Origin of the sequence: Ramlibacter sp. (genome assembly GCF_029866045.1) — a bacterium.
Classification (GTDB): Bacteria; Pseudomonadota; Gammaproteobacteria; order Burkholderiales; family Burkholderiaceae_C; genus Ramlibacter.
On record NZ_JARXAB010000013.1, the window covers coordinates 1 to 40,760 of the forward strand.

33 protein-coding genes and 1 pseudogene are annotated in these 40,760 nt (G+C 66.3%); 21 read left to right on the plus strand and 13 right to left on the minus strand.

Features of this window, described 5'->3' with window-relative positions; all coding sequences use genetic code 11:
- The 3 genes and pseudogenes from QE494_RS00730 to glmM form a co-directional block, all read left to right on the plus strand.
- Nucleotides 1-442, plus strand: a pseudogene (locus QE494_RS00730) (cell division protein FtsH); the annotation flags it as partial.
- A gap of 483 nt (nucleotides 443-925) precedes the next feature.
- Nucleotides 926-1,777 carry a dihydropteroate synthase gene (folP, locus tag QE494_RS00735; protein ID WP_300040482.1) on the plus strand — a complete coding sequence of 284 codons (852 nt, stop codon included), beginning with the start codon at nucleotides 926-928 and terminating at the stop codon, nucleotides 1,775-1,777.
- A gap of 4 nt (nucleotides 1,778-1,781) precedes the next feature.
- Complete coding sequence (glmM, locus tag QE494_RS00740) at nucleotides 1,782-3,116, plus strand: phosphoglucosamine mutase (RefSeq protein ID WP_300040484.1); 1,335 nt, start codon at nucleotides 1,782-1,784, stop codon at nucleotides 3,114-3,116.
- A 56-nt stretch (nucleotides 3,117-3,172) separates the two neighbouring features.
- On the opposite strand, the gene ppk2 is transcribed toward glmM, so the two are convergent.
- A complete protein-coding gene (gene ppk2, locus QE494_RS00745; protein WP_300040485.1) occupies nucleotides 3,173-4,078 on the minus strand; it encodes a polyphosphate kinase 2 in 906 nt (301 codons plus the stop codon).
- Nucleotides 4,079-4,301: 223 nt separating this feature from the next.
- On the opposite strand from ppk2, the gene QE494_RS00750 reads away from it, so the two are divergent.
- The 3 genes from QE494_RS00750 to QE494_RS00760 all read left to right on the plus strand — a co-directional run bounded on the left by QE494_RS00750 (nucleotide 4,302) and on the right by QE494_RS00760 (nucleotide 7,822).
- A complete protein-coding gene (locus tag QE494_RS00750; protein ID WP_300040488.1) occupies nucleotides 4,302-5,126 on the plus strand; it encodes a GNAT family N-acetyltransferase in 825 nt (274 codons plus the stop codon).
- Between the two features lie 114 nt (nucleotides 5,127-5,240).
- A complete protein-coding gene (gene ppk1 / locus QE494_RS00755) occupies nucleotides 5,241-7,358 on the plus strand; it encodes a polyphosphate kinase 1 (protein WP_300040489.1) in 2,118 nt (705 codons plus the stop codon).
- Nucleotides 7,355-7,822 carry a histidine phosphatase family protein gene (locus QE494_RS00760; protein WP_300040491.1) on the plus strand — a complete coding sequence of 156 codons (468 nt, stop codon included), beginning with the start codon at nucleotides 7,355-7,357 and terminating at the stop codon, nucleotides 7,820-7,822. The genes ppk1 and QE494_RS00760 overlap by 4 nt, the downstream gene beginning before the upstream one ends.
- Before the next feature lie 61 nt (nucleotides 7,823-7,883).
- On the opposite strand, the gene asd is transcribed toward QE494_RS00760, so the two are convergent.
- Nucleotides 7,884-8,753, minus strand: a complete 870-nt coding sequence (gene asd / locus QE494_RS00765; RefSeq protein WP_300040493.1) for an archaetidylserine decarboxylase — start codon at nucleotides 8,751-8,753, stop codon at nucleotides 7,884-7,886.
- A gap of 64 nt (nucleotides 8,754-8,817) precedes the next feature.
- Between asd and QE494_RS00770 the strand changes: the two genes are divergently transcribed.
- The gene (locus tag QE494_RS00770) at nucleotides 8,818-10,470 is read left to right on the plus strand and encodes an aminotransferase class III-fold pyridoxal phosphate-dependent enzyme (protein WP_300040495.1); all 1,653 of its coding nucleotides are present in this window, start codon (nucleotides 8,818-8,820) and stop codon (nucleotides 10,468-10,470) included.
- A 127-nt stretch (nucleotides 10,471-10,597) separates the two neighbouring features.
- Here QE494_RS00770 and QE494_RS00775 read toward each other — a convergent pair whose 3' ends face one another.
- Entirely contained in the window at nucleotides 10,598-11,206 is a 609-nt protein-coding gene (locus QE494_RS00775) for an Mpo1-like protein (protein ID WP_300040497.1), read from the minus strand.
- Between the two features lie 170 nt (nucleotides 11,207-11,376).
- Between QE494_RS00775 and QE494_RS00780 the strand changes: the two genes are divergently transcribed.
- Nucleotides 11,377-12,654, plus strand: coding sequence for a glycosyltransferase family 1 protein (locus tag QE494_RS00780; RefSeq protein WP_300040499.1), 1,278 nt, complete (start codon nucleotides 11,377-11,379; stop codon nucleotides 12,652-12,654).
- A gap of 46 nt (nucleotides 12,655-12,700) precedes the next feature.
- Here the strand turns inward: QE494_RS00780 and lplT are convergent, their stop codons facing one another.
- Both lplT and QE494_RS00790 read right to left on the minus strand, forming a co-directional pair.
- Complete coding sequence (lplT, locus tag QE494_RS00785; protein WP_300040501.1) at nucleotides 12,701-13,996, minus strand: lysophospholipid transporter LplT; 1,296 nt, start codon at nucleotides 13,994-13,996, stop codon at nucleotides 12,701-12,703.
- A gap of 74 nt (nucleotides 13,997-14,070) precedes the next feature.
- The gene (locus tag QE494_RS00790; protein ID WP_300040503.1) at nucleotides 14,071-15,429 is read right to left on the minus strand and encodes an esterase-like activity of phytase family protein; all 1,359 of its coding nucleotides are present in this window, start codon (nucleotides 15,427-15,429) and stop codon (nucleotides 14,071-14,073) included.
- A gap of 152 nt (nucleotides 15,430-15,581) precedes the next feature.
- On the opposite strand from QE494_RS00790, the gene QE494_RS00795 reads away from it, so the two are divergent.
- On the plus strand, nucleotides 15,582-16,466 hold the full coding sequence (locus tag QE494_RS00795) for a UDP-2,3-diacylglucosamine diphosphatase (protein WP_300040505.1): 885 nt from the start codon (nucleotides 15,582-15,584) through the stop codon (nucleotides 16,464-16,466).
- A 67-nt stretch (nucleotides 16,467-16,533) separates the two neighbouring features.
- Here QE494_RS00795 and QE494_RS00800 read toward each other — a convergent pair whose 3' ends face one another.
- Complete coding sequence (locus tag QE494_RS00800; protein ID WP_300040507.1) at nucleotides 16,534-16,758, minus strand: hypothetical protein; 225 nt, start codon at nucleotides 16,756-16,758, stop codon at nucleotides 16,534-16,536.
- Between QE494_RS00800 and QE494_RS00805 the strand changes: the two genes are divergently transcribed.
- A complete protein-coding gene (locus tag QE494_RS00805; protein ID WP_300040509.1) occupies nucleotides 16,751-17,128 on the plus strand; it encodes a hypothetical protein in 378 nt (125 codons plus the stop codon). The two genes, QE494_RS00800 and QE494_RS00805, sit on opposite strands and share 8 nt — an antisense overlap.
- 117 nt (nucleotides 17,129-17,245) lie before the next feature.
- Here the strand turns inward: QE494_RS00805 and ppx are convergent, their stop codons facing one another.
- Together ppx and QE494_RS00815 are read right to left on the minus strand one after the other, a co-directional pair.
- Entirely contained in the window at nucleotides 17,246-18,727 is a 1,482-nt protein-coding gene (gene ppx, locus QE494_RS00810) for an exopolyphosphatase (RefSeq protein ID WP_300040511.1), read from the minus strand.
- Between the two features lie 195 nt (nucleotides 18,728-18,922).
- Nucleotides 18,923-19,408, minus strand: a complete 486-nt coding sequence (locus QE494_RS00815; protein WP_300040513.1) for a fasciclin domain-containing protein — start codon at nucleotides 19,406-19,408, stop codon at nucleotides 18,923-18,925.
- Nucleotides 19,409-19,596: 188 nt separating this feature from the next.
- On the opposite strand from QE494_RS00815, the gene pstS reads away from it, so the two are divergent.
- From pstS to phoR, 7 genes are all read left to right on the plus strand, one after another.
- Nucleotides 19,597-20,634 (plus strand): phosphate ABC transporter substrate-binding protein PstS, encoded by a 1,038-nt coding sequence (pstS, locus tag QE494_RS00820; protein WP_300040515.1) that lies wholly within the window; start codon nucleotides 19,597-19,599, stop codon nucleotides 20,632-20,634.
- 74 nt (nucleotides 20,635-20,708) lie between these two features.
- A complete protein-coding gene (gene pstC, locus QE494_RS00825) occupies nucleotides 20,709-21,746 on the plus strand; it encodes a phosphate ABC transporter permease subunit PstC (protein WP_300040517.1) in 1,038 nt (345 codons plus the stop codon).
- A complete protein-coding gene (gene pstA, locus QE494_RS00830) occupies nucleotides 21,743-22,597 on the plus strand; it encodes a phosphate ABC transporter permease PstA (RefSeq protein ID WP_300040519.1) in 855 nt (284 codons plus the stop codon). Before pstC ends, pstA begins: the two co-directional genes overlap by 4 nt.
- 72 nt (nucleotides 22,598-22,669) lie before the next feature.
- Entirely contained in the window at nucleotides 22,670-23,434 is a 765-nt protein-coding gene (pstB, locus tag QE494_RS00835; RefSeq protein ID WP_300040521.1) for a phosphate ABC transporter ATP-binding protein PstB, read from the plus strand.
- Nucleotides 23,435-23,457: 23 nt separating this feature from the next.
- Nucleotides 23,458-24,159 (plus strand): phosphate signaling complex protein PhoU, encoded by a 702-nt coding sequence (gene phoU / locus QE494_RS00840; protein ID WP_300040523.1) that lies wholly within the window; start codon nucleotides 23,458-23,460, stop codon nucleotides 24,157-24,159.
- Between the two features lie 10 nt (nucleotides 24,160-24,169).
- Nucleotides 24,170-24,886 carry a phosphate regulon transcriptional regulator PhoB gene (gene phoB, locus QE494_RS00845; RefSeq protein WP_300040526.1) on the plus strand — a complete coding sequence of 239 codons (717 nt, stop codon included), beginning with the start codon at nucleotides 24,170-24,172 and terminating at the stop codon, nucleotides 24,884-24,886.
- A gap of 19 nt (nucleotides 24,887-24,905) precedes the next feature.
- Nucleotides 24,906-26,270, plus strand: a complete 1,365-nt coding sequence (gene phoR / locus QE494_RS00850) for a phosphate regulon sensor histidine kinase PhoR (RefSeq protein ID WP_300040528.1) — start codon at nucleotides 24,906-24,908, stop codon at nucleotides 26,268-26,270.
- Here phoR and QE494_RS00855 read toward each other — a convergent pair.
- From QE494_RS00855 to trxA, 5 genes are all read right to left on the minus strand, one after another.
- Nucleotides 26,203-27,579, minus strand: coding sequence for an MATE family efflux transporter (locus QE494_RS00855; protein ID WP_300040530.1), 1,377 nt, complete (start codon nucleotides 27,577-27,579; stop codon nucleotides 26,203-26,205). The two genes, phoR and QE494_RS00855, sit on opposite strands and share 68 nt — an antisense overlap.
- Nucleotides 27,576-29,417, minus strand: a complete 1,842-nt coding sequence (locus tag QE494_RS00860) for a hypothetical protein (RefSeq protein WP_300040532.1) — start codon at nucleotides 29,415-29,417, stop codon at nucleotides 27,576-27,578. Before QE494_RS00860 ends, QE494_RS00855 begins: the two co-directional genes overlap by 4 nt.
- A gap of 173 nt (nucleotides 29,418-29,590) precedes the next feature.
- Nucleotides 29,591-29,848 carry a type B 50S ribosomal protein L31 gene (locus QE494_RS00865; protein WP_300040534.1) on the minus strand — a complete coding sequence of 86 codons (258 nt, stop codon included), beginning with the start codon at nucleotides 29,846-29,848 and terminating at the stop codon, nucleotides 29,591-29,593.
- Nucleotides 29,849-29,966: 118 nt separating this feature from the next.
- Complete coding sequence (gene rho, locus QE494_RS00870; RefSeq protein ID WP_300040536.1) at nucleotides 29,967-31,232, minus strand: transcription termination factor Rho; 1,266 nt, start codon at nucleotides 31,230-31,232, stop codon at nucleotides 29,967-29,969.
- Between the two features lie 202 nt (nucleotides 31,233-31,434).
- The gene (gene trxA, locus QE494_RS00875; protein WP_300040538.1) at nucleotides 31,435-31,767 is read right to left on the minus strand and encodes a thioredoxin TrxA; all 333 of its coding nucleotides are present in this window, start codon (nucleotides 31,765-31,767) and stop codon (nucleotides 31,435-31,437) included.
- A 103-nt stretch (nucleotides 31,768-31,870) separates the two neighbouring features.
- Between trxA and QE494_RS00880 the strand changes: the two genes are divergently transcribed.
- The 4 genes from QE494_RS00880 to QE494_RS00895 all read left to right on the plus strand — a co-directional run.
- On the plus strand, nucleotides 31,871-34,501 hold the full coding sequence (locus QE494_RS00880) for a PD-(D/E)XK nuclease family protein (RefSeq protein WP_300040540.1): 2,631 nt from the start codon (nucleotides 31,871-31,873) through the stop codon (nucleotides 34,499-34,501).
- A 38-nt stretch (nucleotides 34,502-34,539) separates the two neighbouring features.
- Complete coding sequence (locus QE494_RS00885) at nucleotides 34,540-38,223, plus strand: exodeoxyribonuclease V subunit beta (protein ID WP_300040542.1); 3,684 nt, start codon at nucleotides 34,540-34,542, stop codon at nucleotides 38,221-38,223.
- 295 nt (nucleotides 38,224-38,518) lie between these two features.
- Nucleotides 38,519-40,405 carry a ShlB/FhaC/HecB family hemolysin secretion/activation protein gene (locus QE494_RS00890; protein WP_300040544.1) on the plus strand — a complete coding sequence of 629 codons (1,887 nt, stop codon included), beginning with the start codon at nucleotides 38,519-38,521 and terminating at the stop codon, nucleotides 40,403-40,405.
- 158 nt (nucleotides 40,406-40,563) lie between these two features.
- Nucleotides 40,564-40,760, plus strand: a 197-nt coding sequence (locus QE494_RS00895) for a hypothetical protein (RefSeq protein ID WP_300040546.1), incomplete at its 3' end; no start/stop codon positions are given.

Below are 40,760 nucleotides of genomic sequence, written 5' to 3' on the forward strand. Positions count from 1 at the left end.
CCAGATGACCACCGGCGCCAGCAACGACTTCGAGCGGGCCACGAACCTGGCGCGCGACATGGTCATGAAGTACGGCATGTCCGAGGCGCTGGGCCCGATGGTTTACGCCGAGAACGAGGGCGAGGTGTTCCTCGGTCGTTCAGTGACCAAGACGACCAATATGAGCGAACAGACCATGCAAAAGGTCGACGCCGAGGTTCGCCGCATCATCGACCAGCAGTACCGCGAGGCCCGCCAGCTGATCGAGGCCAATCAGGACAAGATGCACGCGATGGCCAATGCCCTGCTGGAGTGGGAGACCATCGACGCCGAGCAGCTGGACGACATCATGGCCGGCAAGCCGCCGCGCCCGCCGAAGGATTTTGTCCCCCGTACGCCGCCCTCCGGCGGTGGTTCCGGCGGCAGCGCCCCGGTGGTGGACCCGACGCCTACCGCTGCCTGAGTGGGGTTTCCTGGGGGTATTCCCCAGGGGTATTGGCTCAGAGGCATTGCCTGAGTGCTCACCGCATTTGTGGCGCTGCACTAGACGCATTGCATTAGACACCTTGCTGTAGACGCGTTTCCTCTTCCTGGTTGGAGCGCGTCGGGGGCGCGGGGCAGCCCCGGCGGCTTCGATGCAAGGGCCCTTCGGGCTACCCTCCGGTGCTCGGCCGCCAGAGGCACGCGCGGCAAACTCGCCCCTGCGGGGCTCAAACATGCCGCGCTCTTCGGCCCCTGCCGACCTGCGCGCGTCGGCCCCGCATAGGCGCCACCGGAGCCACCCCGCACCCCCACCGCTTGCCGCGCGCGGGAGGTTTGACTTCTTCTCTTTGTTCCTCTTTCTTCCTCTCTCGTCCTCGTTGCGCTACCCCTGCTGGTCATCGTGGCTGTTCATCGTGACTGTCTGCGTCCGCCTGGCAGGGGTTGGCTGTCGCACAATGCGCGCATGTTTTGGCAGACCACCCGGTTTCGTATTGACCTGACCCGACCGCGGGTGATGGGCATCGTCAACCTCACACCCGACTCCTTTGCCGATGGCGGCCGTCATGGCTCGGTGAGCGCCGCCATGCGCCATTGCGAGCGGCTCGCGCATGAGGGCGCTGATATTTTGGACCTGGGGGCCGAGTCCACTCGGCCCGGGAGCCAGCCGGTGCCCTTGGCGGACGAGCGGGCCCGGCTGATGCCGGTGCTGCGCGAGGCACTGTCGCTGGGGCTGCCGGTGTCGGTGGACACGTACAAGGCCGAGGTGATGCGTGAGGCGCTGGACCTGGGGGCCGACATCGTGAACGACGTATGGGCGCTGCGCCAAAGCGGCGCGCAGGATGTGGTGGCGGCCCATCCCGGTTGTGGTGTGTGCCTGATGCACATGCATGGCGAGCCAACCAGCATGCAGGCGGCGCCGATGGGGGGCGAGGCGGTGCCCCAGGTGCTGGCGTTTTTGCGGGAGGCCAGCGAGGCGCTGGTGGCCCGTGGCGTGGCGCGCGAGCGCATTGCCTGGGACCCGGGGGTGGGCTTTGGCAAGACGCCGCAGCAAAACTTTTCGCTGCTGGCCCGCCAGGGCGAGCTGCTGGCGGCGGGCTATCCCCTGCTCGTGGGCTGGTCGCGCAAGAGTTCGCTGGGCCAGGTGACCGGACTGCCGGTGGAACAGCGCCAGCTGCCCAGCGTGGTGGCCGCTGTTTTGGCGGCCGAGCGCGGCGCTCGCCTGCTGCGGGTGCACGACGTGGCTGAGACGGTGGCGGGGCTGCGCGTCTGGGCGGCGGCGACGAACCCGGCCGAGGCGGCGCAGGCCCGACAATAGGGCCATGACGAGAAAATATTTCGGCACCGACGGTATTCGCGGCACCGTGGGGCAATCGCCCATCACGCCCGACTTCGTGCTGCGCCTGGCCCATGCAGTGGGCCGCGTTCTCAAGCGCAGCCAGGACCGTCCCCGCGTCTTGATTGGCAAGGACACCCGCATCTCTGGCTACATGCTCGAGAGCGCGCTCGAGTCGGGCTTAAACTCCGCCGGGGTCGACGTGGTGTTGCTGGGGCCCCTGCCCACGCCCGGCGTGGCCTACCTCACCCGCGCGCAGCGGGCCAGCCTGGGGGTGGTGATCTCTGCCTCGCACAACCCGTTTGCCGACAACGGCATCAAGTTCTTCAGCGCACAGGGAAGCAAGCTCGATGACGCCTGGGAGCGCGAGGTCGAGGCGGCGCTGGACGAGGCCCCGGTCTGGGCCGACTCAGCCCACCTGGGTAAGGCCCGGCGCCTCGATGACGCCGCGGGCCGCTACATCGAGTTTTGCAAGAGCACCTTCGATACCCAGTTGTCGCTCGCCGGCATGAAGGTGGTGGTCGACGCGGCGCATGGCGCGGCTTATCACATCGCGCCCAAGGTGTTCCACGAGCTGGGCGCGCAGGTGCATGCCATTGGCTGCGCGCCCGACGGGCTCAACATCAACGAGGGCGTGGGCGCGACCCATCCCGAGGCGCTGGTGCAGGCGGTGCAGGCGCAGGGTGCCGACCTGGGCATTGCGCTCGACGGCGACGCCGACCGGCTGCAGATGGTCGACGCCAGCGGGCGGCTGTTCAACGGCGACGAGTTGCTTTACCTGATCACTCTGGACCGGCTGGCCCGCGGTGAGCCGGTGCCCGGCGTGGTGGGCACGCTCATGACCAATATGGCCATTGAGCTGGCCCTGCGTGAGCGCGGTGTCGAGTTCGTGCGCGCCAGGGTCGGTGATCGCTATGTGCTCGAAGAGCTAGAAAAACGCGGCTGGCTCCTGGGGGGCGAGGGCTCGGGCCACCTGCTGGCCCTGGACAAGCACACCACCGGCGACGGCCTGGTGAGCGCGCTGCAGGTGCTCAGGGCCTGCGCGCGCAGCGGCCAGACCATGGGCCAGATGCTGGCCGGCGTGACCCTGTTCCCGCAGGTTCTGATCAATGTGCGCCTGGCCCCCGGCCAGACCTGGGCCGAGGACCCGCGCCTTGCGGATGTGCGTGCCGAGGTGGAGGCCGAGCTCGCCGGCAAGGGCCGCGTGCTCATTCGCGCCAGCGGTACCGAGCCCCTGGTGCGGGTGATGGTGGAGGCGCAGGAGGCGAGCCAAGCCCAGGCTTGCGCAGAGCGGCTGGCCGGGGCGATCAAGCCGCAATAGCGCGCGGTTGAAGGCCGGTCAGCCCTGGCTGCGCACCACGGCTGGCCACAGCCTGCCTAGTACCGCTGGGGCACCAGCATCGTGCTTGGCACCGGGTGGCGTTCGTAGTCCTCATTGCGGACCCGAGCTGGCAAGGCCACCTCGTCGTGCGGCACTTCTCCGTAGGGCACCTGGTTCAACAGGTGATCAATGCAGTTGAGACGCGCCTTCTTCTTGTCGTCGGCTGGCACCACCCACCAAGGCGCCTCGGGGATGTGGGTGCGATCGAGCATGACCTCTTTGGCCCGGGTGTAGTCCTCCCAGCGGCGGCGCGACTCCAGGTCCATGGGGCTGAGCTTCCATTGCTTGAGGGGGTCGTGGATCCGGCTCAAAAAGCGCGAGTGCTGCTCCTCGTCGGAGATCGAGAACCAGTATTTGAGCAGCTGGATGCCTGAGCGTTTGAGCATGCGCTCGAACTCCGGCACTGAGCGAAAGAACTCTTCGTACTGGTCGTCGCTGCAAAAGCCCATCACCCGCTCGACGCCGGCGCGGTTGTACCAGCTGCGGTCAAACAGGACCATCTCGCCCGCTGCGGGCAAGTGGGTGGCATAGCGCTGGAAGTACCACTGGGTCCGCTCGCGGTCGTTGGGCGCAGGCAGGGCGACAACCCGGCAGACGCGCGGGTTGAGCCGTTGGGTGATGCGCTTGATCACGCCGCCCTTGCCGGCAGCGTCCCGACCTTCAAACAAAACCACCATCTTGTGGCCGTTGGCCACCACCCAGTCCTGGAGTTTTACCAACTCGCCCTGCATGCGCAGCAATTCGCGGAAGTAGGTCCGGCGGCCCTGGCGCTCCTCTTCGGTGAGGGCGATCTCGTGACCGTGGAGGTCAAAGGGGCGGTCTTCCAACTCCAGCTCGAGTTCTTCGTCGTAGCTGTCAACAATGTCCCGCCTGAAGCGGAAATCGGAATCAAGTGGGTTCATGGCAGTCAGGCCCCTGTTGCAGGTGCGGCCAGATTAGCGGAAGGACGTTGAGTTTCGCCGGGCCCTGTGAATGATTTGTGACGAACGCTCATCTGTGGCTGGGTCCGACCCCCTCACTGCTGGCCTGCTGGGGTGGATTTCACTGAATTGCCATGCAAATGCAACAAGCGGGTCACGCTCGCTTGCCAGACTCGGGCGCATCGATTCCGAAGGAGCGCTCTCCATGAAAGATCTTCCGACGCCGACCCTGCCGCTGTCCCCTGTTTCCTTGCCCCGGGGGGCACTTCAACGACGCGATGCGCCGCCTGATGCGGGCGTCTCTGGCCCGGTTATTGTGGCCTGGGCGAAGCACCAGGACGAAGTCCGCGAGGCGCAGCGACTGAGGTATCAGGTCTTCGCCGGGGAAATGGGCGCGCGTCTGAGCACTCCGGTGGCGGGGCACGACATTGATCTTTTTGACGACTTTTGTGAGCACCTGCTGGTACGTTGCCAGGCGAGTGGGCAGGTGGTGGGAACCTATCGGGTGCTCACCCCCGCCCAGTCTCGACGTGTTGGGGGTTTCTATAGCGATACTGAATTTGACCTCACCCGCTTGCGCGCCCTCCGGGAGCGGATGGTCGAATTGGGCCGCAGCTGCGTTCATACCGATCATCGCCGCGGCGTTGTGATCATGGCCCTGTGGGGTGCCCTGTTCGAGTTCATGTACCGCAATGAGCTGGACACCATGGTGGGCTGCGCCAGCATCCCGATGTTGCATCAGGGGGTGGTCAGTGGCGACGTGGCCGCCAGTGTCTGGCGCCAGGTTCGTGAGGCCCATCTGGCGCCCATCGAGTGGCAGGTTCGCCCTCGTCTGCCGCTGCCAGTAGAGCAGTTGGACGACAGCCTACCGGTGGATCCGCCGCCGCTCATCAAGGGTTATCTGCGTCTGGGCGCCAAGGTCCTGGGTGCGCCTGCCTGGGACCCGGATTTCAACACCGCCGACCTGCCCATGTTGATGCGCGTGGCTGATTTGCCGGCTCGCTATCGGAGGCATTTGCTGGGCCGCTGATCGATCTCGCCCGGCCTGGTTCGCGGCTCGGCTCATCCGAGGGGCCTCGGAGACCCGGGGAAACCCGGAAATATTTGTCACAGATGTGTCACAAGCCTTGCCCATAGTGAGGACATGAACTCAGCAGTACGCGTGGGCCGGGTAGGCGTACCTGCGGCGGGCGCCAAGGGCGTTCCCTGGTTAGACCGCGACCACAGCATTCTCAGCTTCAATGCGCGCGTGCTGGACTGGGCCGAGCGGTCGGCTGTGCCCTTGCTGGAACGGCTGCGGTATTTGTGCATCGTGTCGTCCAACCTGGACGAATTTTTCGAGGTTCGCGCGGCGCCGCACCTGGCGGCCGCACGCGCGGGTCGATCGGACGGGACGGCGTCGCCGGCGAGCTTTGAGTCCATCGCGGCCGCCGCGCAAGACCTAGTGCATCGGCAGTATCACCTCTACAACGAGGTGTTGATGCCGGCCTTGACCCGCGCGGGGCTGGCCATCGTCTCTCACAGCGAGCGCAAATCGGTGCAAAAGGCCTGGGTCGACGACTATTTCGCCCGTGAGGTTCGGCCCCTGCTCACTCCAGTGGGCCTAGATCCTTCGCATCCCTTTCCCCAGGTGGCCAACAAGTCTCTCAACTTCATCGTCCGGCTGGGCGGGCGGGATGCCTTTGGCCGTGACAACGACATCGCCATTGTCAAGATTCCGCGGGTACTCCCTCGTGTGATTCGCATGCCGTCACGGGTGTCGCGCGGGAAAACCCGTTTCGTGCTTCTGAGCAGTGTGATCCGCTCGCATTTGCATGACCTTTTCCCCGGGCGGGAGGTGCTGGAGTTTTCGCAGTTTCGCGTCACGCGGCATTCCGAGCTGGCTGTTGACGAGGATGATGTTCGCAATCTGCGCACCGCGCTGCGCCTGGGCCTGCAGCACCGCCAGTTTGGTGAGGCGGTGCGCCTGGAGGTGTCGTCCGCCTGTTCCGACTACCTGGCCGACTTTCTGCTCGCGCAGTTCTCCCTGCCACGGGGGGCGATGTACCGTGTACCGGGGCCGGTGAACCTCGTCCGCTTGCAGCAGCTGATTGACTTGGCGCAGGCGCCTGGCCTGCTGTTTCCACCCTTTACTGCCAGTTACCCGAGGCAGCTCGGCGCGGGGCTCTCCATCTTCGAGCGGTTGCGCCAGGGCGACGTTTTGATCCACCAGCCCTTTGAGCGCTTTGATGGCGTGGTGGATTTTCTTCGCGAGGCGGTGCTCGACCCGCAGGTGCTGGCCATTCGCCAGACGATCTACCGGATTGGCGCCGACTCGGTCATGATGGACCTGCTGCGCGAGGCGGTGAACCGGGGCAAGGAGGTCACCGCGGTGGTGGAGCTCAAGGCCCGCTTTGACGAAGAGGCCAACATCAACTGGGCTGAGAAGCTCGAGGCGATCGGTGCTCAGGTGGTCTATGGTGTGGTCGGGCTCAAGACCCATGCCAAGATGCTGCTGGTGACCCGGCGCGAGGGCAAGGCGATGGTCCGCTACGCCCACCTCTCCACCGGCAACTACAACCCACGAACGGCCCGCCTGTACACCGACATCAGCCACCTGACCGCCGACCCCCAGCTGACCCATGACGTTGAGGCTGTCTTCGACCATTTGGCCAGCCAGGCGCGGGTGCCGCGGCTGCAAAGCCTGATCATGGCTCCCTTCCATTTGCATCGTCGCTTGTTGGACCTGATTGAGCAGGTCGGGCACGCTGCCGCACGGGGAGAGACCGCGCGGATCGTGGTCAAAACCAATGCCCTCACCGACCAGCAGCTCATGGATGCCCTGGTCCGCGCCGGTCGGCTCGGCGCCCAGATCGACCTCATCGTACGCGGCGCCTGTATGCTGCCTGCCCGCGTGCCGGGTGTCACGGACAACATCCGGGTCCGCTCGGTGGTGGGGCGCTTTCTCGAGCACTCACGGATCTTCTACTTCGGCATCGGTGCCGAGGAGACCTTGCTGCTTTCCAGTGCCGACTGGATGAACCGCAACATGCTGCGGCGGGTGGAGTTGGCCTGGCCGGTGACGGACCCGGCGCTGCGCCAGCGCATCGTCGACGAATGCCTGGTGGCCTACCTGCATGATGAGCGCGACGCCTGGGACCTGATGGCGGATGGCCAGTACCAACGCATTGCCTCGGCCCTGGACACCACCCGGCCAGGCGTGCAGGCGGCCTTGATGGTCCGCTACGACGCGGGTTCATCCGCGCCAGGAGCGCGCGGATGAACCTGATCCTCTGGCGCCATGCCGAAGCCGAGGACGCTCCCGAGGGCGGCGATGACCTGGCGCGTTCACTCACCCCGCGTGGCGAGCGTGAAGCGGCGCGCGTCGGTGCATGGCTGGACCGCACCCTTCCAGAGGTGACGCGCGTGTTGTGCAGCCCGGCGCGCCGTTGTGAGCAAACGGCGCTGGCCCTGGGCCGCAAGTTCAAGCTCATGCCGGAGCTTGCTCCCGACATGGGTGTCGAGGCCTTGCTCAAGGCCGCCCGGTGGCCCGATGCGCGCCAGCCCGTGTTGATCGTGGGTCACCAGCCCACACTCGGTCAGACCGTGGCCCTGCTGCTAGGAATGGCCGAGGGGACATGCCCGGTGCGCAAGGGCGGTGTCTGGTGGCTGCGTGCGCGCGAGCGTCATGGGCAATTGCAGGCGGTGGTCGTCACGGTGCAGTCGCCGGAGCTGCTGGCTATTTGAGCCGTGGATCTGCCGGCCTGGCCTGCAGCGAAGGCCAGGCGCCGCGCAATAGACTGAGCCTTCAGGCCGGCAGGGCCATCAGCGCTTGACCCGCACGCACGCGCGAGCCGGTGGCCAGGCCCTGAATCAGTTCGAAGCCGGGGGGCGCCAACACGATGATCGTCGAGCCGTGTTCGAACCAACCGAGTTCCTGGCCCTTGGTGACAGCAGCGTCGCAGGGGATTTCGGTGGGGCCGCCGTAGCGCAGGTGCAGCAGCACGTCGAGGCAATGCAGGCGGATGCTGGCCACCAGCACCGCGGCGACGGGCACCAGGGCGAATTCGTGCTTCCCCGGCGTGTCCAGTTGCATTCGGATGACGGCACGCTCATTGCGGCAAAACAGCTTTTTCACCCGCGCCAGTGCAATCGGGTTGACGTTCCAGGTGTCGCCGCTGATGTAGGTGACATGCCGGATATGGGCGTCATGCGGTGCGTGAAAGCGGTGGTACATCGCCGAGGTCAGGCGCAGGGTGAGGTACTGCCCGCCGCGAAAGGGACCCCAGTCCTGGGTGGGCCCCAGCAATTCGTCCAGGGTGTAGGGCATGCCTTTGGCCTGGAGCAGTGTCTGGCCGTCGATGGGGCCGCTGGCGCCGATGATCGCGTCACAGGGGCTGGCCATGATGTCTGGCCGCATGTCGACCGGCCGCGCCCCGTCACGCAATTGCCGCGTGAAGCAGTCGTGAATGCTCTCGAAGCGGGACTCACGCGCTTCGCGCAGGTCCAGGTCGTCAAACCAGCCCCAGACCTTCAGTGCCAAGCGGGTCCACAGCGGGCTGCGGATCTTGCTCAGTTTGCCCATGGCCCGGGTCAGGGCGATGCGGGGAATGCGATTGGTGAGGAGGAAGTTCAGGTCTTCCTGCGCCAGCAGGCGTCCGAGGGTGCGAGTTTTCATGGGAATTTCATCAATTTTTCAAACGAGTGAACTACACCTAGCCGGTCACTTCAACGCATCTCATATGACCGACCCCTTGATCCTGAGCGCCGCTGCCGGCGCCGGCGCCTACGCGATGGCCCGTGCTTATCGCCGTTTGCAACTGTCCCTGGCCAAGCAGCCGGGACTGGCCGGGCACACACGCCTGGCCAAACGGGTGGCAGGCATGATTCCGGGCTATGCCTATGACGAAGCCGCCTTCTTCGCCTCGGACGACGCGCCCGCCGAGGTCGTGGCGCGAAGGCGCGAGGCATTTGCGGCGCTGTGCGCCGACTACGCCGCGCGTTACCCGCAGTCGGCTGCCCTGACCGCGCAGGCCCGAGAGGCCATCTCCGACTTGCAGTTCACCGGTGCTTATCGGGTGCCGTTCCAGTACAGCCCCTACCTGCGCCAGCATCTCAAAATGGGCAGCTTCGTGCGCGCCTCTGCCGGCGTGGAGGTGGAAGACCTCGACGGCAACCGCTTCTACGACCTGACCGGCTCCTACGGTGTCAACCTCATGGGGTACGACTTTTACAAGTCCTGCATCGCCGAGGGCTCGTCCCGGGTGGCGGAGCTCGGCCCGGTGCTGGGGCAATACCACCCCTGCGTGGCGGAGAACGTGCAGGCCCTGCGCAGCATCTCGGGACTGGACGAGGTGTCCTTTCATATGTCCGGCACCGAAGCGGTCATGCAAGCGGTGCGCCTGGCCCGTTACCACACGGGTCGGACCCATCTGGTGCGATTTGCAGGCGCCTACAACGGCTGGTGGGAGGACGTTCAGCCTGGCCCGGGCAACCCGCTGGCGCCGCAGCACACCTACACCCTGCAGGACATGAGCGAGCGCACCCTGAAGGTGCTGCGCACCCGCAAGGACATTGCCTGTGTCATCGTCAATCCCTTGCAGGCCCTGCACCCCAACACCCCGGCGCCGGGTGACTCCTCGCTGGTAGACAGCAGCCGCCGCGCCGGCGTGGACCGCGAGGCCTATGCCCGCTGGCTGGCTGCGCTTCGCGAGGTGTGCACCGAGCGCGGCATTGTCTTCATCCTGGACGAGGTGTTCGTGGGCTTCCGCCTCGCGCCCGGCGGCGCGCAGGAGTACTTCGGCGTGCGCGCCGATATGGTCACCTATGGCAAGACTTTGGGCGGTGGCCTGCCAGTGGGGGTGGTCTGCGGCCGCGCCCACCTGATGAAGCGTTACCGCGAGGACCGACCGGCCGATCTGTGCTTTGCCCGCGGTACCTTCAATGCGCACCCCTACGTGATGGGCGCCATGAACGCGTTCCTGCAGCGACTTGATTCTCCGCCGGTGCGCGCCCTGTACGACGGGCTCGACGCGCGCTGGAATGGCCGCCTGGCGCAAATGAACGAGGCGCTGCGCGCTGCTGGCCTGCCTGTGCAAGTGGCAGGCCTGTCGACTATTTGGACAGTTCTCTACACCGAGCCCTCCCGCTACAACTGGATGTTCCAGTTCTACCTGCGTCACCAGGGCCTGGCGCTCAGCTGGGTGGGCAGCGGGAGAATGGTGTTCAGCCTGAACTACGGCGACGCCGAATTTGAGGAGGTGGTGCGCCGCTTCGTGGCCGCAGCCCAGGCCATGCGAGACAGCGGCTGGTGGCATTCCGGTGGCACGCTCTCGAACAAAGAGATTCGGCGCGGCCTGCTGCGTGAGATGCTGGGCCGACGGTTCGGGCGCTGAGGTCATAACGGCAGCACCGGCTGCACGGGCCAATGCGGCTGTCGCGGCCGGTGCGGCCGACGCGGCGGGGGAGGGCCTCCCGGGGCCAGGCCCTCGGGCCTGCCCGGCGAAGGCCACTGCCATTTGCTCAGTCCTTGCGCACGTGGTGCATCGGGTCGAGGAGCTCGCCCTTGAGCAGGGCCAGGGGCGCCTTGTGATACAGGATCACGTCGTGGACCGGGTCGGTGATGATCTTGAAGGCCCAGGCCACTGCCGGCATCCAGCCGTCACGCAGCCACAGTTGGCCCACGCGGAACAACACACCTGCAACGCCCAGCGCCAGCCAAACGGTCCCGACGTCGTGCAACCACTCCATCACGCCTTCGGCCGGCTCGATCAGGCCGCCCAGGGAGGGCTGGAACCAGAGCAGGGCAGGCAGACCCACCCAGACGGTGAGCAGCACACTCTTGCGGTTCATGTTGTAGCCCACCTTGATCGCCTCCTTGTACTCGTCGCTGACCTGGTTGACATGGTCGAAACCGCGCGGCTCGAAGATGTAGTGGCCGGCTTGGCGGGTGACCATGGCCACGCACCAGCCCACCAGCGCGGCCCAGGCCGGATCGATGAACAGCAGGACGTAGGCGACCAAAAAGCTCAGTGCACTCACCAGATGCAGGGCCTGGTTGATGCGGCTATGGTGGTAGTAGCGGTGGTCGTCCCAACGCTGTTCGTGGAGGGTCTTGAGAAAGGCATTCATGGTGGGCTCCTGGGTGGGTGGCGCAGACCCCGCCGGCGATGGGTCGCCGCAGTCTGTCTGCGCCTCTTTCGAGTTTGGATGCTGGCTCTTGATGATGAAATTGCCGTGACAGATTGCGAGTCAGGCTGCGCTGTCACGGTTTTGAGATATGAGCGGCGGAACATCTGGCCATGCCTGATCAAGACACCTCGCAATCTCCGCTGCGCGACATCCTGGTCGAGAGCCTCCCGGCCTTGCGCCGAGGCCTGCGCGTGTCGGTCGTTACTGAAACATTCCCCCCCGAGATCAATGGCGTGTCGATCACGCTGGCGCGTCTCGTCGAGGGATTGCGGAGCAAGGGGCACGACCTGGAGATCATTCGGCCTGCCCAGGCGGTCGATCAGTCAAGTCCAGCGGGGGCACCCGGGCCGGCGCGCGACGAGCTGCTGACCCGTGGCGTGCCGATTCCCCGCTACCCTGGACTGCGCATGGGAATGCCAGCCAAGCGTCGCTTGATTCGCCATTGGTCGCTGCAGCGGCCAGACGTGGTTCACGTCGCCACCGAAGGACCTCTGGGTTGGTCGGCACTTCAAGCGGCCATTCATTTGCGCCTGCCGGTCACGTCGGATTTCCGCACGAATTTCCACACCTACACCGGGCACTATGGCATTGGCTGGCTGCAGCGCCCGATCACCGCCTATTTGCGGAAGTTTCACAACCGGGCGCATTTCACGACGGTGCCAACCGAGGCGCTGCGGCTCGAACTCGATGCGCTGAACTTCCAGCGTCTGGTGGTCCTGCCCAGAGGGGTCGACACGCACGCGTTCTCGCCGGCGTTTCGCAGCCAGGCACTGCGCGCGTCGTGGGGCGTGGCCGATGACGATCTGGTGGTGGCGGTCGTTGGCAGGCTGGCACCCGAGAAAAATCTGCGGCTGCTGGTTGAGGCCTGGCAGTCGCTTCGCCAGATTCATTCCCGCACCCGGCTCTTGCTGGTGGGTGACGGTCCGCAGCGGGCCGAATTGCAAGCAGCCTGCCCCGGAGCCATTTTTGCTGGCGCACGCCGCGGCGAAGACCTGGCGGCCCATTACGCGAGCGCCGACCTGTTTGCCTTCCCCAGCCTATCCGAGACCTTCGGCAATGTGGTGCTCGAGGCGCTGGCCAGCGGGCTACCCTGCGTCTGCTTTGACCATGCAGCCGCCGGACTGCTTTTGCGTGATGGGCAGGCTGGCATCTTGGTGGATGCCCACCGCCCCAAGGCCTTTGCCACCGCACTGCGTGACCTGGCGCTCGATCCGGATCGTCGTCGCGCGATGGCTCACGCGGCGCGCGAACTCGCCCTGCGTGAGGGCTGGGATGGCATCGTTGGCCGTTTCGAGACGCTACTTGAGCGTGCCCGGGGCGATGGCACACCGGCAGGTCTTGGCAACCTGGCCGAGGATGGACTCGTGGTGCCTCTGGCGCGGCCCTGAGTCGCTTGACCCAGCAGGCTCGGCGGGGACTCACGCAGGCGGGGCGTCAGCGAGCATGTGAGGCAGCGGACTTCGCGCGGAACGTTGCACGATCGCGCCACCACAGGGCGCCGATCAGCACCGCAACGCAGCTACCGAGTACCACCATCACCCACTGCACGGGCCACTCGGCGGCGGTGACCAGGGTGTAGAGGCCCACCAGCACCAGAATGCTGGCGTTTTCGTTGAAGCCCTGAACCGCGACGGATCGGCCGGCACTCAGGAGCACATGTCCCCGGTGCTGCAGGAGGGCGTTCAGCGGGACGACCATCAGGCCCCCCATGGCGCCGGCAGCGACCAGCAGGGCGACCGCGACTGGCAGCATCGTCACCTGGGACATCAGCATCAGGAGCGCGCCCAGCACGATGCCGGTCCAGACCATTCGCCGCGCCTGCTCCAGCGGCACCCACCGGCCTGCGGCCATCGCTCCTGCAATCACTCCGAGGGCCACCACCGCTTGCAAGTAGGCGCCCTGGCTCAGGTCCAGCCCGAGCTCCTCCTGGGACCAGCGCAGGACGATGAACTGCAACGCGGCGCCCACGCCCCAGAACAGTGTGGTCACGCTGAGGGAGATTCGTCCGCCCTCCGGATCACGCCACAGGCGCAGGTTGGCGCGCCAGAAGTTACGGCACAGGGCGACCGGATGAATGGGGGCCTGGGGGTAGCGTGCACCGCTGTCGGGTATCCACAAATTGAGGACACCGGCCACCAGGTACATCGCCAACAAGATGACCAGCGACAGCCCCAGGGGGGAGACCATCGGCGCCAGCGCCGTGGGCAGCCAAGCCGTCGCTGCGAGGGGCGTGCCGAGGGCCTGCTGCCAGGCCAGTGCAGGCGCGCTCTCCAGCCAGTAGCCGCTGACCAGGAGACCGCCCAAGCCAGTGCCAAGCAGTGCTGCGCAAACGACAGACACCTCAATCCAGCCATTGGCCTGTACCAACTGGCGTGGCGGTACCAGCTCGGTCACCAGGCCATATTTGGCCGGCGCATAGCCCGCCGCGCCCAGGCCGGCCAGGGTGAAGGCCAGCACAGGGTTCACGCCGCAGAGCAGGCCCAACGCCGCCAAGCCCTTGATGGCGTTCATCCAGGCCATGAGACGGCCTTTGCGAATGCCATCTGCCAAGGGACCCGCCACCGGCGCCAGAACCACGTAGGAAAGCGTGAAGCCCAATTTGAGAAGCGGCGCCCACCAACCCGGCATACCCTGGAGGGTGAGTGCAGCGATGGTCACGATCAGCAGCGCATGGTCCGCCAGTGCGGAGATGAACTGTGCAGCGATGATCCAGTGAAAGCCCTTGGGCATGGCGCTCCGTTGTGTTGACCGGGCGCCCCCCACATCGCTGTGAGGGGCGATGGTCGCCGGTGGGGAACGTGCGCTCAGCGCGCGCGCAGGAGTTCGCCGGCTTCGAGCAGGATCAGCTCGTTGTCGTCCGCCTGATTGGGGTTGCGGCTGCTGGAGAAGGGCAGGTTGTTGTCGTTACCGACAATGATGTGGTTGGCGTCGACGACATCGACGTTTTCGATGGTGAAGAACGGGAAGGTGAGCACGCCGCCCTGCAGGGGTTTGCGGGCCAGTTGCTTCGGATCCTGAATGTTCATCAGGTCCAGGTAGCCGATCTTGCGCATCGCCTGACCGGCGGTCTCGGGCTTGAACTCCACCTTGTAGATCCGCTTGAACTTGGGCAGGTCGTGGAAGCAGTCCGGCCGCCGCTGACCGGCGGGGCAGGCCTTGTCGGGGGTTCCTTCGCCATTGTCACGCTCGATCACCAAGGCCGTGGTCGCATCGATCATGTTGAAGTCGCCGATGGCGTGGTGATTGGCTTCCATCACGTACTTCCAGGACTTCCCGGTCCACTGACCCGCCTTCACGTCGAACTCCAGCACCCGCAGGTACTGGCGTCCGCCCTCCGTCTCGTAGGATTTGCTGGCATCGTTCCACAGGGCGCCTTCGAGCATCGCGTAGAGCTTGCTGCCGTCCTTGGACGCAGCCATGCCCTCGTAGCCCTTGGAACGGCGCACCTCGAACTTCACGCTGCCATCGGGCGCGCCCGGTGTGGTCACGGACGGGTGATCCGGGGAGCGTACGACCTTGCCGTCGACCTGGGTCTCAAATACCGCCAGCACTTTGCCGTTCAGATCTGCCTTAATCAGGAAGGGGCCGAACTCGTCGCCAACCCACAGCGCGCCATCGGCAAACTGAAAGCTCTCGGGGTCGAAATCAGAGCCGGTGAGAAAGCGCTTTGTGGTGCCTTCGTGAACGATGCGGAACGGCACTTTCTTGTCCGGGTCGTGCAGGAACACGGTCTTCAGGCGCTGCAACTGGCCGGTCTTGAAGTCGACGTTGTACTGGCTGAGATGAAGCATGAAGTCGGGGGAGTTGGCCTTGGAGCCTGCGCCGTTGTCGGTCAGGATCCAGTAGCTCCCGTCGTCCATCCGCTTGATGCCGGAGTGACCCTGCAGGGGCTGGCCATCGAATGGCAGCTTCACCCCGGTAGGACGCCCGGCAGATTGGCCTTCGACAGTGCCGAGGGCCTCAACGCGCGCGCCGGTGGTGAATTTGCCGCTCGCGCGCAGGTCGGCCGGCGCGTCGCTGGGGGCCGGGACGAAGGTCTGCGCGGGGAGTACGGCATGTCCAGCCAAAGTGGCAGGGTAGGCCTGCTGTGCCTGCGCGTTGAAGGCCAAGCAGGTCAGCGTAGCGCCGACAAGCGGTTTGAGTTTGAGGTGGAGGATCTGCATGTTGATGAACTTCCCGTGGTTGTTGTCAAAACGACCGCAGGTTGCAGCGCAGGCGTGAAGCCTTGATGACGATGCCAAGAAGAACGCACCGTCAAAAAACCTCCATCTTCCCGAAATATTCATGACACACACGCCGTCCACAGTCCCCGGACATGCGCAAACTATTCGAAACGATCACGGATTTCCCTGGCAACGACAACGCGCCTGAGCTGCCAGGGGAAGTGCAACCGGATCCGGCTGCGCGCAAGTACCGCTCCATCTTCATCTCGGACATCCACCTGGGTACGCCCGGATGCCAGGCCGATGCCCTGCTCGAGTTTTTGCGTGACAACGACAGCGAATACCTCTACCTCGTCGGTGACATCATTGACGGCTGGCAGCTTCGCCGCCGCTGGTACTGGCCCCAGGCGCACAACGACGTCGTGCAGAAGTTGCTGCGCCGTGCTCGCAAGGGTTGCAAGATCATCTACGTGCCGGGCAACCACGACGAGTTTGCGCGGCATTTTGTGGGTCACCAGTTTGGTGGCATCGATGTGCAAGAGGAGGCTGTGCACGTGACCGCGGACGGGCGCCGCCTCTGGGTCATTCACGGCGACTACTTTGACGCAGTGGTCCAGCACGCCCGCTGGCTAGCCTATGTGGGCGACCACCTGTACGACCTGACCCTGCGGATGAACCGCCACCTCAATTCGCTGCGTGCGCGGCTCGGGTTGCCCTATTGGTCGCTTTCTGCCTACTTGAAGGACCGGGTGAAGAAGGTGGTCAGCTACGTCAATTCATTCGAGGAGGCCGTTGCCGCCGAGGCACGCCGGCGAGGGCACCAGGGCGTGCTGTGCGGACATATCCACCGTGCCGAAATGCGCATGATCGACGGCGTTTTGTATTGCAACGACGGCGACTGGGTGGAAAGCCGCACGGCCTTGGTGGAGCACGCGGATGGCCATCTGGAGATGGTGGCCTGGCAGCCTGACCGAGAGGCTTTGCTTCAAAACGCACCCGCGCCTGCCGGTCAGGCGGTGGGCGCGATCGCGCCGTAAGTAGGGGCCTTGCAGACCCAGCCCCGCGGGCCTTATCGAGCCTGATCTGAAAGCCAGGGGGGCGGACTCAGCCCTTGGCGGGACGGCCCGTCTTGATGGCGGGCAGGGAATCCAGAGCTTGAATCAGCGCAGGCGCAGCGAGGGCTTCGAGCAGTTTGATGCCCGCGCGCAGCAGCTCGCTTTTCTTGGCGGGCCGGCCGGCCTGGGTGGCGCGCGCCTTGAGTGCTTCAATGACGGCGTATTCGGCCTTGGGCATGGTGAAGCTGTCACGGACCATTTTGGGCTTGCGCACCTTCTCAGCGGGCTGCGCCAAAGGCGCTGCCGCGGGCTTGGCGGCTGGACGCGGTGTGGCCGCATTGGAGCCCTTGGCGTTTGCTCCGGCTGGTGCTGGGGCGGCGGATTTTGCAGGGGCTTTGACCGGTGCCTTGGTCGCGGGGCTGGCAGTGGGCTTGGCCGGAGCTTTTGCAGTAGGTGTCGTAGCGGGTTTCGTAGCGGGCTTCGCGGGCGCCTTGGCCGCTGGCCTGGCAGGCCGCTTGACGGTCGTCTTGGTGGCCGCTTTGGTGGCCGCCTTGGTGGCCGCCTTGGTGGCCCTGGTGGTATCGGTGTTGGTGGAAGTCTTGGGTCGGCGAGTGGCCATGGTCAGGTCTCCAATCCGCTTCTAACGGTATAAACGATTTATACAGTTTAGGTCAGCTGGGACACCTTGGTTGCAAAGACCTCGTTGCCGGCAGGCTTTTCAGTGCGTCCAGACTCAACCGGCGCACTCGAAGGCGGCCGGCTCACTCTTGCAGCAAAAACAGCCGAGAGGTCTTGCCCCAGGCGGCCACTTCTTCTCGCAGCAGGTGGGCCGACTGCGGGTAGGTGGCTGCCCAGTCTGGCGGGAGCGTGAGGCGGATGGCCGCTCCCTCCGATGTGAGCTGCAGGCCGTTGGCCTGCGGGTCACGGCGCGCATGGCACAGGATCACGGCCAGACGCAAGGCGAGAAGCTGCTGCACGAACAGGTCGTCGCCGAAATCGGCATCGAGCTTGCGGAGTTTGCCGCGGTGCCCGAGCACCAGCAGGCTCAGGCGATGCAGTTCGCTCTGGGTGAACCCGGGTGCGTCGGCATGGTCCAGGATGTAGGCGCCATGCTTGTGGTACTCCTCGTGGGAGATCTGGCTGCCAATCTCGTGCAGCCTAGCGGCCCAGACCAAGGGCTGCATCGGGTCGGCGGTCATGTCTCCGGTCCCAGCGGTCTGGGCCATGAACTGTGCGGCCACCAGGGCAACCCGGCGGGCTTGTGCATCGTCCACTCCAAACCGTGCGGCCAGGCGCTCGACGGTGGCAGCCCGCAGGTCGGTGTCGGGGTGTTCCCGGTCCAGCAGGTCGTAGAGCACGCCTTGGCGCAAGGCGCCCTGCGCCACGTGGAGCGTGTCAATCTCCAGCAGGTCAAACAGTGCCAGCAGAACTGAAAGGCCGCCCCCGATGACCGGGCGCCGATCCTCCTTGAGTCCCTCGAGCCGTACCTTGTCTGCATGGCGCGCGGTCAGCAGGCGTTCGCGCAGCCAGCGCAGACCCTCTCGGGTGACCACGCCCTGCTCAAAGCCACAGGCTTGAAGGATGTCGGCAACGGCACCCACCGTGCCGGAGGCGCCGTAGGCGCTGTCCCAGGCGCTGCGGGGGTAGGCGACCAGCGCCTCGTCGAGGATGGCCTTCGCGGCCACTTCCGCGCGCTCAAAGGCTGCGGCGCTGAACTCGCCCTCGGGGAAGTATTTTTGCGACCAGGCCACACTGCCGACCCGAAAGCTCTCCAGCGTGCGGGGGCTGAATCCCTGGCCCAGGATCAGTTCGGTCGATCGGCCACCGATATCCACCACGAGGCGACGCTCGTCGGACTGTGGCAACAGATGCGCCACACCCTGGTAGATCAGGCGGGCCTCCTCACGTCCGGCGATCACCTCGATGGGAAAGCCGAGAATCTGCTTGGCTTTATCCAGAAAGGCGTCGCGGTTGCGCGCTTCGCGCAGTGTCTGGGTGGCAACAGCCCGAACCTGAGCGGTCCCGAAGACGGCCAGTCGTTCGGCGAAACGGGCCAGGCAATCCCAGCCCCGCTCCATGGCATCAGGGGTGAGGTTGCGGGCCTCGTCGAGCCCGCCCCCCTGGCGCACAGTTTCCTTGAGGTATTCGACGCGCTGGATGACACCGTGGTCGTGGCGGCCGATTTCGAGCCGGTAGCTGTTGGAGCCGAGGTCGACTGCCGCCAAAAGAGAACCGTTTTTCATTATCTAGCCAGCATATCAGGGCCGGCGCAAGGGACGTGCAGGAGAGGCGGGGAGGGCGCCGCGCAAGTGCGGGGTGCAAATAAGCAGGGGGAACAGACGGCGCGAATGGACGGCGCAAACAAATCGGCGGGCACCGCTGCCACGATGCCCGCCCGCGCGGGATCCCGGGGTCGTTCCCCGGGCGACAGAACCTAATTACTTGGGCGGCATCAGCACGCGGTCGACGGTGTGGATGACACCGTTGGTCGCGGCGATGTCGGCCTTTTGCACCATGGCGTCTTCCACGGTGACAAACTCGCCAGCCTTGCTCACAGCCACATTGGCGCCTTGCACGGTCTTCACGTTGCCGTTTTTGACATCGGCAGCGCTGACCTTGGCGGCCAGCACGTGGTAGGTCAGCACGGATTTGAGCAGGGCCGGGTTGGCCGCGACCTCGTCCAGGGTCTTTTGCGGGACGGCCTTGAAGGCATCATTGGTGGGGGCGAAGACGGTGAAGGGACCGGCGCCCTTGAGGGTGTCGGTCAGGCCGGCCTTGGTGACCAGGCTGTTGAGGGTGCTCAGTTGCGGGTCGCGGGCCAGGGCGTCGGCCACGGATACGGCAGACGTCTGGGCTGCGCAGACGGTGGCCAGCGCAGACAGGGCGGTCGCGACGGCGACCGAGGCAAAACGGCGTGAAATCATGGGTTTTTCTCCGAAGGGGTTGGGTTCCGATCCGAGACGGTATCGGCAATCGATGACAGCGCCGTGACCTTCTTGTGACATCCATGTGACGGTTTTTTGTCACACGACTGTCATGGGCGCCGCCTACATTGGCCCTCATCCCAAGCGCAAACCTTTCCTGTTTCTCTTCAACTCAAGGACTCCCGCCCATGAAATACACCCTGCGGATCGCTTCCCTCACCCTGGCCTCGCTGGCCTTCGCTGGTCTCGCTACTGCCCAGGAAGTGACCGGCGCCGGTGCTTCCTTCCCTGCGCCTCTGTACTCCAAGTGGGCTGCAGACTACAACAAGGCCACGGGCGTGAAGATCAACTACCAGTCCGTCGGTTCGGGCGCTGGCATTCGCCAGATCGACGCCAAGACGGTGGCTTTTGGTGCCTCCGACATGCCCCTGTCCGACGCTGATCTGACCAAGAAAGGTCAGCTCCAGTTTCCCACGGTGATCGGCGGTGTGGTGCCGGTGATCAACGTCAAGGGCATCAACCCCGGTCAGCTGCGCCTCAACGGTCAGGTGCTTGGCGACATCTTCCTGGGCAAGATCGTCAAGTGGAACGACGCTGCCATCAAGGCGCTCAACCCCACCCTGCCGCTGCCCGACGTCGCTATTTCGCCGGTGCGCCGCGCTGATGGCTCTGGCACCACCTTCATCTTTACCAACTACCTGTCGAAGGTGAACCCCGAGTGGAAGGCCAAGGTCGGTGAGGGCACCGCCGTCAACTGGCCCACCGGTGCCGGTGGCAAGGGCAACGAAGGCGTGGCCGCCTTCGTTGGCCGCCTGCCCAACTCGATCGGTTATGTCGAGTACGCCTACGTCAAGCAAAACAAGTTGACCTTCGCCCTGATGCAAAACTCTGCGGGCCAGTTCGTCTCCCCAGACGACACGGCCTTCAAGGCCGCCGCCGCCGGCGCCAAGTGGAATGAGACCTTCAACCAGATTCTCACGAACCAGCCGGGTGCCCAGTCCTGGCCCCTGACCGGCGCTACCTTCATCCTGATGCACAAGGTGCAGGACAAGCCGGCTGAGGCCGCCGCCGCCCTGAAGTTCTTCGCTTGGGCCTACCAGAACGGTGACAAGACCGCCGATGACCTCGACTACGTGCCCATGCCCGCCAGCGTGAAGCAGCAGATCGAGCGGCTTTGGGCCTCCGACATCAAGGACGCCTCTGGCAAGGCGATCGCCATCCGCTGATCCTTCATTGGCCCCGACGGCCGGCCGTTTCTGGCCGGCCGCCCTTCAGCGGCCGGCGTCCTGATGGAGACCTCATGTCCTCTACACTCCAAGCGACCAAGGATCCCCGGGACCTCGACGCTGTGATTTCTTCTTCCTCTTCCAGACAGGCCCAGCCTCCGGCGCCCAAGCGCGGAGGCTCTGCGCCCTTTGTCGATCGCCTGTTCGCCTGGGCTTCCAGGGGGGCTGCTCTGCTGACCCTGGGTCTTCTGCTCGCGATTCTGGGCTCCTTGCTTTTTGGCGCCTGGCCAGCCATCAGCGCCTACGGCCTGGGCTTTTTCACCAGCAGCACCTGGGATCCGGTGGCCGACCAGTACGGCGGCCTGGTCATGATCTACGGCACGCTGGCCACCTCGTTCATCGCCTTGCTGATCGCGGTGCCTGTGAGCTTTGGTATTGCACTTTTCCTCACCGAGTTGTCACCGGCCTGGCTCAAGCGCCCGCTGGGCACGGCCATTGAGCTGCTGGCGGCGGTGCCCTCCATCGTCTACGGCATGTGGGGCTTGCTGGTGTTCGGCCCGATCCTGGCCGAATGGGTGCAGCAGCCGCTGCAGGGCCTTTTTGCTGGCGTGCCATTTCTCGGGACCCTGGTTTCAGGCCCGCCAGTCGGTATTGGCGTGCTTTCGGCCGGCATCATTTTGGCCATCATGATCATTCCCTTCATCGCTTCGGTGATGCGGGACGTTTTCGACGTGACACCGCCCATGCTCAAGGAGTCGGCCTACGCGCTGGGCTCGACCACCTGGGAGGTGATGTTCAAGGTGGTGCTGCCCTATACCAAGGGGGGTGTCATCGGCGGCATCATGCTGGGCCTGGGCCGGGCCCTGGGTGAGACCATGGCGGTGACCTTCGTGATCGGCAATTTCAACCAACTCGACTCAATCAGCCTGTTCGCGCCGGCCAATAGCATCACCTCGGCCCTGGCCAATGAGTTCGCCGAGGCTGCGACCGAGATGCACCAGGCAGCCCTGATCTACCTGGGCTTGGTGTTGTTTGTCATTACCTTCGTGGTGCTGACCTTGTCCAAGCTGCTCCTGGCCCGCTTGCAAAAGAACGAGGGGACGAAGTCATGAGCATTGCAGCCTCTGGCGTTGCCAAGTACCAGGCTCGCAAGCGCCTGAATGCCGTGGCCTTGGTGCTTTCCCTGGCGGCCATGGCCTTCGGGTTGGTTTGGCTGATCTGGATCCTGTTCGAGACGGTGCGCCTGGGCATTGGCGGGCTGACCTGGGCCACCGTGTCCCAAATGACGCCTGCACCCAATGAGGTGGGCGGTATTGCCAACGCCATCTACGGCTCCTTCCTGATGGTCATGCTGGCCACGTTTGTTGCCACGCCTATCGGCATCTTGGCCGGGGTTTATCTGGTCGAGTACGACCGTGAGGGCTGGCTGGGCCGTACCACCCGCTTTGTCAACGATATCTTGCTGTCCGCGCCTTCGATCGTGATCGGTCTCTTCGTTTACGCGGTGGTGGTGGCGCGCTTCAAGCAATTCTCGGGCTGGGCTGGTGTGGCTGCCCTGGCGCTGATCGTGATTCCGGTGGTGATTCGCACCACCGAAAACATGCTGGCGCTGGTGCCCTCCGCCCTGCGTGAGGCCGCCTATGCTTTGGGCGCGCCCAAGTGGAAGGTCATCACCGACATCACCCTGCGCGCTGCCCGCGCCGGCGTGGTCACCGGTGTGCTGCTGGCGGTGGCCCGCATCTCGGGTGAGACAGCGCCGCTGCTCTTTACCGCCTTGAACAACCAGTTCTGGACTTCCAACCTCTCCGAGCCGATGGCCAGCCTGCCGGTCACCATCTTCAAGTTCGCGATGAGCCCCTACGAAAACTGGCAACAACTGGCCTGGGCCGGTGTGTTCCTGATTACGCTGGCCGTCCTGGCCCTGAACATCCTGGCCCGTGTGGTCACCCGTAACAAGATTTGAAGAGGCCGCTCCATGATGGCTACCGCAACTTCTCCCCTGGCATCGAACCCTGTCCCCGCTGGATCTGCCGCCATGTCGGCGCTGCGTCCCAAGCTTTCGGTTCGGGACCTGAACTTCTATTACGGCGGCTTCAAGGCCCTCAAGGGTATCAACCTGGATATTCCGGAGAAGAAGGTCACCGCCTTCATCGGCCCGTCCGGCTGCGGCAAGTCCACTCTGCTGCGTACCTTCAACCGCATGTTCGAGTTGTATCCCGAGCAGCGGGCCGAGGGCCAGATCCTGCTCGATGGCGAGAACCTGCTGACCTCCAAGGAGGATGTGGCGCTGATTCGTGCGAAGGTCGGCATGGTGTTCCAAAAGCCCACGCCTTTCCCGATGTCGATCTACGACAACATTGCTTTCGGTGTGCGCCTGTTTGAAAACCTATCCGCTTCCGACATGGAAGACCGGGTGGAATGGGCGTTGCGCAAGGCGGCGCTGTGGGGAGAGGTCAAGGATAAGTTGCAGCAAAGCGGCTCGGGTCTGTCGGGCGGGCAGCAACAGCGCTTGTGCATTGCCCGCGGCATCGCGATCAAGCCGGAGGTGCTGCTGCTCGACGAGCCCTGCTCGGCGCTCGACCCGATCTCCACCGCCAAGATCGAGGAATTGATCGCCGAACTCAAGCACGAGTACACGGTGGTCATCGTGACGCACAACATGCAACAGGCCGCGCGCTGCAGTGACTACACTGCCTACATGTATCTTGGCGACCTGGTCGAAGTGGGGGAGACAGAGCAGATCTTCTTCAAGCCCACCCGCAAGGAGACCGAGGACTACATCACCGGCCGTTTTGGCTGAACCGGTTCGACCAGGAGCCCACCATGCCCGACAAGCACATTTCTGCCCAGTTCGACACCGAACTCAATGCCGTCTCCTCCCGTTTGATGGAGCTGGGCGGGCATGTCGAATCGCAAATCCACCAGGCGATCTATGCCCTGTCTCAGTTCAGCGTTGAGGCCGCCCAGCAGGTGTTGATGATTGAAGAAAAGGTCAATGCGATGGAGGTCGAAATCGACCGGGACATCGCCTCCATCATCGGCCGGCGTCAACCGACCGCGCGCGACCTGCGCTTCCTCATGGCCATCTCCAAAACCACCGCCAACCTTGAGCGCGCAGGTGACGAGGCCAGCAAGATCGCCCGCATGGTCAAGTCCATCATCGCCAGCGGTGCGGCTCGCCAGTTGCCCACCACGGACCTGCGGGTGGCGTCTGACTTGGCAGCCGGCCTGCTACGCAAGGCGCTGGACGCCTTCGCCCGCTTGGACACCCAGGCGGCGGTGTCCATCCTGAAGGAAGACGACCTGATCGACCAAGAGTTCGACGGCTTCGTGCGCAAGCTCATCACCTACATGATGGAAGACCCTCGGACCATCTCTGCCAGCCTCGACCTGCTGTTCGTTGCCAAGGCGATTGAGCGCATCGGCGACCACGCCAAGAACGTGGCCGAACTGATCATCTACATCGTCAAGGGCGCGGATGTGCGCCACGTGCCAATGGCCGACATCGAGTCGGCGATCCAGTAATTCGCCTCGTATGAAGAAGCCCCGCGTTCTGATCGTTGAAGACGAGTCCGCGATCGCCGAACTGATTGCGGTGAATCTGCGCCACAACGGCTTTGAGCCCGTCTGGGCCGAAGATGGTGCAGGCGCCCAGCGCGAACTTGACGCCGTCTTGCCCGACGTTATTTTGCTCGACTGGATGCTCCCAGGCCAAAACGGACTGACCCTGGCTCGTAAGTGGCGCTCTGACGCCCGAACCAAGTCGGTCCCCATCCTGATGCTCACCGCCCGCGGTGACGAGCCGGACAAAATCTCGGGGCTGGATGCCGGTGCCGACGACTACATCACCAAGCCCTTTTCGACCCAGGAGCTGATGGCGCGCATCCGCGCTGTGCTGCGGCGACGCGCGCCCGAGCAGGCCGGTGAGGCAGTGACCATCGGCGATCTGAACCTGGACCCGGTGACGCACCGTGTCAGCTGGCAAGGCACCCCCCTCAAGCTGGGCCCGACCGAGTTCAAATTGCTCAACTTCCTCATGCGGCACCCGGAGCGGGTGCACAGCCGCGCCCAGTTGCTGGACAAGGTTTGGGGAGACCATGTGTTTATCGAAGAGCGCACGGTCGATGTTCACGTCAAGCGGCTGCGTGAAGCCCTGGGCATGGCTGGCGCGCTGGTCGAGACGGTTCGCGGCGTGGGTTACCGACTGACGTCAGAGCCGCACCTGCAGCAGTTGGCCGTGCGGGAGACCTGAGCGCAAAGCCCGGATTCCGATGGCGGTTCGAATCGTTGTGCTCCTGGCCTTCCTGGTGGTGGGCACTGTCGCTGGCTGGAGCTTGGGCGGTTCTACGGGCGGCATTGTGGGCGCTTGGGTTGCCGCCTTGCTTTGGCTGACGGTGGAATTGGTGCTGGGGGCGAGGGTGCTGCGCTGGCTGCGCGGGTCGGACGTTTTGGGCGACCCTCCGGAGCTGACAGGCCTGTGGGGTGAGATGGTGGACCGGGTGCGCCGCCTGCTCCGCGCACGCGACCAGCAGGTCACCGAGGCGCGCCAGCGCATGCAGTACTTCCTGGAGGCCATTCAGGCCTCTCCCAACGGCGTGACCTTGCTGGACGAGATCAACCGCATCACTTGGTGCAACCAGACCGCGGCCAGTCATTTCGGGTTTGATGCGCAGCGTGACCAGTTGCAACTGGTAGGCAATCTGGTGCGCGACCCTGACTTCACCGCTTACCTGTCGGAGGGTGACTTCTCGCGCGAGGTGGTGATCAACGGCCGCGGCGCATCAGCCGGTCGCGTGGCGCGGGTGTCCGCCCAGGTTCACCCCTACGGCGAAGGCCAGAAGCTGCTGTTGTCACGTGACGTGACCGCCCTCGAGCAGGCCGACACCATGCGGCGTGATTTCGTCGCCAACGTCTCGCACGAGATCCGCACGCCGCTGACCGTGCTCAATGGCTTCGTCGAGACCCTGCAGAACTTGCCGCTCGACGAGGCTGACCGTAGCCGCTATCTGGGGCTCATGGCCCAGCAGGCGCAGCGCATGCAGGCCCTGGTGAACGACCTGCTCACCCTCTCGCGCCTCGAGGGCAGCCCCTTGCCCGGCGGGGGGGAATGGGTTTCTCTGGCCGGGCTGATGGCGCAGTGCGAGGAGGAAGTCCGCGGGCTGGCCTCGGCCCTGGGCAAGGAGATCACCCTGCGCTGTGAGCCCGCGCCCGCCGTCGAACTTTCTGGCGTCAGCTCTGAGGTGCTGAGCGCCATGAGCAATTTGGCCTCCAACGCCGTTCGCTACACCCCTTCGGGGGGGGCGGTCGACTTCGGCTGGCGCGAGCGGGGCGACGGCCGGCTCGCGTTCGTCGTCTATGACACCGGCCCGGGCATCGCTCCCGAGCACCTGTCCCGCCTGACCGAGCGCTTTTATCGGGTCGACCGCAGCCGCTCGCGCGAGACCGGGGGCACTGGCCTGGGCCTGGCTATCGTCAAGCATGTGGTGCAGCGCCACGGCGGCGAACTGCAAATTGAGAGCCGCTTGGGCCAGGGCTCGAACTTTTCTTTCTGGCTGCCCGCCGGCCGGTTCAGGGCTGTGGCGGCAGCGTCCGCCGAAGTGCCCGTTTTAGAAGCAGCAGAAACGCTGCAGTCGTGAGCGCCAGCGCCAGGGCGCCTGTGCCCCAAAAGGCTGCCGGCGTCTGCAAACCACCGGTGGCACCCGGTCCGGTGTACGCCAGCCAGTAGCCGCCGCCCAGACCCACGCCCCACAGCATCAGGCAGTACACCACCAGGCTGGCGGTGGCCACGCCGAAGCTGCGCAAGACAAACACGCTGACCGCTTGTAGCGCGTCAAAAAGGTGGTAGACCGCCACCCAGGGCAGCAGCGCCGCTGCCGCAGCCACCACCTGCAGGTTGGCGCCGGCAAAGAGACGCGCCAGAAACCCATGAAAGGCCAGCACCGCCCCGCCCATCGCCAAGGCGCAGGCCAGTGTCAGCGCAAACCCCAGCCTCATGGCCAGCCGCGCCTGCTGCGGTTGCTGCGCGCCCAGCCAGTAGCTCACCCTTGCGCTGGCGGCAATGCCGAATGCCAGCGGCGTCATGTACAGCAGCGCGGTCATGCTCGCGGCGATCTGGTGGCTGGCCGCCGCCACCGTGCCCAGACGGGCGATGAACAGTGCCATCAGGGTGAAGGAGGTCACCTCGACCATGATCGACAGCCCGGTGGGCAGCCCCAGGCGGGCGAAGCCGCGAAGGGTGGGCCCGTGCGGTGGCTCGGGCCGGCGCCAGAGTTGGTAAGGCCGGTACAGCGCCTGCTGCCGCAGCATCCACACCGCCAGGCCCAGCATCGTCCAGTTCACGATCACCGTGCTCCAGGCGCAGCCGGCCAGCCCCAGGGCGGGTAGGGGCCCTGCGCCGAAGACCAGGAGCATCGCCAGCGGTACCTTGAGGAAGAGGGAACCGATCTGGATCCAGGTGACCAGTCGCGGCTTGCCCAGGCTTTGGTTCAGCGTGCTGTAGAGGCGGAACAGCAAGGTGGCCGGCAAGGCGCAGGCGAGCAGGGCCAGGTAGTGCCGCACATCGTCCTGCAGCGCGGCAGGCACCTCGGTGACCGCAAGCAGGGGGCCCGGTACCAGGAGCAGCACCATGCCGACGGCGCTCGCCACCGCCGCCACATAGAGGCTCTGGCGTACTGAGAATCCGAGCTCGTCCTGGCGGCCAGCCCCACGCAGCTCGGCCCAGATGGGCAGTTGCGCTTGCAGCACGCCCATGAGTGCCACGAAGATGGAGACGTAGACCGCTGAACCTACCGAGAGCGCAGCCAGCGCTTCGCCGGAGTGCCGGGCGGCGACAAAGGTGTCGGCCAGACCGAAGGCCATGACCGCCACCTGGCCCACGTACACCGCGCCGGCATGGCGGGCTATCGCGCCCAACTCGGCGCGCTGATGGGTGGCCGCGGCACTCATTGCCGCTCCCGCCGATAGACCAGCAACTGGTCCTTGGCGTCTGCTGGGCGGCGCACGGTCGCAACCAGCCGCCAGACCGGGCGTGTGCCCTCGGTGGATGACGCGTTGATCGCACGGGCCTGCACCCGCCAGGGGCATCGCGGGCCGGCCGCTGGGGTCTGGGCGATGGCTTCAGGTGCTGCAGCAGAGGCGGAAGTCTCGTCAGGGCCTGGGGCGTCCGTGGCGCTGCCAACCCGCACCAGATCCAAGGCTGCATGGTGACGCAGCGCGGCGATATGGCCGGTGCTCAGGCCCACCACCTCCACGCAGCCTGGCCCGGTGATCGCGCGCTGCACGCCTGCCACCATGGGACGGTAGCTGCGGGCGTAGTCCAGGGCCGGCAGCCACAGGGTCATCAGCAGCAGCCAGCACAGGGCCGCGCCTCCGGCGGGCAGCACCAGGCTTTTCCAGAGGGCGGCTCGGTGGCGTCCTGCGCGCCAATGCACCAGCCAGAACCAGGCGGCGGTGGCTGCAAGTGCAGCCAGAAAGGCCGGCCACGAAAAGGCATGGCTGAAGCCTGGCGCCAGACGAGCCACATTGGCGGCTGGCGCGCGCGGCACCCCGGTCTCCAGCGAGAGCCACACCGCCCAGATGATCAGGGCGCCGCCGCTGAAAAACAGCAGGGTGAACCAGTCGATCAGGGCCGACACCGAGCGGCGCAGGGTCGGCAGGGTAAAGGCCGCCAGCGCCGCCAGCGCCGGCAGGGCCAGCAGCAGGGAGCGGTCGGGCGTGGCGGTTGACAGGGCCGAGACCAGGGGCAGGCCGGCGCACCACAGGGGTAGCATCAGGTGACGGCTCGACAGCTGTCTGCGCCAGCGCCAAGCCGCCCAGAGCGCCAGCGGGCCCACCGGCCAGGTGAACCACAGCAGCAGGCGGGCAGCGCTGCCCAGGCCCAACTCGGCACCGAGTCGCCACTGCCACAGTCCGAGCGCTGTGGCCAGGACAGCCACGCCCAGGGCTGCCGCGAGGACGAGCGCCGCCTTGCGCCGGGCGGCCTGCGGTCCGCCCGTGTCGTTCGCGTCGTCCGGCGCGTCGAAGCTGCGCCGCAGGGTGCCGCCGCCGCTGCGGCTGCCGCGTGCGTCCAGCTGCCAGGCCAGGGCGCCGCCCAGGGCCAGCAACAGGGCCAGCATCGGTGCGCCGCTCAGGGCTAGGCCTGCCAGACCCAGGGCCAGACCCAGCGGTCCTCGAAGGCGTCGCAGCAGAGCTTGGCCGTCGGCCGCCCGGGCCTCGGCGGCCAGGCCGTAGAAGGTGAGGGCGGCGAAGGCCAGTTGTGCCAGTGAGGGCGTTGTCTCGTGAGAGAACTGGGCCAGGCCCAGACAGGCGATCAGCCCCAGCAGGCCGGCGTCTGCCAGGGCGCAGGCGTAGTCGCGCGGATCGGCCTCGCCGCCAAAGGCAAAGGCCACCGGCTGCGCGCGTGGGCTGCGGGCCAGGTGGTAGACCGCGTACCAAGTCGAGGCCAGGGTGAGCCCCAAAAGGGCCATGAAGGGCAGGCGTACCGCCATTTCGGGTGAGAGCCACCCCAGGGCGTCACTGAACAGGCGGATGGCTGCCGCTCCCAGCCAGTAGGGGATCAGGGCGTCGAACTCCGGGGCCTGCCCCAGCAAGGTGGGCTGCCACCAGGTGCTGGCGCCCCGGGCGATTTCGGCCATGACGCCGAAGCCTTGCATGTCGGCGTTGCGCCAGGGGTCGCGCCCCAGGAACCCGGGCAGCACATAGACCAGGCAGAACAGCCATAAGGCTGCGCGCGGCAAGCGGCGCACTGCGCTCTGGGCCACGATCGCTGGGGTGGGCGGGTTCACTGGCGGATTATCGAATGGGAGCGGGAGCGTTCGAGGTCACCTGCGCGTCCCAGCCCTGTGCTTGCCGCAAGGCCGGCGGCGCTGTGTGGAGCCCAGGTGCCTGCCACCGGCAAGACAAAGGGCAGCGCGGTTGCCCGGGCTGCCCTTTGGCGGAAAGCGAACGCTGGGCGTGATTACTTGGCCAGCGCAGACTTGCCGAACTTGTTGCGGAAGCGCTCGACGCGGCCGCCCATGTTGTCGACGGACTTTTGCGTGCCGGTGTAGAAGGGATGCGACTCGCTGGAGGTGTCCAGCTTGAACAGGGGGTAGCTCTTGCCTTCGTGCTCGGCGGTCTCCTTGGCGGGAACGCAGGAGCGGGTCACGAACTTGAAACCGTTGGACAGGTCCACGAAGAGCACTTCGCGGTAGTCGGGGTGAATGCCATCTTTCATGAGAATTCCTCGTCAGGTGCGGTAGCCGGCTCGGGCCCAATGCCCAGGCTACTTTCCGCAAAACCCGCAATTATAGGTGTGCGGGAGAGTGAGTCTTTAAGTATGCAGGGCCGCGCGCTTATCCGCCCCGGCGCATCATGTCGAAGAACTCGACGTTGGTCTTGGTTCCCTTCATCGACTTGAGCACCATTTCCATCGCCTCGATCTCGTCCATGTTGTACATGAACTGGCGCAGGATGCGGGTCTTTTGCAGCACCTCAGGCGCTAGCAGCAACTCCTCGCGGCGGGTGCCCGAGCGATTGAGCTGAATGGAGGGGAACACGCGCTTTTCATAAAGGCGCCTGTCCAGGTGGATTTCGCAGTTGCCGGTGCCCTTGAATTCTTCAAAGATCACTTCGTCCATGCGCGAACCGGTATCGATCAGCGCGGTGGCAATGATGGTCAAAGAGCCCCCTTCTTCCACATTGCGGGCTGCGCCCAGGAAGCGCTTGGGGCGTTGCAGGGCATTGGAGTCCACGCCACCGGTCAGCACCTTGCCGGAAGAGGGCACCACGTTGTTGTAGGCGCGGGCCAGGCGGGTGATGGAGTCCAGCAGGATGACCACGTCTTTTTTGAGTTCGACCAGGCGCTTGGCGCGCTCGATCACCATCTCGGCCACGTGCACGTGGCGGGCGGCGGGTTCGTCAAAAGTGGAGGCAATCACCTCGGCCTTCACCGAGCGCTGCATGTCGGTCACTTCCTCGGGCCGCTCGTCGACGAGCAGCACCATCATGTAGCTGTCGGGGAAGTTGGAGGAGATGGCGTGGGCGATGCTTTGCATCATCACCGTCTTGCCGGACTTCGGCGGCGCGACGATCAGCGCGCGCTGGCCCTTGCCGATGGGGGCAATGATGTCGATCACACGGCCGGTGATGTTTTCCTCGCCCTTGAGGCTCTCGCGCTCGAGCCGCATTTGCTCTTTGGGGAACAGCGGGGTGAGGTTCTCGAACATCACCTTGTGCTTGTTCTGCTCGGGCGGGCCGCCATTGACCGCGTCGAGCTTGGTGAGTGCGAAGTAGCGCTCGCCATCCTTGGGAATGCGCACCTCGCCCTCGATCATGTCGCCGGTGTGCAGGTTGAAGCGCCTCACCTGGCTGGGAGAGATGTAGATGTCGTCGGTGCTGGCGGTGTAGCTGGTGTCCGGGCTGCGCAGGAAGCCGAAGCCGTCGGGCAAGATTTCGAGCACGCCGTCGGCAAAAACCTGCTCGCCGGCCTTGGCGCGCTTCTTGATGATGGCGAACATCAGCTCCTGCTTGCGCATCCGGCCGGTGTTCTCGATCTCGAGCTCCTCGGCCTGCTTGAGGACTTCGGAAACGTGCAGTGCCTTGAGTTCGTTGAGGTGCATGGCAGTTGGCCTCGTGGAGACGCCCTGGAGGGGGCGTTCTGCTGGTGGGGAAACGGGGGGAAGGGACCTTGGCGGACCTGGCGGTGTCGCCGGAAACCGGGCTGCGGTCTTTTCGGAAGGGCCGGGCTTGAGGGTGCCCGGCGGTCAGCGCATTATATGTATGAAAAAAGGGCCCGCGAGGGGCCCTTTTGAGGGGGGAGGCTCAGGCCAGTTGTTGGTCGATGAAAGCGGTGAGTTGTGCCTTGCTCAATGCTCCCACCTTGGTGGCGGCCAATTCGCCGCCTTTGAACAGCATCAGGGTCGGGATGCCGCGGATGCCGAACTTGGCCGGCACATCGCGGTTTTCGTCGACGTTCATTTTGGCGACCGTGAGCTTGCCCTGGTAGGCGGAGGAGACTTCGTCGAGGATGGGCGCGATCATCTTGCACGGGCCGCACCACTCGGCCCAGTAGTCGACCAGAACCGGGGTGCTGGACTGAAGGACGTCGGCTTCGAACGATGCGTCGGAGATGTGCTTGATCAGGTCGCTGGCCATGAGAGTAATCCTTGGGGTTCGGTGAGGTCGCCTGCAGGTAAAGTGCCGGGATTGTGACAGAAACATGGCCTTCACACCGGGGCGGGGCCGCTTGGCAATCTCTATGACCCCGATAGCCGACACCCTTGGCCCCGGGGCGGTATTGCCCTGCAGCCTCGACGCTTTGCCGGCCCGGCTTGCGTCGGCCATGGCGGCGCGCGGCGCTCACGCAGCCCGCACGGTGGTGTTGCTGCCTTTTGGCCAGTTGCTGGCGCCCGCGCGCCGTGCGTGGGCGGCCTATGCGCCCGACGGCTTCACGCCGCGCTTTGAAACCACACTCAGCTGGGCCGCCCGCTTCGGATTTGCGCCCGGCCCTTTAGACCTCTGCTTCGAACGCGCCCTGGACCTGCTCACCGCCCGCAGCCTGCTGGAGCGCACCGGCCTGGGCGCACAGGCTGGCGTGTTGGCGCCGCGCCTGCTCGAGCTCGCCTGGCAGCTGGCGCCCCTGGCCGCCGCTGTGGTGCCGGAGAGGCGCGGTGCCTGGGCCCAGTCGGCTATTGCGGCGGGCAGCCTGAGCCTGGACCACCCGCACATGGCGCTGGAAGTGGCCCTGGCCCGCATCGCCATCGAATGGGTGGCGACCTCGGCCCACGTGACCGACCGCCTGCTGCTGAAGGAGGCCGGCGCGCTCGACCTGCTGGTCGTGCTGGAGGGCCTGCAGCCTGACCCGGTGGCGCGCGCGCTGGCCGCTGCATTGGCAGGTGCCTCGACAGACTCCCCTGGAGAACCTGGCGCTGGCGCGATGGCCGAACCGGAGGCCCGGGCTCCTGGGCTCGACTCGGGTTCGGGTTCGGGTTCGGGTGGGCGTGCCGAGGTCTGGCCTTTCGAGCTGCCGCAGACCTTGGGGCGCATTGCCTTGCACGCGTGCCCGGCGCCCGCCGACGAGGCCGAGCGCGCCGCCGCCTGCGTGGTGCGTCACCTGGCCGAGGGGCGCACACCGGTGGCGCTTGCGGCGGTCGACCGCGTTCTCACACGCCGCATCCGGGCCATGCTTGGCGCGCGCGGGTTGCGTATCGCCGACGAGACCGGCTGGAAGCTCTCCACCACGCGCGCCGCGGCCCAGTTCATGGGTCTGCTGCGAGCCGCCCGCTGGGACGCGCCGACCGACGAGGTGCTCGACTGGCTCAAGCACCTGCCCTTGGTTTCGGTGGCCGACTTGCGCGCGCTCGAGCGCCGCCTGCGCCGCGAGGGTTTGCGCAGCTGGCAGGAGGCCGGCGACAGTGCCCTGGTGCAGCAAGCCGACGCCTGGCGCGAGCGCCTGCGCGCGCCCCGCACCCTGCCCCGCTGGCAACAGGCTCTGCGCGAGTTGCTTCAAGAGACAGGGCTGTGGCCAGCGATGGAGGCCGACCCGGCGGGAGAGCAACTCATCGCCGTCTTGGGGCTCGATGAAGCCGGGCAGCAGCTGTGGGCGCGCTTGCCGCAGGGGGAGCGCCGCCTGGACCTGAACGAACTGAGCGCCTGGGCCGGTGAGGCTCTGGAGGCCGCGAGCTTCATGCCGGCCTCGCCCGAGCAGGCGCAGGTGGTGGTGCTGCCCTTCAACCAATTGCTCGGGCGCCGCTTCAACGCGCTGGTCGTGCCCGGTTGCGACGAGGTTCGCCTCGCGCCCTCGCCCGAACCCCCCGGCCCCTGGACCGCCGCCCAGCGCCTGGGCCTGGGCCTGCCCGCGCGCGAGGACCTGGAGCGGGCCCTGCGCAGGGCCTGGCAAGCGGCGCTGGCGCTGCCGGTGGTGGACCTGCTGTGGCGCACCAGTGACGACAAGGGCGACCCGGTGCTGCCCAGTGCCTTGGTGCAACAGCTGCAGCTCGGTGGCGCCTGCCACGAGGGGATGGATCCGCGCACGTCGATGGCCCTGGCGCCTTCTCCCATCGCGCCGCCGGGGGCCAGCGCGCCACAACTGGCGCTGCGCGAGGTTTCTGCCAGTGCCTATGAGGACCTGCGTCGCTGCCCCTACCGCTTTTTCGCGCTGCGCCAGCTGGGGCTGCAGGAGGCCGCCGAGATCGATGTGGAGTTGGGCAAGCGCGACTTCGGCAGTTGGCTGCACGAGGTGCTGCACCAGTTTCACGAGGCTCTGGCGACCGAGGGTCAGGCCGACCGCGTGCAGCGCGCGGCGCTGATGGACCAGGCTGCTGAGGGTGCCAAGCGCAAGCTCGGACTGCAGGACGGCGAGTTCCTGCCCTTCGAGGCGGGCTGGCCGCAGCTGCGTGAGGGCTATCTGCAGGCGCTGCAGGACTTCGAGGCTCAATCCGGGGCGCGCTACGAGTGCGGCGAGCAGTCCCGCGAGGCGGGCCTCGGGCCGGTGCGTCTGAGCGGCCGTATCGACCGTATCGACCGGGTTGGAACTCCGGCCGACGTGGGTGGGGTTCGCCGGTTGGTGATGGACTACAAGACCGAGGATTCCAAGAAGACCAAGAGCCGGGTGAAGGATCCGCTGGAGGACACCCAACTGGCGTTTTACGCCGCGCTTCTTGGCGAGGAAGGTTTGCAAGGGTGCTACGTGAATGTCGGAGAGCGGGGGAAGACCGAATTCATCCGGCAGCCTGGCCTCGAGGAGGCCCGTGACGCCCTGGTGCGGGGCATCGTCCACGACATGGGTCGCATCGCTGCGGGCGCGCCGTTGGCCGCTTTGGGTGAGGGCTCAGCCTGCGACTACTGCTCCGCCCGTGGCCTGTGCCGCAAGGACTTCTGGCCACGATGAGTAATTTGACATGAGCGATTTGACCTGAGCGATTTGAGATGAGCCAGACGCACGACCGGCCAGACGCCCTGCCTCTGCAGGCGGGTGATGCCGCGCTTGCTGTTGATCCTGCGTCTGTGGCTGATCCCGCATCCTCAGCCACCGGCTTTGCCTACGAGGCCGACGGTCACCGGGTGCCTGCCGAACGCTTCTATGCCATTGCCTGCGACCCACGACGCAGCGTGGCGGTAGAGGCCTGCGCCGGCGCGGGCAAGACCTGGATGCTGGTCTCGCGCATCTTGCGCGCCTTACTCGAGGGCGTGCCGCCGCACGAGATCCTGGCCATCACCTTCACCAAAAAGGCCGCCGGCGAAATGCGCCAGCGGCTGCAGGATTGGCTGCGGGAGTTCTCCGCGCTGGACGACGCCCGTCTGCGGCAGGAGCTGCGCCTGCGCGGCCTGCCCGAAGCGCGTGCCGCCGAACTCGCGCCCCAGCTGCGGGGCCTGTACGCCCGGCTACTGGCGGGTGGGCGGCCGGTACAGATTCGCACCTTTCACAGCTGGTTCGCGGCCCTGCTGCGCACCGCACCCCTGGCCACCCTGGAGGCGCTGGGCTTGCCCGCGCGTGGCGAGCTGCTCGAAGACGACGCCCAGGCTATTGCCCGGGTCTGGCGGCCCTTCCAAGCCACGGTCGCCCAGAACCCCCAGGCCCGCCGCGATTACGCGGACAGCGTAGCCGCTTACGGCCGCAGCAACACGGGCGATGCGCTGGAGGCAGCGCTGGCCAAGCGGGTGGAATTTGACCTGGCCCATGCGCGGGGAAGGGTGGCGGCCTCGGTCGCGCGCTGGGAGACGATGTTCGCCGACCTGCTGCCTGCCGGCTCCGTGGGGCATGGCCATGGTTCGCAAGGTGATGATGCAAAGCAGGTAGACGACGCTGACCAGGATGCCGACGATTTGCAGCATGGCCTTGGTGATGCCGCCACGGACGGCGCAGATCTTTCCGCCTCGGCGGGGCCTGACTCTCTGCTGCTTGCCGGCCCGGTGCGTGAGCAGCTCGCGGCGGCGGCCCGCTTGCTGGGGGCGTCAGCCACCAAGTCGTGCATCGATGGTGCGGGTCGGGTCGAGCGCGGGCTCACCCAGCTCGATCTTGCGATCGTGATTCAGGGTCTCCTCACTGACAAGTTCCAGCCCCGAAAGTTCAGTGAGAAGCTGGTCGGCTTGGCGGAGGTCCGCGCCGCTCAGGACTTGGCACAGCGTCTGCACGCCGCCGACATCCAGCACCAGGCCTGGTTACACCACGGCCGCATGACACGCCTCACAAGGATCTTGCTGCGAACCTACGCCGACCTCAAGCGCGAGGAGGGCTGGGTCGACATGAACGATGTGGAGCGGGCGGCACTGGACTTGCTGTCCGACCCGGTGCTTTCGGGCTGGGTGCAAGAGCGCTTGGACGCGCGCGTGTCGCAGCTGCTGGTGGACGAATTCCAGGACACCAACCCCTTGCAGTGGCAGGCCCTGCACGCGTGGCTCAGCGGTTATGCCGGCGCAGGCGGGGGGCAGGCGCCCGCAGTCTTTATCGTGGGCGACCCCAAGCAAAGCATTTACCGCTTCCGACGCGCTGAGCCCCAGGTGTTTCGGGCCGCGCAGGCCTTCATCGTCGACGGCCTGGGGGGCGCACGACTGGGCTGTGACCACACCCGTCGCAATGCGCCGCAGGTGCTGGATGCGGTGAACACTGCCATGCTGGCGGCTCAGGATGCCAATGAGTACCAGGGCTACCGGAACCACACCACCGCATCCGATGCTGTCGGCCGGGTGTTGGCTTTCCCGCCGGTGCCGCGCGACCGGGATGGGGCGCCAGCAGAGGGCGAAGCACAAACTGGAGCAGAAACCGGAGCAGAAACGGGCGCAGAACCAGGGCCAGAAGCGCAGGGAAGGGCGCAGGCAGAGCCGAAGGTAGCGCAGGCCGATGCACTCCGCTGGCGCGATAGTCTCCTTGAGCCTCGCCACCCTCCCGAGGAGAAGCTGCTCGCCCTGGAGTGCCGGCAGGCCGCCGCCTGGCTTGCAGAGCGGATCGCCGCTGGCCTGGCCCCAGGCCAGGTCATGGTGCTGGCCCGTAAGCGCGAACGCCTGGTGGCGATGGAGGAGGCGCTGCGTGCCTTGGGCATTCCGGCGCAGCAACCCGACAAACGCGAGCTGGGCGAGGCGCCCGAGGTGGAAGACCTGGTGGCCCTGATCGACGTGCTGGTCTCGCCCACCCACGACCTGTCGCTGGCGCGCGCGCTTAAGTCGCCGATCTTCTCTGCCCGCGACGAAGACCTGGCGGCCCTGGCTCTGCGCGCCCGCGCCGAACGCCCGCCACGAACCCTGGACGACGAGGGCCGCTCCGTCGCCGGACCGGCGCCCGCCTGGCTCGACCTGCTGCTCGCCGGTGAGTGGCCCCAGCCGGCGCTGGCCGAGGCCGCCGCCCGCCTGGCTGTGTGGCGCCGCTGGGTGCAGGCCCTGCCGCCGCATGACGCGCTCGACGCGATTTGCCACGACGGCCAGGTGCTGGCCCGCTATGCAGCCGCCACGCCCGCGGTCGACCGGGCCGGCGTGCTCGCCAGGCTGCGCGCGCTTTTGCAGGCGGCGCTCGAAGTGTCTGGTGGCCGCTACCTCACCCCCTACGCTTTTGTGCGCGCCCTGCGCGCCGGTGGCCAACGCGCCCCGACGGTGGCTGCCGAGGGCGCGGTGCAGTTGCTCACGGTACACGGCGCCAAGGGCCTGGAAGCCAAGCTTGTGCTGCTGCTCGACACCGACGGCGGTGCGCCACGCGCCGAGACCATGGGCGTGCTGGTCGATTGGCCGGGGGAGGAAGCCGCGCCCCTGCGCTTCGTTTTCCTGGCCAGCGAGAGCCGGCCCCCAGCCTGCTGCGTGGACTTGCTGGCTCGCGAGAAGTTGGCCCGTGCGAACGAGGAGCTCAACGCCCTGTACGTGGCGATGACCCGAGCGCGCGAGGAGCTGGTGCTGTCCAGCGTGGAGCCTTACCAGGCTGCACCGCGCAGCTGGTGGCGGCGGATGGAGCAGCAGTGTGAGCTGTTGACGCTGACCGCGAACCCGCCTGGACCGCTGCGCGCGTTGGCGCAGGAGGCGCCGATCCACCTGCAGGTCGTTCCTTCCTTGGCCGAGGCGCCCGACGTCGCCCGCGGACTTGCGGCTGCAGTCTATGGTGGCACGCCGCCTGAGGCACCCCGTTCAGCCGACGCCAGCGCGCAGGTCTCCCAGACCGAAGACAACCTGCGCACCCGTTTCGGCGAGGCGATGCACCGTCTGCTCGAGGGCGTGCCCCTGGGCGAGGTGCCATCGCCCGGCGAGGGCTGGCCCGCCGGCCTGCTGCAGCGTGTGGCGCGCGAGTTCGCTCTGGGTGCTGGCGCCCTGGCCGATGCGGTGGCCATGGCCGACCGTATTCTGGGCGGCGAGGGCGCCTGGTGCTGGGACCCGGCGCAGGTGGACTGGGCCGACAACGAAGTGCCGCTGCATGTGGGCGGCGCGCTGCGTCGCATCGACCGGCTGGTGCGCACGCGCCTGGATGGCACCTGGTGGGTTCTCGACTACAAGTCGGCCGCCCGTCCGGAGGACGACCCCGAGCTGCGCGCCCAACTCACGCAGTACCGCGACGCGGTGGCAGCCGCCCACCTCGGAGAGCCGGTACGCGCGGCCTTCCTCACCGGGACCGGGCGTTTGGTGGTGCTCCAGCCGTAGGCCCTTTTTGCGTCTGCGCCAGGCCTGCGAACAGCGGGCCATGCGCGAAGGATGCGTTGATCGGATGCGTTGTACGGAGGCGTTGTACGGAGGAGTTGGTGCGTCCGGAGCAGACGCGTCAAGAAATCGTGAGGGAGCGGAATTTAGGATCCCGCCGCGCTCGGATCAGGGTCTGGCACGGCGGCATTCCATGAGGTGAAGGTGCGGTCCGCGCCACCCGCTGGACTGCCGCAGTTCAGGTGCCCCGTTTGGTTTGTACGAGCCTCGTTCGTACCCACCCAACCGGGAATCCGCCATGCAAGCTGCCACCCCGCCCTGTGCTGCCCCGTCTGCCTCGTTGGCCCTGTCTCTTCGATGGGCTGGCGCACTCAGCTTGTTGCTGTGCTTCCTTCCTGCCGGTGCGCAGACCGGCGCTGCGCCTCCTGACGCGAGCAGTCGCGAATTGCAGCGTCTGCAGGCGGACGAGCGGCACCGGCGCGAGGCGCAGGAGCGCAGGCCCACCGTGCGGTTTCCTGCGCCAGCGGCGGAGGGAGCCTCGGAGGGGCTGGCGGGAGGTGCTGCGCCGCGCCTGCCCTCGGACGAATCGCCCTGCATCCAGATCGATCGGCTGGCGCTCGAAGGCGATGCAGCGGCGCAGTTTCCCTGGCTGCTTGCATCGGCCGACCGCAGCGTCGACGGCGGCTGGGACCCGGCCATCCCCCGCTGCCTGGGCGCGCGCGGTATCGCTGCGGTGCTGTCCCGCCTGCAGCAGGCGCTGGTGGCCAAGGGCTATGTGACCAGCCGCGTGCTGGTGGGTCCGCAGAACCTGCGCACGGGTACGCTCACTTTGACTCTGGTGCCGGGGCGGGTGCGGGCCATCCGGCTCGCGCCGGGCAGCAACCCGCGCGCAGGGCTGGCCTCTGCCTTCCCCCTGCAGCCTGGCGACTTGCTCAATCTGCAGGCTGTCGAGCAAGGGTTGGAAAACCTGCGCCGGCTTCCTTCGGCGTCGGCTGAGATTGATATCGTGCCGGCCTTGGCGGCGCTCGATCAGCCGGGTACCCCAGGCTCCCCAGGCCACACCGGGAAGACCGGTATCTCCGGCAACACCGGCAACACCGGCAACACTGGGCACACCGTGTTCGGCCCGGGCGACAGCGACCTCGTGGTGAATTTCCAGCAAGTGCGCCTCTTTCGCGGCAGCCTCACCGTGGACGACAGCGGCATCCGCTCTCTGGGCCGACTGCAGGGGACGCTTGATCTGGCGCTGGACAATCCCCTGCGGCAGAACGACATCTTTCAGCTCAGCCTGCAGCATGGCCTTGACCCGCAGACCGACCGTCACGGGCTGCGTGGCCAAACCCTGGAGTACTCGCTGCCCTGGGGGAGGGCATTGGTCTCGCTCTCGGCGAACCGGCAGCGCTTTTATCAGCAGGTGGTGGGCAGCAGCCAGACCTACGTCTACAGCGGTGAGAGCGAGAGCGCCGAGTTGTCGCTGCGGCACCTGCTCCGGCGTGACGGTGCGAGCAAGACCTTTGCGTCGCTCGGCTTGTGGCGGCGGGCGTCGCGGCAGTTCATCGAAGACACCGAGATCGAGGTGCAGCGGCGGCGCACTGCTGGCTGGACGCTTGGCGCAGACCATCGCCATTCCATCGGGCCGGCCACACTCGACCTGGCGCTGTCCCACCGGCGTGGCACGGGTGCGGCATACGCGCTGGCTGCGCCCGAGCAAGCGTTTGGTGAGGGAGTGTCCCGTCCGCACATCACCAGCGCCGGCGCCCAGCTGGATTGGCCCTTGCCCGTGTCGGGACCGCGCCTGCGCTACAGCGGCAGCTGGCGTGCGCAGTGGAGCCATGACCCCCTGGTTCCCCTGGACCGCTTCACCATCGGTGGGCGCTACACCGTGCGCGGCTTCGATGGCGAGTCCGTGCTCTCAGCACAGCAGGGATGGTGGCTGCGCAACGAACTGGCTTGCGAGGTGGGCGTATCGGGGCATGAGGTCTTCGTCGGCGTGGACCACGGTCAGGTGAGCGGATGGGGCGCTGCACCTTCAGCGGGCAACCGGCTCACCGGTGCTGTGCTGGGCTGGCGCGGCGTGTGGTCCCACCTGCGGGTGGAACTGTTTGCCGGCGGGCCGGTTCGCCAGCCGCGGGGCTTTCCCGCGCCTGAAACAGTGGTCGGTTTTTCGCTCGGCAGTGAATTCTGACCCGGCAAATCTACCGGGTCATCGCAAACAAAAAACACGACTCCGTGGAGGATTTCACGCCTTGAGCGCTTGGGCGCTTCTGAGGGCTACGACGTACGCGCCCATCCGTACGCCCAGCCAAGCATCCACCCCGCCCATCCACCAGTTCCGGAGCCGCCATGCGACCCCCGTACGCCCTCTGCTTTGCCGCTGCGCGCGCTGCCGCACTGGCAGCCTTGCTCTCATGGCTTGGGCCTGGTGCGGCCCAGGTGGTTGCCGACCCGAAGGCAGCGCTCGCCCTGCAGCCACGGGTGACATCAGCGGCGAACGGCGTACCACTCATCGGCATTCGGCCGCCCAGCCCAGCGGGTGTCTC

What these genes read in the sequence shown, in the direction of transcription:
- pstS (WP_300040515.1), top strand. Translation starts at nt 19,597, where the DNA reads ATGAAATACACCCTGCGGATCGCTTCCCTCACCCTGGCCTCGCTGGCC.
- pstB (WP_300040521.1), top strand. Translation starts at nt 22,670, where the DNA reads ATGTCGGCGCTGCGTCCCAAGCTTTCGGTTCGGGACCTGAACTTCTAT.
- pstA (WP_300040519.1), top strand. Translation starts at nt 21,743, where the DNA reads ATGAGCATTGCAGCCTCTGGCGTTGCCAAGTACCAGGCTCGCAAGCGC.
- phoU (WP_300040523.1), top strand. Translation starts at nt 23,458, where the DNA reads ATGCCCGACAAGCACATTTCTGCCCAGTTCGACACCGAACTCAATGCC.
- asd (WP_300040493.1), bottom strand. Translation starts at nt 8,753, where the DNA reads ATGAAAACTCGCACCCTCGGACGCCTGCTGGCGCAGGAAGACCTGAAC.
- QE494_RS00750 (WP_300040488.1), top strand. Translation starts at nt 4,302, where the DNA reads ATGAAAGATCTTCCGACGCCGACCCTGCCGCTGTCCCCTGTTTCCTTG.
- ppk1 (WP_300040489.1), top strand. Translation starts at nt 5,241, where the DNA reads ATGAACTCAGCAGTACGCGTGGGCCGGGTAGGCGTACCTGCGGCGGGC.
- QE494_RS00760 (WP_300040491.1), top strand. Translation starts at nt 7,355, where the DNA reads ATGAACCTGATCCTCTGGCGCCATGCCGAAGCCGAGGACGCTCCCGAG.
- phoR (WP_300040528.1), top strand. Translation starts at nt 24,906, where the DNA reads ATGGCGGTTCGAATCGTTGTGCTCCTGGCCTTCCTGGTGGTGGGCACT.
- phoB (WP_300040526.1), top strand. Translation starts at nt 24,170, where the DNA reads ATGAAGAAGCCCCGCGTTCTGATCGTTGAAGACGAGTCCGCGATCGCC.
- ppx (WP_300040511.1), bottom strand. Translation starts at nt 18,727, where the DNA reads ATGAAAAACGGTTCTCTTTTGGCGGCAGTCGACCTCGGCTCCAACAGC.
- QE494_RS00885 (WP_300040542.1), top strand. Translation starts at nt 34,540, where the DNA reads ATGAGCCAGACGCACGACCGGCCAGACGCCCTGCCTCTGCAGGCGGGT.
- QE494_RS00855 (WP_300040530.1), bottom strand. Translation starts at nt 27,579, where the DNA reads ATGAGTGCCGCGGCCACCCATCAGCGCGCCGAGTTGGGCGCGATAGCC.
- QE494_RS00780 (WP_300040499.1), top strand. Translation starts at nt 11,377, where the DNA reads ATGCCTGATCAAGACACCTCGCAATCTCCGCTGCGCGACATCCTGGTC.
- QE494_RS00890 (WP_300040544.1), top strand. Translation starts at nt 38,519, where the DNA reads ATGCAAGCTGCCACCCCGCCCTGTGCTGCCCCGTCTGCCTCGTTGGCC.
- trxA (WP_300040538.1), bottom strand. Translation starts at nt 31,767, where the DNA reads ATGGCCAGCGACCTGATCAAGCACATCTCCGACGCATCGTTCGAAGCC.
- ppk2 (WP_300040485.1), bottom strand. Translation starts at nt 4,078, where the DNA reads ATGAACCCACTTGATTCCGATTTCCGCTTCAGGCGGGACATTGTTGAC.
- QE494_RS00865 (WP_300040534.1), bottom strand. Translation starts at nt 29,848, where the DNA reads ATGAAAGATGGCATTCACCCCGACTACCGCGAAGTGCTCTTCGTGGAC.
- QE494_RS00815 (WP_300040513.1), bottom strand. Translation starts at nt 19,408, where the DNA reads ATGATTTCACGCCGTTTTGCCTCGGTCGCCGTCGCGACCGCCCTGTCT.
- folP (WP_300040482.1), top strand. Translation starts at nt 926, where the DNA reads ATGTTTTGGCAGACCACCCGGTTTCGTATTGACCTGACCCGACCGCGG.
- pstC (WP_300040517.1), top strand. Translation starts at nt 20,709, where the DNA reads ATGTCCTCTACACTCCAAGCGACCAAGGATCCCCGGGACCTCGACGCT.
- QE494_RS00880 (WP_300040540.1), top strand. Translation starts at nt 31,871, where the DNA reads ATGACCCCGATAGCCGACACCCTTGGCCCCGGGGCGGTATTGCCCTGC.
- QE494_RS00790 (WP_300040503.1), bottom strand. Translation starts at nt 15,429, where the DNA reads ATGCAGATCCTCCACCTCAAACTCAAACCGCTTGTCGGCGCTACGCTG.
- rho (WP_300040536.1), bottom strand. Translation starts at nt 31,232, where the DNA reads ATGCACCTCAACGAACTCAAGGCACTGCACGTTTCCGAAGTCCTCAAG.
- lplT (WP_300040501.1), bottom strand. Translation starts at nt 13,996, where the DNA reads ATGCCCAAGGGCTTTCACTGGATCATCGCTGCACAGTTCATCTCCGCA.
- QE494_RS00775 (WP_300040497.1), bottom strand. Translation starts at nt 11,206, where the DNA reads ATGAATGCCTTTCTCAAGACCCTCCACGAACAGCGTTGGGACGACCAC.
- glmM (WP_300040484.1), top strand. Translation starts at nt 1,782, where the DNA reads ATGACGAGAAAATATTTCGGCACCGACGGTATTCGCGGCACCGTGGGG.
- QE494_RS00795 (WP_300040505.1), top strand. Translation starts at nt 15,582, where the DNA reads ATGCGCAAACTATTCGAAACGATCACGGATTTCCCTGGCAACGACAAC.
- QE494_RS00770 (WP_300040495.1), top strand. Translation starts at nt 8,818, where the DNA reads ATGACCGACCCCTTGATCCTGAGCGCCGCTGCCGGCGCCGGCGCCTAC.